Annotated in this window: 58 protein-coding genes and 1 other RNA gene (1 of these 59 cut by a window edge); 33 read left to right on the forward strand and 26 right to left on the reverse strand. The window is 40.1% G+C overall.

Features of this window, described 5'->3' with window-relative positions; all coding sequences use genetic code 11:
- Positions 1-101 precede the first annotated feature (101 nt).
- A complete protein-coding gene (locus FTT91_RS05675; RefSeq protein WP_004976749.1) occupies positions 102-554 on the forward strand; it encodes a hypothetical protein in 453 nt (150 codons plus the stop codon).
- 173 nt (positions 555-727) lie between these two features.
- Here FTT91_RS05675 and FTT91_RS05680 read toward each other — a convergent pair whose 3' ends face one another.
- Both FTT91_RS05680 and brnQ read right to left on the reverse strand, forming a co-directional pair.
- Positions 728-964 carry a hypothetical protein gene (locus FTT91_RS05680; protein ID WP_004976747.1) on the reverse strand — a complete coding sequence of 79 codons (237 nt, stop codon included), beginning with the start codon at positions 962-964 and terminating at the stop codon, positions 728-730.
- Between the two features lie 572 nt (positions 965-1,536).
- Positions 1,537-2,829, reverse strand: coding sequence for a branched-chain amino acid transport system II carrier protein (brnQ, locus tag FTT91_RS05685; protein ID WP_154320787.1), 1,293 nt, complete (start codon positions 2,827-2,829; stop codon positions 1,537-1,539).
- A gap of 350 nt (positions 2,830-3,179) precedes the next feature.
- On the opposite strand from brnQ, the gene map reads away from it, so the two are divergent.
- Positions 3,180-3,974: a type I methionyl aminopeptidase gene (gene map / locus FTT91_RS05690; RefSeq protein ID WP_179995686.1), complete on the forward strand. Its 795-nt coding sequence runs from the start codon at positions 3,180-3,182 to the stop codon at positions 3,972-3,974.
- Between the two features lie 223 nt (positions 3,975-4,197).
- On the opposite strand, the gene FTT91_RS05695 is transcribed toward map, so the two are convergent.
- Both FTT91_RS05695 and FTT91_RS05700 read right to left on the reverse strand, forming a co-directional pair.
- The gene (locus FTT91_RS05695; RefSeq protein ID WP_178868185.1) at positions 4,198-5,097 is read right to left on the reverse strand and encodes a LysR substrate-binding domain-containing protein; all 900 of its coding nucleotides are present in this window, start codon (positions 5,095-5,097) and stop codon (positions 4,198-4,200) included.
- 74 nt (positions 5,098-5,171) lie between these two features.
- The gene (locus FTT91_RS05700) at positions 5,172-5,600 is read right to left on the reverse strand and encodes a guanosine-3',5'-bis(diphosphate) 3'-pyrophosphohydrolase (RefSeq protein WP_180169121.1); all 429 of its coding nucleotides are present in this window, start codon (positions 5,598-5,600) and stop codon (positions 5,172-5,174) included.
- A gap of 120 nt (positions 5,601-5,720) precedes the next feature.
- Here FTT91_RS05700 and FTT91_RS05705 point away from each other — a divergent pair, with 120 nt between their 5' ends.
- Positions 5,721-6,050: a hypothetical protein gene (locus FTT91_RS05705; protein ID WP_180169122.1), complete on the forward strand. Its 330-nt coding sequence runs from the start codon at positions 5,721-5,723 to the stop codon at positions 6,048-6,050.
- 94 nt (positions 6,051-6,144) lie between these two features.
- Here FTT91_RS05705 and glnG read toward each other — a convergent pair whose 3' ends face one another.
- Positions 6,145-7,623 carry a nitrogen regulation protein NR(I) gene (gene glnG / locus FTT91_RS05710; RefSeq protein ID WP_180169123.1) on the reverse strand — a complete coding sequence of 493 codons (1,479 nt, stop codon included), beginning with the start codon at positions 7,621-7,623 and terminating at the stop codon, positions 6,145-6,147.
- Positions 7,610-8,719 (reverse strand): nitrogen regulation protein NR(II), encoded by a 1,110-nt coding sequence (gene glnL / locus FTT91_RS05715; RefSeq protein WP_004976718.1) that lies wholly within the window; start codon positions 8,717-8,719, stop codon positions 7,610-7,612. The genes glnG and glnL overlap by 14 nt, the downstream gene beginning before the upstream one ends.
- A gap of 350 nt (positions 8,720-9,069) precedes the next feature.
- On the opposite strand from glnL, the gene rimO reads away from it, so the two are divergent.
- From rimO to lpxA, 12 genes are all read left to right on the forward strand, one after another.
- Positions 9,070-10,413, forward strand: a complete 1,344-nt coding sequence (gene rimO / locus FTT91_RS05720) for a 30S ribosomal protein S12 methylthiotransferase RimO (RefSeq protein WP_180169124.1) — start codon at positions 9,070-9,072, stop codon at positions 10,411-10,413.
- 84 nt (positions 10,414-10,497) lie between these two features.
- Positions 10,498-11,226 (forward strand): UMP kinase, encoded by a 729-nt coding sequence (pyrH, locus tag FTT91_RS05725; protein WP_180169125.1) that lies wholly within the window; start codon positions 10,498-10,500, stop codon positions 11,224-11,226.
- A gap of 88 nt (positions 11,227-11,314) precedes the next feature.
- Complete coding sequence (frr, locus tag FTT91_RS05730; RefSeq protein ID WP_004976711.1) at positions 11,315-11,869, forward strand: ribosome recycling factor; 555 nt, start codon at positions 11,315-11,317, stop codon at positions 11,867-11,869.
- Between the two features lie 3 nt (positions 11,870-11,872).
- Entirely contained in the window at positions 11,873-12,625 is a 753-nt protein-coding gene (uppS, locus tag FTT91_RS05735) for a polyprenyl diphosphate synthase (protein WP_004976709.1), read from the forward strand.
- 3 nt (positions 12,626-12,628) lie between these two features.
- Complete coding sequence (locus FTT91_RS05740) at positions 12,629-13,453, forward strand: CDP-archaeol synthase (protein ID WP_136143951.1); 825 nt, start codon at positions 12,629-12,631, stop codon at positions 13,451-13,453.
- Positions 13,454-14,650, forward strand: a complete 1,197-nt coding sequence (gene ispC, locus FTT91_RS05745) for a 1-deoxy-D-xylulose-5-phosphate reductoisomerase (RefSeq protein WP_180169126.1) — start codon at positions 13,454-13,456, stop codon at positions 14,648-14,650.
- A 3-nt stretch (positions 14,651-14,653) separates the two neighbouring features.
- Entirely contained in the window at positions 14,654-16,009 is a 1,356-nt protein-coding gene (rseP, locus tag FTT91_RS05750; RefSeq protein ID WP_180169127.1) for an RIP metalloprotease RseP, read from the forward strand.
- Positions 16,010-16,195: 186 nt separating this feature from the next.
- Positions 16,196-18,586 carry an outer membrane protein assembly factor BamA gene (gene bamA, locus FTT91_RS05755; protein ID WP_373686106.1) on the forward strand — a complete coding sequence of 797 codons (2,391 nt, stop codon included), beginning with the start codon at positions 16,196-16,198 and terminating at the stop codon, positions 18,584-18,586.
- A 41-nt stretch (positions 18,587-18,627) separates the two neighbouring features.
- Positions 18,628-19,128: an OmpH family outer membrane protein gene (locus FTT91_RS05760; RefSeq protein ID WP_180169129.1), complete on the forward strand. Its 501-nt coding sequence runs from the start codon at positions 18,628-18,630 to the stop codon at positions 19,126-19,128.
- Between the two features lie 3 nt (positions 19,129-19,131).
- A complete protein-coding gene (gene lpxD / locus FTT91_RS05765) occupies positions 19,132-20,202 on the forward strand; it encodes a UDP-3-O-(3-hydroxymyristoyl)glucosamine N-acyltransferase (RefSeq protein WP_180169130.1) in 1,071 nt (356 codons plus the stop codon).
- Between the two features lie 2 nt (positions 20,203-20,204).
- A complete protein-coding gene (gene fabZ / locus FTT91_RS05770) occupies positions 20,205-20,693 on the forward strand; it encodes a 3-hydroxyacyl-ACP dehydratase FabZ (protein WP_004976697.1) in 489 nt (162 codons plus the stop codon).
- Positions 20,690-21,478 carry an acyl-ACP--UDP-N-acetylglucosamine O-acyltransferase gene (gene lpxA, locus FTT91_RS05775; protein ID WP_019836491.1) on the forward strand — a complete coding sequence of 263 codons (789 nt, stop codon included), beginning with the start codon at positions 20,690-20,692 and terminating at the stop codon, positions 21,476-21,478. The genes fabZ and lpxA overlap by 4 nt, the downstream gene beginning before the upstream one ends.
- A gap of 71 nt (positions 21,479-21,549) precedes the next feature.
- Here lpxA and FTT91_RS05780 read toward each other — a convergent pair whose 3' ends face one another.
- Positions 21,550-22,395, reverse strand: coding sequence for a YbgF trimerization domain-containing protein (locus FTT91_RS05780; protein WP_180044316.1), 846 nt, complete (start codon positions 22,393-22,395; stop codon positions 21,550-21,552).
- Positions 22,396-22,736: 341 nt separating this feature from the next.
- Between FTT91_RS05780 and ffs the strand changes: the two genes are divergently transcribed.
- Positions 22,737-22,833: signal recognition particle sRNA small type (gene ffs, locus FTT91_RS05785), an RNA gene on the forward strand.
- 66 nt (positions 22,834-22,899) lie between these two features.
- Here the strand turns inward: ffs and FTT91_RS05790 are convergent.
- The 4 genes from FTT91_RS05790 to FTT91_RS05805 form a co-directional block, all read right to left on the reverse strand.
- Positions 22,900-23,583, reverse strand: a complete 684-nt coding sequence (locus FTT91_RS05790; protein WP_180169131.1) for a regulatory protein RecX — start codon at positions 23,581-23,583, stop codon at positions 22,900-22,902.
- A gap of 81 nt (positions 23,584-23,664) precedes the next feature.
- Positions 23,665-24,711 (reverse strand): recombinase RecA, encoded by a 1,047-nt coding sequence (gene recA, locus FTT91_RS05795; RefSeq protein ID WP_004976691.1) that lies wholly within the window; start codon positions 24,709-24,711, stop codon positions 23,665-23,667.
- 144 nt (positions 24,712-24,855) lie between these two features.
- Positions 24,856-25,296, reverse strand: a complete 441-nt coding sequence (locus tag FTT91_RS05800) for an RNA-binding S4 domain-containing protein (RefSeq protein WP_019836488.1) — start codon at positions 25,294-25,296, stop codon at positions 24,856-24,858.
- Positions 25,289-25,963, reverse strand: a complete 675-nt coding sequence (locus FTT91_RS05805; RefSeq protein ID WP_180169132.1) for an HAD-IA family hydrolase — start codon at positions 25,961-25,963, stop codon at positions 25,289-25,291. Before FTT91_RS05805 ends, FTT91_RS05800 begins: the two co-directional genes overlap by 8 nt.
- A 285-nt stretch (positions 25,964-26,248) precedes the next feature.
- Here FTT91_RS05805 and FTT91_RS05810 point away from each other — a divergent pair, with 285 nt between their 5' ends.
- From FTT91_RS05810 to FTT91_RS05825, 4 genes are all read left to right on the forward strand, one after another.
- Positions 26,249-26,494 (forward strand): hypothetical protein, encoded by a 246-nt coding sequence (locus FTT91_RS05810; protein WP_004976684.1) that lies wholly within the window; start codon positions 26,249-26,251, stop codon positions 26,492-26,494.
- Positions 26,495-27,403: 909 nt separating this feature from the next.
- Positions 27,404-28,261, forward strand: coding sequence for a 3'(2'),5'-bisphosphate nucleotidase CysQ (locus FTT91_RS05815; RefSeq protein WP_180169133.1), 858 nt, complete (start codon positions 27,404-27,406; stop codon positions 28,259-28,261).
- A 57-nt stretch (positions 28,262-28,318) separates the two neighbouring features.
- Positions 28,319-29,053 (forward strand): histidine phosphatase family protein, encoded by a 735-nt coding sequence (locus tag FTT91_RS05820; protein WP_004976677.1) that lies wholly within the window; start codon positions 28,319-28,321, stop codon positions 29,051-29,053.
- Between the two features lie 407 nt (positions 29,054-29,460).
- Positions 29,461-32,106 carry a M66 family metalloprotease gene (locus FTT91_RS05825; protein WP_257229576.1) on the forward strand — a complete coding sequence of 882 codons (2,646 nt, stop codon included), beginning with the start codon at positions 29,461-29,463 and terminating at the stop codon, positions 32,104-32,106.
- Between the two features lie 196 nt (positions 32,107-32,302).
- Here the strand turns inward: FTT91_RS05825 and rpsT are convergent, their stop codons facing one another.
- A complete protein-coding gene (gene rpsT / locus FTT91_RS05830) occupies positions 32,303-32,572 on the reverse strand; it encodes a 30S ribosomal protein S20 (RefSeq protein WP_004976669.1) in 270 nt (89 codons plus the stop codon).
- 215 nt (positions 32,573-32,787) lie between these two features.
- Here rpsT and FTT91_RS05835 point away from each other — a divergent pair, with 215 nt between their 5' ends.
- From FTT91_RS05835 to FTT91_RS05865, 7 genes are all read left to right on the forward strand, one after another.
- A complete protein-coding gene (locus tag FTT91_RS05835; RefSeq protein ID WP_131261459.1) occupies positions 32,788-33,453 on the forward strand; it encodes an NAD(P)H-binding protein in 666 nt (221 codons plus the stop codon).
- Positions 33,454-33,465: 12 nt separating this feature from the next.
- On the forward strand, positions 33,466-33,978 hold the full coding sequence (gene rraA / locus FTT91_RS05840; RefSeq protein WP_004976667.1) for a ribonuclease E activity regulator RraA: 513 nt from the start codon (positions 33,466-33,468) through the stop codon (positions 33,976-33,978).
- Positions 33,979-34,031: 53 nt separating this feature from the next.
- Positions 34,032-34,811 (forward strand): glutathione S-transferase N-terminal domain-containing protein, encoded by a 780-nt coding sequence (locus FTT91_RS05845; protein WP_004976665.1) that lies wholly within the window; start codon positions 34,032-34,034, stop codon positions 34,809-34,811.
- A gap of 226 nt (positions 34,812-35,037) precedes the next feature.
- Entirely contained in the window at positions 35,038-35,397 is a 360-nt protein-coding gene (locus tag FTT91_RS05850; protein WP_131261458.1) for a hypothetical protein, read from the forward strand.
- Between the two features lie 150 nt (positions 35,398-35,547).
- On the forward strand, positions 35,548-39,009 hold the full coding sequence (gene mfd, locus FTT91_RS05855; RefSeq protein ID WP_154320768.1) for a transcription-repair coupling factor: 3,462 nt from the start codon (positions 35,548-35,550) through the stop codon (positions 39,007-39,009).
- A 208-nt stretch (positions 39,010-39,217) separates the two neighbouring features.
- Positions 39,218-39,652 (forward strand): HIT domain-containing protein, encoded by a 435-nt coding sequence (locus FTT91_RS05860; protein WP_004976660.1) that lies wholly within the window; start codon positions 39,218-39,220, stop codon positions 39,650-39,652.
- Between the two features lie 66 nt (positions 39,653-39,718).
- Positions 39,719-41,200, forward strand: coding sequence for an adenylate/guanylate cyclase domain-containing protein (locus FTT91_RS05865; protein ID WP_004976658.1), 1,482 nt, complete (start codon positions 39,719-39,721; stop codon positions 41,198-41,200).
- Between the two features lie 122 nt (positions 41,201-41,322).
- On the opposite strand, the gene fdx is transcribed toward FTT91_RS05865, so the two are convergent.
- The 8 genes from fdx to FTT91_RS05905 all read right to left on the reverse strand — a co-directional run bounded on the left by fdx (position 41,323) and on the right by FTT91_RS05905 (position 47,508).
- Entirely contained in the window at positions 41,323-41,661 is a 339-nt protein-coding gene (gene fdx / locus FTT91_RS05870; RefSeq protein WP_004976656.1) for an ISC system 2Fe-2S type ferredoxin, read from the reverse strand.
- A gap of 15 nt (positions 41,662-41,676) precedes the next feature.
- Positions 41,677-43,536 carry a Fe-S protein assembly chaperone HscA gene (gene hscA, locus FTT91_RS05875; RefSeq protein ID WP_179990815.1) on the reverse strand — a complete coding sequence of 620 codons (1,860 nt, stop codon included), beginning with the start codon at positions 43,534-43,536 and terminating at the stop codon, positions 41,677-41,679.
- 45 nt (positions 43,537-43,581) lie between these two features.
- The gene (gene hscB / locus FTT91_RS05880; protein WP_004976652.1) at positions 43,582-44,097 is read right to left on the reverse strand and encodes a Fe-S protein assembly co-chaperone HscB; all 516 of its coding nucleotides are present in this window, start codon (positions 44,095-44,097) and stop codon (positions 43,582-43,584) included.
- Between the two features lie 99 nt (positions 44,098-44,196).
- On the reverse strand, positions 44,197-44,517 hold the full coding sequence (gene iscA, locus FTT91_RS05885) for an iron-sulfur cluster assembly protein IscA (RefSeq protein ID WP_004976650.1): 321 nt from the start codon (positions 44,515-44,517) through the stop codon (positions 44,197-44,199).
- A 36-nt stretch (positions 44,518-44,553) separates the two neighbouring features.
- Positions 44,554-44,940, reverse strand: a complete 387-nt coding sequence (gene iscU / locus FTT91_RS05890) for a Fe-S cluster assembly scaffold IscU (protein ID WP_004976649.1) — start codon at positions 44,938-44,940, stop codon at positions 44,554-44,556.
- 104 nt (positions 44,941-45,044) lie between these two features.
- Positions 45,045-46,262, reverse strand: a complete 1,218-nt coding sequence (locus FTT91_RS05895) for an IscS subfamily cysteine desulfurase (protein WP_180169135.1) — start codon at positions 46,260-46,262, stop codon at positions 45,045-45,047.
- Position 46,263: 1 nt separating this feature from the next.
- Complete coding sequence (locus FTT91_RS05900) at positions 46,264-46,737, reverse strand: Rrf2 family transcriptional regulator (RefSeq protein ID WP_004976645.1); 474 nt, start codon at positions 46,735-46,737, stop codon at positions 46,264-46,266.
- Positions 46,738-46,860: 123 nt separating this feature from the next.
- The gene (locus tag FTT91_RS05905; protein WP_180169136.1) at positions 46,861-47,508 is read right to left on the reverse strand and encodes a hypothetical protein; all 648 of its coding nucleotides are present in this window, start codon (positions 47,506-47,508) and stop codon (positions 46,861-46,863) included.
- Positions 47,509-47,703: 195 nt separating this feature from the next.
- Here FTT91_RS05905 and FTT91_RS05910 point away from each other — a divergent pair, with 195 nt between their 5' ends.
- The 3 genes from FTT91_RS05910 to FTT91_RS05920 all read left to right on the forward strand — a co-directional run bounded on the left by FTT91_RS05910 (position 47,704) and on the right by FTT91_RS05920 (position 50,672).
- Positions 47,704-48,171: a phasin family protein gene (locus FTT91_RS05910; protein ID WP_180169137.1), complete on the forward strand. Its 468-nt coding sequence runs from the start codon at positions 47,704-47,706 to the stop codon at positions 48,169-48,171.
- Positions 48,172-48,396: 225 nt separating this feature from the next.
- Positions 48,397-48,669, forward strand: coding sequence for an HU family DNA-binding protein (locus FTT91_RS05915; protein WP_004976639.1), 273 nt, complete (start codon positions 48,397-48,399; stop codon positions 48,667-48,669).
- A gap of 131 nt (positions 48,670-48,800) precedes the next feature.
- Entirely contained in the window at positions 48,801-50,672 is a 1,872-nt protein-coding gene (locus FTT91_RS05920) for a SurA N-terminal domain-containing protein (protein ID WP_180169138.1), read from the forward strand.
- An 81-nt stretch (positions 50,673-50,753) separates the two neighbouring features.
- Here FTT91_RS05920 and FTT91_RS05925 read toward each other — a convergent pair whose 3' ends face one another.
- Positions 50,754-51,626, reverse strand: a complete 873-nt coding sequence (locus FTT91_RS05925) for a DUF2797 domain-containing protein (protein WP_131261455.1) — start codon at positions 51,624-51,626, stop codon at positions 50,754-50,756.
- A 34-nt stretch (positions 51,627-51,660) separates the two neighbouring features.
- Between FTT91_RS05925 and FTT91_RS05930 the strand changes: the two genes are divergently transcribed.
- The gene (locus tag FTT91_RS05930; RefSeq protein WP_180169139.1) at positions 51,661-52,152 is read left to right on the forward strand and encodes a DUF6231 family protein; all 492 of its coding nucleotides are present in this window, start codon (positions 51,661-51,663) and stop codon (positions 52,150-52,152) included.
- A gap of 138 nt (positions 52,153-52,290) precedes the next feature.
- Entirely contained in the window at positions 52,291-52,893 is a 603-nt protein-coding gene (locus FTT91_RS05935; RefSeq protein WP_180072645.1) for a YidB family protein, read from the forward strand.
- Between the two features lie 62 nt (positions 52,894-52,955).
- Here FTT91_RS05935 and FTT91_RS05940 read toward each other — a convergent pair whose 3' ends face one another.
- From FTT91_RS05940 to FTT91_RS05960, 5 genes are all read right to left on the reverse strand, one after another.
- Entirely contained in the window at positions 52,956-54,029 is a 1,074-nt protein-coding gene (locus FTT91_RS05940) for a porin (protein WP_136144525.1), read from the reverse strand.
- Positions 54,030-54,400: 371 nt separating this feature from the next.
- Positions 54,401-54,814 (reverse strand): HIT family protein, encoded by a 414-nt coding sequence (locus FTT91_RS05945; protein WP_178867793.1) that lies wholly within the window; start codon positions 54,812-54,814, stop codon positions 54,401-54,403.
- Positions 54,815-54,852: 38 nt separating this feature from the next.
- Entirely contained in the window at positions 54,853-55,122 is a 270-nt protein-coding gene (locus FTT91_RS05950) for a YARHG domain-containing protein (RefSeq protein ID WP_136144520.1), read from the reverse strand.
- Between the two features lie 85 nt (positions 55,123-55,207).
- The gene (locus tag FTT91_RS05955; RefSeq protein ID WP_096901444.1) at positions 55,208-56,080 is read right to left on the reverse strand and encodes an NAD(P)-dependent oxidoreductase; all 873 of its coding nucleotides are present in this window, start codon (positions 56,078-56,080) and stop codon (positions 55,208-55,210) included.
- Between the two features lie 13 nt (positions 56,081-56,093).
- Positions 56,094-57,188: an alpha/beta fold hydrolase gene (locus FTT91_RS05960; protein ID WP_131261453.1), complete on the reverse strand. Its 1,095-nt coding sequence runs from the start codon at positions 57,186-57,188 to the stop codon at positions 56,094-56,096.
- Positions 57,189-57,339: 151 nt separating this feature from the next.
- Between FTT91_RS05960 and FTT91_RS05965 the strand changes: the two genes are divergently transcribed.
- A protein-coding gene (locus tag FTT91_RS05965) for an O-succinylhomoserine sulfhydrylase (protein WP_180169140.1) crosses the window boundary here: on the forward strand, positions 57,340-57,671 show its beginning. The gene runs 856 nt beyond the window's last position; the window shows 332 of its 1,188 coding nt (coding positions 1-332); its start codon is at positions 57,340-57,342; the stop codon falls past the right edge of the window.

The raw sequence follows: 57,671 nt of genomic DNA on the forward strand, positions 1-57,671 counted from the left end.
AGTTCCAAAAAGAAACTTGTGTTTATTCTGACTCTAAAGTCAAGCTTAGTAGTCTGCGAGTGTAGTTAAATAGCCACACGAAAAATAAAAGAGTGTTAAACATGGAAAGTTTATCTTTGGCAGTGCGCCTTGCGATTATTTTCAGTGGAATATTTTTGTGGGTGGGGATGCTTACAGGCGTGTGGAAATATTGGCAAATTCGTGCTTCTGCCCAAGCGCGTGCTCATTATTATGTGGATATCGCACATCGCAGTAGTTTGTTATATGCACCTGCAAGTTTAATTTTAGCGGTCTTGGCTTATTTTTGTATTTGGGATGCCACTGTAATTTTAATTTGTGTGATTCTAAATTTAGTATTTTTTAGCTTTTCTATTCTGAGTTATATCTTGCATGGATTGCTTAAAGATACCACTAATCAATTTAAACAACCGCATCAAATTGCAGCATGGACATTGCCAAGTTGGTGCATGAGTTTGGCGATGCTGTTATTGATTGTGGCTGAATTGGGTGGGACTAGTGTGTTATTGCTTGGCGCAATCTATGGATTGTTGTAATTCTAATTGCTCAGTTTAATTTTTTCTTGGTAGCCCGTAGAAGATTTTGAGATTTTTGCTATAGATCAGGAATGATGATTAGAATCTACTTTTTGAGTTTGGCGGCAGAGGAGTGATCCATCTGCCGCAAAGTGAAAGCGAAAAAGCTAAAATGAGTGGGTGCTAGGGTAAGATTAATGAACTTCTACGTTTTTATGTTCACGAAACTTTTGGTCAATGGATGTCCAAATCGCAAAGGCTATACATACCAATAAGGCATATAAAAAATAGGTTGGTTTCAAGTTGCCTTGAATTGAGCCTTGGAGCAATAGGGTCAGCATCAGTGCAAAAGTGGTGCTTAAAAAAGTAACTAGATTTTGGTTAGCCTTCAGAGCGTTAATGAAGACTTGCGTATTGAAATGTGAAAACATCTCCATCCCTCCTTGTTATAAATCACTAAAATCAGAGCATTTTAGTCAGATTGGTTTTATTGTTCTACCTTGTTTAGCAAACTATTTCAAGCCCTTATAGTCATATTTTGATAAAAAACATCATTTTCATATGAAATACTACTATTTGTTATCATTTATTTACAAAATAATAAAAAGTAGTGTGTTTTTTAAGCCATTTAAATACGATTTCAATCGTACTTGCATATTTTATGCCAGCTAATTTTGAGGGCGACTATACGACTTTAGCGTTAATTTGAGCTCTGCTTAAAATGGGTGAATGATTTATTTTGTTTTAGTTTTTTATTGAAAATATTTTAATTTCATTTGTTTATTTATACCAAATAATTATTTGGGTTGCTATTATCATGACTGATAAATTGCCTTAAAAAGAGGCAGTTTTAGCACAAGAAACAATAAGTGCGGGTTTGGGTAAAACCTGACAATTATTGTCTAACTTAAATTCGTATTTGGATAAAACACGACTTTAATACAATACAGCTCGAAAATAGAGCATGACTTGAAAAAATAGCCGAGCTCGAAGTCCGTACTGGCTATTTTTTCATTCGATCATGAATTGTAGCGAATACAAAAATCAGTAATGCAGGAATCAACCAAGCGAGGTTTTGTTCACTCAGGGGAAAATTGGTCAGTGTGGTTGGCAAGAATCTAGCTAAGTCTGCGGCCTTCATTGCATCAATGATGCCAAAGAGCAATGCAACTGCGGCAGTAGGTGCAATCACGCGGGTTGGAATACGGAATAATCCCCAGAAAAAGCTGAGTAGAATGACCACAATTGCAGGTGGATAAATCGCGCTTAAAATAGGCACTGAAACTGCAATGAGTTTGGTGAGTCCAAGATTGGAAATAACAAAGGCAAAGCCCACTAAAATAAATACCCAACGGCGATAATGAATTTTAGTAATTTGCTCAAAATATCCAGCACATGCGCATGTCAGTCCAATTGCCGTAACCATGCAGGCAATAAAAATCATTGCAGCTAAAAATACCGAGCCAAATCCGCCAAAAGCATGTTGCACATAGGCATGTAAAATGACTGCACCATTACTGGCATTGGCGGCAACATCGTGACTGCCCATCCCCAGTTTAAATAGGCTTAGATAAACTAAAGTTAAACCGATCCCTGAAATTAAACTTGCCCATACCGCATAGCGGGTGATGAGTTTTTTATCAGTTACGCCACGTGAACGAATCGCATTAATAATCACAATCCCGAATACCAATGCACCTAAGGTATCCATAGTGAGATAACCGTTAATAAAGCCTTCAGATACAGGACTGTTCACATAATTGTGAATGGCAGGTGAAATTGTACCTGTCGGAATAATAAATGCAGTGATGCCTAAAATTAATAATGACAGAATTTTAAGCGGGGAAAGTACATAGCCCACTGTATCTAAAATTTTGTGTGGATACAGTGAAACTAACATCACCAAGGCAAAATAGATGGCGCTATAAATGAATAAGGTACTCGCGGAATCGCCAAAATAGGCAGAGAAACCAATTTCATAAGATACGGTAGCGGTACGTGGTGTGGCGAAAAGCGGGCCAACCGCTAAATAACAGACGACTGTTAAAATTAAGCTCGCGATTTTGCCTAAAGGCGAACTTAAAATTTGTATAGAACCTTCGACACGTGACAACGCCATAATGGTAATCACGGGTAAGCCAACTGCGGTAATGAGAAAACCGAGCGCAGCAAGCCAGACGTGTTCGCCCGCTTGCTGTGCCACGATAGGTGGGAAAATAATATTACCTGCACCAATAAACAGCGCAAAGGTCATAAAACCCAAGGCAATAATATCCCGTGTGCGTAAATTCGTCATGGGAGAGAAATAAGATGTAAACAAAAGAAAGCGATTTTAGTAGATCGAGCTATGATTTTCTAATTTATTTTATAGGTCATATGAATATTTTTTATGATATGTGTTTGTAGGCTATTTTAATCTTCACTATAAAAATTAAATAACTTACTGTTTATCTGATGTATTTTTGAAAAATGCTGATCCCACATAGTATAGATGGCTTATCTAGTATAAGTTTTGGTTGCTATTTTAAATGCGCAGTTCTTAAACAAAACTGTTGGTCGCATGACGATGGATACTTGTTTGGCAGCTTGAGCTGATTTTACAAGCCGAAAGGGCTATAATCTCAGGCTTCAGGTCAGGAGTTCATCATGCGCGCCCTTAAAGTCAGCATTAAATCAGAGCAAGATATTGAGAAATTACGCATTTCGGGGCGTTTGGCTGCTCAGGTGTTGCAGATGATTGGCGAGCATGTCAAACCCGGAGTCACGACAGAATACTTAGATGATTTGTGTCACGATTATATTGTAAATACCTTAAAAGTCATTCCTGCCAATGTGGGCTATCACGGTTATACCAAAACCACCTGTATTTCACCCAATGAAGTGGTCTGTCATGGTATTCCATCATCCAAAACCATTTTAAAAGATGGCGACATTATTAATATTGATGTGGCAGTGATTAAAGATGGTTTTTATGGTGATACCAGTCGTATGTACTATGTGGGTCAGGTGAAACCAGAAGCGAAAAAACTGGTCGATACCACTTATGAGGCGATGCGCGCAGGGATTCATGCGGTGAAACCGGGCGCGACTTTGGGCGATATTGGCTATGCCATTCAAAGTGTGGCGCATCGTGAAGGGTTTAGCATTGTGCGTGAATATTGCGGACATGGTATTGGGCAGGTGTATCACGAACAACCAAGTGTGCTGCATTATGGTCAGCCTGGACAAGGCTTGGTGGTTAAAAAAGGCATGGTATTTACCATTGAGCCAATGGTGAATGCGGGCAAAGCGCGTGTGAAAGAACTGAAAGATGGCTGGACGGTGGTGACGACAGATAAATCACTTTCTGCACAATGGGAACACATGGTTGCTGTGACTGATACAGGCTTTGAAGTGTTATCGCCGTGGCCAGAAGGTACGGGGAGTTATCCTGAAATTTAATGCACGAATGCTTTCAGGTTAAGACTGATAGATAAAACATCTTAGACTTTAGTTTTAAACTATTTGTTAAAAAATGAACAATCGCTATAATTGAAGTCAAAGATACTTGCTGTAGTTTCTTTGTTTTAGCTTTCTTATTTTAGATTGTAGTTTTCAAAGCTTATCTGTCTTAGATAAGCTTTTTTTTTGCTGTTTCGTATCTGAAATCAAAAGATCCTATGTGCTAACGAATGGTTAGCTTTTCGACCAAATAGTCGATAAATACACGTACAGCAGGTAATAAACCACGGCGTGATGGATAGACGGCATGGAAAATACCATGCGGTGCGTGCCAGTCGGGTAAAACACGAATCAATTCACCCGATGCAACATAATCTTCAACAATCGTGTCAGGCAACAACACAATGCCACAATTTTGTCGTGCCAATTGCGCTAGCATCATTAAATCTGAACCCATGACTGTAGGGTTGACCTTAATTTTTTTCGGTTGCTGTTGTTGATCATGCACAACCATGTATTGATCTAAATGCTCATCCGACATGCTTAAAATTTTATGATGACTTAAATCTTCAGGTTTTTTCAAATCGCCAAATTCATTCAAATAAGCCTGACTGGCAAATAGATGTTGTTCGATGTTGCTGAATTTGCGAATCACCAAACTTGGATCATCATCTAAATTTGAGCGGACACGCAGGGCAATGTCGATCCCTTCGTTGACGATATCGACACGACGGTTGCTGACAATTAGCTGTACTTTAATTTCAGGGTAGGCTTTCAAAAACTCAGGCAAGATTTTGGCAATTTCATTTTGTGCAATTGAAACAGGTAAGCTGACTTTAATTACACCACGCGGTTGAATACTTAGGTGATCGACCAAGTCGTGCGCGGCTTGGGCAGCATTCATCATTACTTGCGCATGCCGATACACATTCATACCAATTTCTGTGACCGCAAAATGACGTGAGCTGCGCTGAATTAAACGCACACCTAAGCGTTCTTCTAGGTTGTGTACGCGTCGGCTAAGTTTGGATTTTGGAATATCGGTGGCGCGTTCTGCTGCACTAAATCCACCATGTTCGACCACTTGGGCAAAACAATAAAAATCATCCAAATCTGTAAGCATGACTAAATTCCATTTATGCAACAATACTTAAATTAAAGTGGCATCGTTGCATGTTGTCAATCTTTAATTGTGCTTTATTGCTGTGCTTTTTGCAGAATCTCTAAAACTTGTCGGTATTCTTCTAAACGGGCTAAATCACGTGCTGTAGGATTGGGAATCCGCGTTAAATTCATGTTGTCTTGCACATCTGCAATTTTTACAGCACAGGCAAGCGGGTTTTGTGCAGTACGCATAGCCGCTTGAACACGAGTTTCATGCGGCAGTTTGGTGAGCGCCTGAATTGCTTGAATAATATGCGTTTGAAATCCTAAATTTTGCAGGTCTTGTGCTGTGGTGTGGGTATCTTCAAGAATGTCGTGCAGTACAGCGACAATTTGCTGATCGGGCTGTTGTAATTGCAACATTACACGTAAGGGATGCAAAATATAAGGCTGACTGCCTTTATCTAGCTGCCCTGTATGTTGTTGTACTGCAAGTGTAATTGCATTTTCTAGAGTTGCCATAAGTATAATTAAAAAAATTTCTATAATTATAAGCCGTGCTTAGCGCAAAATATAGAAATTGCTTGTTATGATGCAAACAGATTTTATGTTTATCTATTTTACTATTGGTGATGCTGCTCTATGCCATATCAACTCATTGAACTGATTACGCCTGCGACTGAAAATTTGCTTTGCCCACATTGCCAACATGCTGTTATTGATTGGGCAGAAGAACAATATATTCAGCCTTGCGAGCATACTTTGTTTGTCGCAATGGATTTGGGTTTTGAATATGCCTCAGATGTATTTGAACAAAGCATGCCACGCAGTGTCGATGAAATTCATGCACATGATGATCAGTTGGATATGTGGCAAGAACTGACTTCAAGTCGTTATCCGCAATATTTGATTTATAAAACGGATTTAGGCGTGCAAGGTTTATCTCGCTATGTTGGATTTACCGCGGCTTAATTGCACTTAACTTAGAGAGTCTAAGATATAAAAATAGGGAAATTCAAAAGCTGAATTTCCCTATATTTTGATGGATTAGATATTTTTTCTGCGTTTAGCTCTCCATATCTTCTTCTATTTCGTCATCGGCACTGTCCATTCCTAATTCTTTGAGTCTTCGCGTCAAAGTATTACGTCCCCAACCCAATAATTCAGCGGCATGACGTTTACGTCCACGGGTTTGTTGCAGTGCAGCATTAATTAAGGTGCGTTCAAACATTGGAATGGCGATATCCAGAAGTTTCATCTCGCCATTTTTTAACTTTTGTACTGCCCATTGCCCAAGTAATTCATCCCAATGCTGCATAGATACCCGATCTGCCACATGAAGCGCAGAATGTTCGGCTAATTTTTCAATTGGAATTTGCTTGAGTTCGGTTGGTAAATCTTCAGGATAGACCTCACGTCCTGTAATCATCACGGTAAGCCAGCGACAAGTGTTTTCCAATTGGCGCACGTTACCTTGCCACGGCAATTGCTGCATATATTCGACTGTTTCAGGACGCAATATTTTTGGACTCACGCCTAATTCTTTGCCTGCACGTGCCAAAAAGTGCTGTGCCAACATTGGAATATCTTCACTGCGATGCGCCAGTTTAGGAATATGAATCCGAATGACGTTCAGGCGATGATATAAGTCTTCACGGAAGCGTCCATCTTGTACCAGTTTTTCCAAATCCTGATGTGTTGCTGCGACAATCCGTACATCCACTTTGACAGGAATATGTCCACCAACCCGATAAAATTCACCATCTGCCAAGACGCGCAATAAGCGGGTTTGGGTTTCAAAAGGCATATCACCAATTTCATCTAAAAACAAGGTGCCGCCGTTGGCTTGTTCAAAGCGTCCCTGACGTTGTGTATTGGCACCTGTAAATGCACCTTTTTCATGTCCAAAAAGTTCGGTTTCAATCAAATCTTTCGGAATGGCTGCCATATTCAGCGCAATAAATGGTTTGCTGCTACGCGGTGAGTGGCGATGCAGTGCATGCGCCACCAACTCTTTGCCTGTACCTGATTCACCATTAATGAGCACAGTAATGTGTGATTGCGATAAACGACCAATCGCACGAAACACTTCCTGCATGGCAGGCGATTCACCAATAATTTCTGTCGATTGAATTGGCTGCACTGTCGATTTTGCAGATTCTTGCTGTTGTAGTTTGGTGATATGCAAAATTGCACGATTGACTAAAGCAAGTGCTTCATCAATATCAAAAGGCTTGGGTAGGTATTCAAATGCACCTGTTTGATAGCTAGATACTGCCGATTCTAAATCGGAGTGCGCAGTCATAATAATCACAGGCAAGTCGGGATAACTGACTTTGACTTTGCCAAGAAAAGTTAAACCATCAATTCCAGGCATGCGAATGTCGGTCAAAATTACATCGGGTGCATCTTGGTTTAACTCATCTAGTGCAGACTGTGCTTCTTCAAAACTGGTGACTTCAAAACCTTCTTCTCTAAAAGTTTTTTCCAGTACCCAGCGCATTGCACGGTCATCATCAATCACCCAAATTTTATTTCGCGACATGACTCGCCTCCCAAGGTAAATATAAGCTAAATATTGTTTTTCCTGGAATGGATTGGCATTCAATCATTCCGTTATGTTGATGCATAATATTTTGTGCGATGCTCAAACCAAGTCCTGTACCGTTTGCGCGTCCAGTCACCAATGGATAAAACACGGATTCTAAAATGTCTTCAGGTACGCCTGGGCCGTTATCTTCAATATCAACACGTACGGTAGAACGATTCAGCACACCATTAATGGTAACCAAGCGTTGAATACGAGTTCTTAAAATCAATTCAGGTCGATGCTCGGTAAAGAAATCGGGATGTTCGGTCATGGCTTGTACTGCATTGGCGCAAATATTCAGCATGACTTGAATCAATTGATCGCGGTCTGCCATGACTTCAGGTAAAGAAAGGTCATAATCACGGATAATATTTATTTTGTTTTTAGTTTGATTGACGATCAGGCTGCGCACCCGTTCTAAAGGTTCGTGAATATTGACCAGTTCATAGCTTGGTAGTTGGCGTGAGCCGAGCATGGTATCGGCCAAGTTTCTTAAACGATCTACCTCGCTAATAATAATGTCGGTAAATTCATCATATTTCGGGTCATTTAAACTTCGTGCTAACAGTTGTGTCGCACCACGAATTCCTGCAAGCGGGTTTTTAATTTCATGTGCCACACCACGAATCAGCTGACGTGCGACTTGATGCTGTTGAATAAAGTTTTCTTCTTTGGAAATTTTGAGCATCCGATCAATCGGATTCAATTCAATCAGCAAAAGAGGATGATAAGGCTTGCCTGCATTTAACTGTGATGCAGTGTAATCGACATGAATATCTTTAAAATTGACATTAATGGTCGCTTCACGGCGGGTGTAGGGTTGACCAGTTTTGATGGTATTCAGGAAAGCCTCTTGCGTATTGAACTCATCATCAGGCATGTGCAGCAAATTTAAAACGGGTTGCCCCGAAGCGCGAATTAAACTGATATCAAACAATGCTTCACAAGACGAGTTTAAATAAAAAATATTCAGGTCACGATCAACCAGTAAAATTGCGGTGCTGAGGTTATCCACCAAAAGACGATAGTCAATGCTCTGGGTCTGATCCATTCGTGAATGCTTCCTGTATGAAATATTGTGCAAGGGCATTGTCATGTGTCAGCCATGTTCCAAATTTGGATCGAATTGAGGCGAATTAAGCAAAATGCACGCCAACTTTTCGTTTTTAGTGCATTTATCACTGAAGAATCGGAAAAATGCGCAGGAACTGGACTGAATTTTCAAGATATAACGGATAGCAGAAACACTGTAAATAAAAAATGCATTAAAATGGTGCAATATTTAAATCATTCAGCCTGAATGGTTGTATTTTGGTGCATTATGCAAAGAGTCGGCTATTTCTCTATTTTTATGCAAAGAAAAGTCATACAATACGCGCATTCTAGTGGAGTGCAGATTCTATGAAATCCCCCAAAGTCGGTTTTGTTTCTTTAGGTTGTCCTAAGGCATTGGTAGATTCCGAACGAATTTTAACTCAGTTAAAAACTGAAGGTTATGATGTCGCATCTGATTATGAAGGTGCTGACTTAGTTGTTGTCAATACATGTGGTTTTATTGAATCTGCAGTACAAGAGTCCTTAGACGCGATTGGCGAAGCCATGAATGCCAATGGTCGTGTCATTGTGACAGGTTGCTTGGGTAAAGATGAAGATAAAATTCGTCAAATGCATCCCAACGTATTAAAAGTGACTGGCGCAGCTGCTTATCAGGACGTGATGGAAGCGGTGCATCAATATGTTCCTGAGCCACCAAAACATAATCCATTTATTGATTTGGTACCTGAACAAGGCATTCGTTTGACGCCTAAACATTATGCCTATCTTAAAATTTCAGAAGGCTGTAACCATCGCTGTACTTTCTGCATCATTCCAAGCATGCGTGGCGATTTAGTTTCGCGTCCTGTGGGTTCGGTATTAGAAGAAGCTGCGGCACTGAAACGTGCAGGCGTAAAAGAAGTATTGGTAATTTCTCAAGATACTTCTGCCTACGGCGTAGATACCAAATACAAATTGGACTTTTGGAACGGTCAGCCTGTTAAAACCCAATTCTATGATATGTGTGAAGCCTTAGGGCAATTGGGTATTTGGGTGCGTTTGCACTATGTCTATCCATATCCGCATGTGGATGCTGTAATTGATTTAATGGCACAAGGCAAAATTTTACCTTATTTGGATATTCCATTCCAACATGCCAGCCCGAAAGTATTAAAGTTGATGAAGCGACCTGCGCACAGCGAAAACACGTTGGAGCGTTTAAAACTTTGGCGTGAAAAATGCCCTGAGTTGGTGATTCGTTCAACCTTTGTGGTGGGTTTTCCAGGCGAAACAGAAGAAGATTTCCAAATTTTGCTCGACTGGCTAAAAGAAGCGCAATTAGACCGTGTTGGTTGCTTTACTTATTCACCTGTTGAAGGTGCGGCAGCAAACGACTTGCCAGATCATGTGCCAGAAGAAATCAAGCAAGAACGCTATGAGCGTTTTATGCAGGTTCAGCAAGAAATTTCAGCAGCTAAACTGCAAAAACGTATTGGTCAAACCATGACCGTGTTGGTAGATGATTTGGAAGAAGAGTTTCCAGTCGCAGTGGCACGTTCTTATGCAGATGCACCAGAAATTGATGGCAACGTCTTTGTAGAAGATATTGACAAGAGCGTGATTAAAGCAGGTGATTTACTTGAAGTTGAAATTACCGATGCCGATGAATACGACTTATTTGCCAAGCTGATTCAGGTCAAATCTGCATAATAATTTGCAGATTTGGCTTGCAAGCTGTAAGCCATAAAAATTGTAAAAAATTAAAGTTTAGAATTTAGAATTGGAGTAATGACAATGTTAGATTCAAAAAAGCCACGTTATGCACGTATCTTGTTGAAACTATCGGGTGAGGCACTTGCGGGTAATAAAGACATGGGGATTGATGCGCAAGTGCTCGATCAAATGTCTTTGGCAATTGCACACTTGGTCGGTTTAGGTGTGCAAGTGGGTATTGTTGTCGGTGGTGGTAACTTATACCGTGGCAGCCAATTACAAAAAGATGGCTTAGTTGGCCGTGTAACAGGCGACCAAATGGGTATGTTGGCAACGGTGATGAACGGTTTAGCCATGCGTGATGCCTTGGTACGCCGTAACATCAAAACCCGTTTAATGTCTGCATTGCCTATTGGTACAGTGGTTGAGTCTTACTCAAGCCGTGATGCGATTCGTCACCTGACTCAAGGTGAAGTGTGTGTGTTCGTTGCGGGTACAGGCAATCCATTCTTTACCACAGATACAGCAGCATGTTTACGTGGTATCGAAATCGAAGCTAACTTGATCTTAAAAGCGACCAAAGTAGATGGCGTATATAACAAAGATCCAAGCAAATACGAAGATGCGGTGAAATATGACACACTTAGCTTTGACCAGGTGTTGGATGAAAAATTAGGTGTTATGGATTTAACTGCAATCTGCTTATGCCGCGATCACAATGTGCCGTTGCAAGTTTTTGATATGAATAAAGCAGGTGCATTGCTTTCTGTAGTGATGGGCGAAAAAGAAGGAACTCACGTTACGAACTAATGTACGTGAGCCACAAAGCTCTTTATACTACGGTTTAATTTAACCCTATATTTTGACTCAAATTTTAGAATACAGTAAGGAAGATCTTATGATTAACGATCTTAAAAAAGACAGCGAAGAACGTATGAGCAAGACTTTAGAGTCTTTAGAACATGGTTTTGCCAAAGTACGTACAGGTCGTGCACATCCATCAATTTTAAATGGTGTGATGGTTTCTTACTACGGTTCCGATGTGCCACTTAACCAAGTAGCCAACATTGGTGTAGAAGATTCACGTACCTTATTGGTTCAGCCATTTGAGCGTTCAATGGTGTCTGCAATTGATAAAGCAATTCGTGAGTCAGATTTGGGTCTAAACCCAATCACAGCCGATGCAATTCGTGTACCGCTTGCAGCATTGACTGAAGAAACTCGTCGTGACATGCAAAAAGTTGCGCGTTCTGAAGCAGAAAATGCCAAAGTTGCTATTCGTAACATCCGCCGTGATGTATTGGGCGACATCAAAGCATTATTGAAAGAAAAAGAAATTTCTGAAGATGATGAGCGCCGTGCAGCAGATGACATCCAAAAAATCACAGACAAATACGTTGCAGAAGTAGACAAGCGTCTTGCTGCAAAAGAAGCTGAGTTGATGAAGGTCTAATCAATGACCACATCGGAAGACAGCGCGTCTTTGCCAAAACATGTTGCCATCATTATGGATGGCAACAATCGTTTTGCAAAAAAAAATCAAATGCAAAAAGGGGAAGGACATCGCTCTGGTAAAGATGTACTTGACCCGATTGTTGAACATTGTAGAAAAAAACACATTCAAGCTTTAACCGTTTTTGCTTTTTCGAGTGAAAACTGGAATCGTCCGCAGTTTGAAGTGGATTTACTCATGCAATTGCTGGAAACCACAATTCATGAGCAATTACCACGCATGGAAAAATTCAATATTGCCTTACGTTTTATTGGTGACCGTTCACGTTTGTCGCCGCATTTGCGTGAGTTAATGTTGCATGCCGAACAAAGGACTGCTAATTTCAACAGCATGACACTCACAATAGCCATTAGTTATGGTGGTATGTGGGATATGGCACAAGCTGCAAAACAAATTGCAGCAGATGTTGTGGCGCATAAAATTGATATTGAACAAATAGATACACAACTTTTTGGTCAATATGTCAGTCTGGCAGACCTACCACCTGTCGATCTGTTGATTCGTACAGGTGGCGATTTTAGATTGTCCAACTTTTTACTTTGGCAAGCTGCGTATGCTGAATTGTATTTTACCCAAACCTTGTGGCCTGAATTTAGCATAGAAGAATTTGACGATGCACTGGCAGTATTTGGTGGTCGCGAACGTCGTTTTGGTAAAACTTCTGAGCAAATTCAACAAGAGAAAATTGAGAATTAATACATGTTAGAGCGGATTATTACCGCATTGGTATTGGTTGCTGTGGTGTTGAGTTGTATGTTTGCAACTCAGTCGCACTATCCAATGTTTATGCTGATGATTGTTGCAGCAGGGGTTGCGGGCTATGAGTGGTTCAAACTCATGCCAAGAAAAACTAAATATGTCCTCAAACCTGTGGCTTGGGGCTTTGGTGTATTGACTGCCGCTTTGGCAGCAATGGCACTTTATTTTAGTGATATTGCCTTGTTACTTTGGGCAGCTTCTATTTTGACATGGTTACTCAGTATTTATTGGGTCAAGTCTTATCCAGAATACGATGCATGGTATAACCCAAGCTTAAGTTTTATTGGTTTTATTCTAATTTCTGCTGCGGTCACTGCAATTTTTTCCGTATGGAATAGTTCGCCGTGGTGGTTAATGTACTTGTTCTTGTTGGTTTGGGGTGCAGACTCAGGTGCTTATTTTGTTGGGCGTAAACTGGGCAAGAAAAAACTTGCACCGAATGTCAGTCCAAACAAATCAGTAGAAGGCTTATATGGCGGTGTTTTTACTGCCATGCTAATTGTGATTGTTGTTGAAGTGGTGTATTTAGACCTGACTTTGGCACAACATATTTTATTCCTGATTCTTTCGGTGATTACGGTATTTAGCTCGGTATTGGGCGATTTGTTTGAATCCATGATCAAACGCCGTGCAGGTATTAAAGACTCTGGGCGCGTTTTGCCAGGTCATGGTGGTGTGCTAGATCGGATTGATTCTTTGCTTGCAGCAGCTCCAATTTTTGCTGCGGGTATGTATGTTTTAAAACTTATTGGCGTAGATTTATAAATGTCACAAGCTGTTTGTATCTTGGGTGTGACAGGTTCAATTGGACAAAGCACCCTAAAAGTACTGCAACAACATCCAGAGCAGTATTCAGTTTTTGCCGTGACGGCGCACAGCCGAATTCAAGAACTGGTTCAAATATGCAAACAGTACCATCCTAAAATTGTGGTTGTACCTGCGTCAAAAGTTGATGAATTGCAGCAGTTACTTGCACAGCAACACATTTCAGGGATTGAAATTTTAAGCGATGAGGCGGGTTTAATCGCAGTTGCCGAACATCCTGAAGTGGATGTGGTGATGGCAGCCATTGTCGGTGCGGCAGGTTTATTGCCTACACTGGCTGCGGTTAAAGCGGGTAAGCGCGTGTTATTGGCCAATAAAGAAGCCTTGGTGATGTCGGGCGACATCATGATGCAGGCGGCACGTGAACATGGTGCTTTGTTATTGCCTGTAGATTCTGAACATAACGCGATTTTTCAATGTTTGCCTGAACATTATTTACAAACCGAAAGAAATGGACAACCTAAGTTAGGCGTATCACAAATTTTACTGACTGCTTCGGGCGGTCCATTTTTAAATCATAGCCTAGAAGAACTGCAACACGTTACCCCTGCTCAAGCGTGCAAACATCCAAATTGGTCTATGGGACAAAAAATTTCGGTAGATTCTGCAACCTTGATGAACAAAGGTTTGGAATTAATCGAAGCGTGTCATCTTTTTGCAATTTCAGAACACTTTGTTACAGTGGTGGTGCATCCACAGAGTATTATTCATTCCATGGTTCAATATGTGGATGGTTCAACTTTGGCGCAAATGGGTAATCCTGATATGTGTACGCCAATTGCGCATGCTTTGGCGTGGCCGCAGCGTATCCAAACGCATGTTCCGCCTTTAGATTTGTTTGTCAATCATCAGCTTGATTTTCAAGCACCCGATACCACACGTTTTCCTGCGTTAAGTCTGGCACGTCAAGCCATGCAAGAAGGTGGTCTGGCGCCTGCTATTTTAAATGCAGCAAATGAAATTGCAGTTGCAGCATTCTTGCAGCAAAAAATTCGTTTTACTGAAATTGCGACAGTGGTTGAGCATACCTTGAACCAAATACAAAATTCAGCCGCAGAAAGCATTGAACTGATTTTGCAGGCAGACCAAAATGCTCGTGCTATTGCACAGTATTTTGTGTTGAATAAAGGAAGCTAAAGCATGAGTGCCTTATTTATTGTGGTTGCAGCGATTCTTTTGCTAGGACCTTTAATTGCAATTCATGAGTTTGGGCACTACTTTGTTGCACGTAAATTAGGTGTCAAAGTTTTGGTGTATTCCATAGGCTTTGGGCCAACCATTTTAAAATGGACGTCTAAAAAATCGGGGATTCAATATCAGCTTTCGGCACTGCCTTTGGGTGGCTATGTCAAAATGCTTGATGAACGCGAAGAAAACGTTGCAGAAGCAGACCTACCTTATGCCTTTAATCGTCAGCATCCGTGGAAACGTATTGCGATTGTGGCAGCAGGTCCGTTAATCAACCTGATTTTTGCCATATTATTGTTCTGGCTATTATTTTTACCCGCTCAAGAACAGTTGAATACCCGTGTGGGTAAGGTACTGGCAGATACACCTGCGGCGGCAGCGCAAATGCAAGTAGGTGATAAGATTACCGCCATTGATGGTACGCCTGTGACGACATGGGAAAAGCTGAACTTTGCCTTGGTAGATCGTGTAGGTGAAACAGGCAAGATCCAGGTACAGGCGGAACGCGCAGGTGAAATCAAAACATTTAGCTTACCCATTCAAAATTTCTTAAATGATCAATCCCAATCACCTTTAGATATCTTGGGTTTTACACCGTATCGCCCACAAACTCCTGCAATTGTCAGTAAGTTAAGTGAAGATGGTGCGGCCATTCGTCAAGGTATGCAAGTCGGCGATCAAATTATTGCGATTGATGGCGTAAAAATGAATGACTGGTACGATGTGGTGCAAGTTGTTCAAGCATCGCCAGAAAAATTACTGAAAGTAGATGTGCTGCGTAACAATCAAGTGCAACAACTGGAAGTAATGCCGCAAGGTAAACGTGACAATATGGGCAATGTTTCGGGTGTATTGGGTGTGCAAAGTGATCCTGGAAAAATTGTCATTCCAGAAGATTATAAGCAAACGATTCAATATAGCCCGAGTGAAGCTTTATTGATGGCAGTAGATAAAACAGGTCAGCTGTCTAGCATGATTCTGAACTCTATTGTCAAAATGGTACGTGGTTTAATTGGTTTAGATAATTTATCTGGCCCAATTACCATTGCTAAAGTCGCAGGACAAAGTGCGGAAATGGGGTGGCAAACTTTTATTTCCTTTATGGCACTCATGAGCGTAAGCTTAGGAATTCTAAATTTATTGCCAATTCCAATGTTGGATGGCGGGCATTTAGTTTATTATTTTATCGAGCTGATTCGTGGAAAACCTGTTTCTGAACAAATACAATTAGTTGGTTTAAAAATTGGTATGGTACTGCTTGGAAGTATGATGCTCCTTGCATTATTTAATGACATTATGCGTTTATAACAACGTAGATACGAAATAAATTTAACACTGGAAAAGACTGGCATGCAGCACACACATTTATTTATGCCCTTGGCACTGGTTAGTGCAATGGCGGCAACACAACAAGTATATGCAGCAGATGAATTTATTGCGCGAGATATAAAAATAGATGGTCTTGTTCGTTTAACGCCAGCCAATGTCTATGGAATGATTCCAGTGAATAGTGGTGATCGTGTCAATGAAGCAGTGTTGGCCAATGCGATTCGTTCACTCTATGCCACAGGTTTGTTTGATGACATTCAGGCCAGTCGTGAAGCCGACACTTTAGTGTTTAAAGTGGTTGAGCGCCCAATCATTTCTAAGGTTGAATTTAAAGGCAATAAACTGATTCCAAAAGAAGCATTGGAAGATGGCTTAAAGAAAATGGGTGTGGCTGAAGGTGAAGTACTGAAAAAGTCAGCACTACAAACTTTAGAATCTGAGCTTGAGCAGCAGTATATGCAGCAAGGTCGTTATGATGCGGATGTACGTGTCATTACCACAGCACGTCCAAATAACCGTGTAGATTTAACTGTAGAGTTTGTTGAAGGCAAAGCTGCCAAAGTGGTAGATATCAACATCATTGGTAATACGGTATTTAAAGAAAGCGACATTAAGCAGGCGTTTGCAGTTAAAGAAAGTAGCTGGAGTTCGATTGTTACCCGTAATGACCGCTATGCACGCGAAAAAATGGCAGCAAGCTTGGAAGCATTACGTGCGTTATATCTTAATAAAGGTTATATCAACTTCAATATCACTAACTCTAGCTTGAATTTGAGCGAAGACAAAAAGCATATTTTTGTTGAAGTTTCGGTGGATGAAGGTGAGCAATTCAAGTTTGGCGAAAGCAAGTTCTTGGGCGATGCTTTATACAAACCAGAAGAACTTACGGCACTGAAAATTTATAAAGATGGTGAAACCTATTCACAAGAAAAAGTGAATGCGGTGAAACAATTGTTGCTGCGTAAATATGGTAATGCAGGCTATTACTATGCCGAAGTGAATATTGTTCCGCAAATTGATAAAGAAACTAAACTGGTAGATTTAAACTACTACATCAACCCAGGTCAGCAAGTTACAGTGCGTCGTATTAACTTCGCTGGTAACAGTAAAACCGCCGATGAAGTACTGCGTCGTGAAATGCGTCAAATGGAAGGCGCATTGGCAAGCAATGAAAAAATTGATTTGTCTAAAGTCCGTTTAGAGCGTACAGGTTTCTTTAAAACCGTTGATGTCAAGCCTGTGCGTATTCCAAATGTGCCAGACCAAATTGACTTAAATGTAAATGTAGAAGAACAGCACTCAGGTACAAGTACTTTAGCGGTAGGTTTCTCGCAAAGCGGTGGTGTGACGTTCCAAGCTGGTTTAAGCCAAACTAACTTCTTAGGTACGGGTAATTCGGTTTCGATTGATTTGTCGCGTTCTGAAACACAAGACTATTATAATCTGAGTGTGACCGACCCATACTTCACGATTGATGGTGTGCGTCGTGGTTACAACATGTACTACCGTAAAACCAAGCTAGATGATAACTATAACGTAAACAACTATGTGACAGACAGTTTTGGTGGCGGAATTAACTTTGGTTACCCAATTGATGAAAACCAAAGCATCAGTGCGGGTTTAAATATTGACCAAACTGAAGTGACTACAGGGCCTTATGTCTCGACTTATGTGCGTGATTACTTATTGGCGCATGGCGGTAAGGCAACTGGCAAAGCTGAAGATGTTTGTATTGGTACTATAGAAAACTTGTATGAGGATCCTGATGATTCAACAAAAATAACTGGTACTAAATGTAATGGTCAGACTGTTGATTATGATAATGAATTTAACGGTGATTTCCTAACGTATAACTTAAACTTGGGTTGGTCATATAACACCTTAAACCGTCCGATTTTCCCAACCAATGGTATGTCGCATCGTGTGAATGCTGAAATTGCCTTACCGGGCAGTGATGTAGAATTCCAAAAAGTCACTTATGATGCTCAAGCCTATTTCCCATTAGGTCATGATTTTGTCTTACGTGGGTATGGTAAGTTAGGTTTTGGTAATGATTTACCGTTCTATAAAAACTTCTATGCGGGTGGTTTTGGTTCAGTACGTGGTTATGACAACAGTACCTTGGGTCCAAAATACCCAGGTGTAACTTATAGTGAATCAAGATCTAAAGATAATGACTATGAGGAAGTGGGTGGTAACGCACTGATCCAATTTGGTACAGAGTTGGCTTTGCCTTTACCATTTAAAGGGGATTGGACGCGTCAAGTTCGCCCAGTGATTTTTGCTGAAGGTGCGCAAGTCTTTGATACGCAGTGTGATGTGCCATCTGGTAAGTTATATATGTCTGGTGAGGCAAGTGACCCAGGTGTAGATGCGAAACAATACTGTAAAGACAACTACGGCTTTGACTTCGGTGAAATGCGTTATAGCGTGGGTGTAGGCTTTACATGGATTACCATGATTGGTCCGTTGTCACTTAGCTATGCATATCCATTGAATGATAAACAAGGCGATGACACCAAAAATATCCAATTTGAAATTGGTCGTACTTTCTAAGTACGACTCAAATTGGATCGTTTAAACATAGGATGTAGCACATGAAAAAAACAATATTTAGTTTGGCATTGTTTGGTTTGTCTAGCATGGCTGCTGTGGCGCATGCTGCAGGTTATGGTGTGGTGAGCTTGGAGCGTGTTGTTGAAAGCAGCAGTTATCTCAAACAGCAAAATTTGGCCTTGCAACAATCAGTTAAACCGCAAACCACTAAACTTGAGCAATTGGCCAAAGAGTTAGAAACCATGCAGCAGCGTGCGCAACAATCTAACAATTTATCTGATGCTGAAAAGCAGAAAATGAATACCCAATTCCAAGCTAAGCTAAAAGAATTTAATGGTTTGCAACAAGTGGTACAAACCCGTGTTCAGTCAGAATTGCACAAAATTAACGATGGTTTTGAAACTCGTTTAAAGCAAGTTGCTGAACAATTGCGTAAAGAAAATGGTTTAGATGTGGTTTTGAATAAAAACTCAGCACTTGCTTATGACCCGAAGTATGATTTAACTGATAAAATGATCCAAAAGGTCAACGCACTTAAATAATCAATGAGTTCCCAATATTATCGCTTAGAAGAAATTGCTGGTTTAGTTCAAGGTCAATGCATTGGACAAGCCGATTTACGTTTGCAAGGTTTGGCAAGCCTTGAGTCTGCTCAGGCGCATCAACTTGCATTCGTGAATGGCGATAAATATTTAGCGCAAGCACGTAGCTCTCAGGCGGGAGCTTTAATTGTGACCGCTTCACTACAAGCCGAGTTAGACAATCATCACAACTTTATTGTGGTCGATAATCCGTATTTAGCTTTTGCAATTTTAACCCATGTATTTGAGCGCAAGCATACGCAACGTGGTATAGAAAGCACAGCCCAAATCCATCCATCAGCCATCATCGCCGATAGTGCCTATATTGGTCATTACGTCGTAATTGGTGAAAATTGTGTGGTGGGTGACAATACGATTGTGCAATCGCACTGTAAAATTGATGACTTTGTCGAAATTGGTCAACAGTGTTTTATTGATTCACATGTGACGCTAACAGGCGAAGCCAAGCTTGGGCATCGCGTGCGTATACATGCCAATACCGTAATTGGTAGTGAAGGCTTTGGCTTTGCACCTTATCAAGGCAAATGGCACCGTATTGCACAGCTGGGTTCGGTGATTATTGGTAATGACGTTCGTATTGGCTCGAATTGCAGCGTAGATCGCGGTGCACTAAATGATACAATTTTGGAAGATGGTGTCATTATTGATAACCTTGTGCAAATCGCACATAACGTCAAATTAGGTGCTCATACGGCTATTGCAGCAAAAACAGCCGTGGCTGGAAGTGTGACAATTGGCAAAAACTGTATCATTGGTGGTGGAAGTGCAATTTCAGGGCACTTAAATATTGCTGATAATGTGACTTTGACAGGAATGTCAATGGTCACAAATAATATTTCTGAATCAGGAAAATATTCGTCAGGTATAGGCTTGTTTGAAAATCAAAAGTGGAAACGTACTGTTGTGCGCCTCAGACAATTAGCAGATGTGCCATTGACCCAATTGGTGAAAAGACTTGATGATATGCAATCTCAAATTGAGTCCCTTGAATCAACTTTTAAATTGCGTAAATAATTATGATGACTGAGTCGAATTCTAGCACCTTCACTAAACCTGAATTGCCAATGCACATTCAAACCATTCGTGAATATTTACCCCATCGCTATCCGTTTTTATTGGTAGACCGCATTGTAGAAGTCACTGATAACGGTATCGTGGGTTATAAAAACGTATCTATCAATGAAGAATTCTTGCAAGGACACTTCCCGAATTATCCGATCATGCCAGGTGTTTTAATCGTTGAAGCGATGGCACAAGTGTCGGGTATTTTAGGTTTTATCATGAATAATGAGAAACCGAGCGCAGGTTCTTTGTTCCTTTTTGCAGGCGCAGAAAAAGTTCGATTTAAAAAACAAGTCGTTGCAGGCGATCAACTTGTATTAAAATCTGAATTAGTTATGCAAAAACGAGGCATTTACAAATATAATTGTATCGCCACCGTTGATGGCGTCGTCGCAGCAACCGCGGAAATTATGGTTTCGCATCAGAAAACAGAGCAAGCATGAGCAATAACCCACTCATTCACCCAACCGCTATTATTGACTCATCTGCAGTAATCGCTTCAGATGTCACGATTGGTCCATACTGTATTATTGGCCCAAATGTAACGATTGGTGAGGGTACAAAACTTCATTCGCATGTGGTGATTGGTGGTTACACCCGTATTGGTCAGCACAATGAAATTTTCCAGTTCGCCAGCGTAGGTGAGGTCTGTCAGGACTTAAAATATGCAGGTGAGGAAACTTGGCTAGAAATTGGTGATCACAACAAAATTCGTGAACACTGCAGTTTGCATCGTGGTACGGTGCAAGACAATAGCCTGACCAAAATTGGTAGTCACAACTTACTTATGGTCAATACGCATATCGCACATGACTGTATGGTGGGTGATCACAATATTTTTGCCAATAACGTGGGTGTGGCAGGTCATGTGCATGTTGGGGATTATGTGGTTGTCGGTGGAAACTCTGGTATTCACCAATTCTGTAAAATTGACTCTTATAGCATGATTGGTGGTGCATCGCTTATTCTTAAAGATGTGCCTGCGTATGTCATGGTTTCTGGTAATCCTGCACATGCATTTGCAATGAATGTGGAAGGAATGCGTCGTAAAGGCTGGTCGAAGGATGTGATTCAAGGTCTTCGTGAAGCCTTTAAACTCATTTACAAATCTGGATTAACCACTGAGCAAGCCATTCAGCAAATTCGCAGTGATATTTTGCCAAATGTGGCAGAAGCGCAGCGTTTAATTGATTCTTTAGAACAATCTGAACGTGGTATTGTGCGTTAAGGTTTGAGTTTACCGAATACGGCAAGCTTCAGAATATTAAAAGACATCCTCGGATGTCTTTTTTTATTGGCTTATTTTAAAAATCTTGCTTCTTCAGACTTTGGATATTGGCTCAGAATTTTACTTTTGTATTGCGCTGCTAAAGTAGGTTTGTGATCTACATCTTGCGCTATGCTATATAAGCGATATAAGGCACTTGATGCTTTTGCAGATTGGGGATACTTTGTTGCTACAATTTCAAAATTCTTTTTGGCTTCGGTGTAATTGGTTGGCTCAATTGCTAAATTAAATTCAGCTAACCAAAAATACGCATTGCTGATATACACACTGTTTGGGTGGTTTTTAATAAAGTTTTGCATAGGTGCAATCGCTTTTTTGGCACCACCTTGTTTATAGGCATCCAATGCAACAGTATAGGCTGCTTTTTCCAGCTCAATATTGGTATTTAAACCTTGAGCTGTTGGACTTACATGCGTTGTATTTTGCACAGATTGCGTGGCATTGTTGTTTAACTGGTTGTTGCTGGCGCTGGGTGCAGTATCTTTTTGGTTATCCTCCTCAGCGGCAGGAGCAGATTCAGGGTCTATTTTTTGTTGGAGCAGTTCTAGACGTTGATCTAAATCGGTATAGCGATTTTGCAATTCATGTTTGAGCTGCGCAATTTCATTGTCTTGTTCTTCAATTTTGCCACGTAACTGGCGGATGTCATTTTCAAGTTGCTGATTTTTTTGCATCAACTGCCAATTGATATTGGTGGGTACATTAGCAGTTGCCATATTACTCGTTGCAATCGCAGGGCTATTGGCATAGCCAGCACTGCTTTGGCTGAGGTTGTGGCTTTCAATTGGAATATTGGCAAATACAGACGTTGAGCACAGTAGGGCAAGAGCACAAAGTGCATGCTTTTTTAGCATAATTGAATATCCATCTTAATCTTGTATAAGTGAGTCCTTGTAAGCGTATTGGACTCAACCTGTTGATCTAGTCATTTTCCACATTTAAAACGTCCGCGCGTGGAATTGCAATAAGCTTTTACAAACTTATCATCAATCTCAGCGCAATATGGGTAAATCTAGGATTTAAATCTCGAAATAATTTTATGATGGGTTAGTTAGACTAAATTTTAAATGACGTTATTCTATAAATGTCTTCAATTGTTTTTAAAATAATCAATTGGATAGCATTATAAAAGGAAATACAGAACAACGCTTGCAAGTTTGTTAAAAATCTCTATACTCTGTTTTTGCAATGGTAGCCCTGCTGGTTACTTCGCAATTGTACTCTACGAACCCCGTCAGGACCGGAAGGTAGCAGCGGTAGTGGAACTATGATGTGCCGAAGGCTTGCTGGTAGGGTTGCCACCAGTTTTGAAATAATAATTCTATTTATCTTCTACTTATTTTGATCTTATATCCACTATTTTAAAAATCCTGCTCTTTCCTACGAATTGCTTTCATAATCGCATCCATATCAAAGCCCCGATACTGTAAAAAACGAATTTGTTTGGCTTTAAGTTTTGGCTCGTTTGCGACTTCTGTGCCGAATTTTTTCACTTTCAGTTGATAGGCTTGTTCTGCCCAATCAGTTTCTTTAAGTTCTTCTGAAATTAAACTGCTATCCACTTTTTTGTTTTTAAGAGCCATTTTAATACGATTTGGCCCTTTACCTTGCCGCTTTTGGCTAGCCAGTAACATTTCTGCAAGACGCTGATCACTCTGATAATTTTCGCGTGCCAGTTCATTGACTAATTCAATCACTTCATCACGGTTTTCTGCATATAAAGCCAATTTTTCAATTAAGTCATTTTTAGAATATTCTTTACGCGTTAAGACAGCGAAGGCATAGCTACGTAGACGAGAACCTGTCAGTCCTGGGCGTTTGCTTTGCTGTTCGTCAGGGTCTTTAATGTATTCTTGATCATCAATGGCATCTGTATAAGCAGGGTATTGTTTATTAATGTTAGGCGCAGAATTTGAGGCAAAATGCAGGGCAGACGTTGTTTCGGAATATATCTGCTCAGTTCGGCTACATGATTGCTCATCTTCGCCAAATTGTTGTTTTAGCGCAGCATAATCAATCAGTTTGGGGAATTTATTTTCAGACATGGTAATGCTTCCATATACAATAAAACGCTCCGTAGAGCGTTCTATTTAATTCAGTTTGTTGTGTTCATCTTAGCGCATGCTTTAAACATCAAGTAAGTCGAATTCTTCTTCGTCTTTATCTTCTACAGGTGCAGCTTGACCTGTCGTGAGTAGTTGTTCACGAATAATCGCTTCGATGCCTTTAGCAAGCTCTGGATGTTCTTCAAGATGGCGAATGGTGTTGTTTTTACCTTGACCAATTTTATCGCCTTGATAAGAATACCAAGCACCAGCTTTTTGCACGATATTTTGTTGAACAGCTAAATCGACCAGCTCGCCCAAATGGTTAACACCTTTACCGTAAAGAATTTGGAACAATGCTTCTTTAAATGGAGGTGCCATTTTGTTTTTCACAACTTTGACTTTGGTTTCAGAACCAATAATCTCGTCACCTTCTTTCACTTGACCTACACGGCGAATATCTAAACGAACAGAAGCATAGAACTTCAATGCGTTACCACCAGTTGTGGTTTCTGGGCTACCAAACATTACACCAATTTTCATACGAATTTGGTTAATGAAGATCACCATACAGTTCGAGCGTTTGGCATTACCTGTGATTTTACGCAAGGCTTGGCTCATTAAGCGTGCTTGTAAGCCCATGTGTGAGTCACCCATTTCGCCTTCAATTTCGGCACGAGGGGTTAAGGCAGCTACGGAGTCGACCACAATCATGTCGATTGCGCCAGAGCGTACCAACATATCGGCAATTTCAAGAGCTTGTTCACCGTTGTCTGGTTGCGATACTAAAAGATTGTCAATATCTACACCAAGTTTACGTGCATATTGAGGATCAAGCGCGTGTTCGGCATCAATAAAGGCACAAGTTCCACCAGCTTTTTGACACTCTGCAATGGCTTGCAAGGTCATAGTCGTTTTACCTGATGATTCAGGGCCGTAAATTTCAATGATACGACCTTTAGGTAAGCCACCAATACCCAATGCAATATCTAGGGTCAATGAGCCTGTAGATACGGCTTCTACCGCTTGCACAGTGTTGTCACCAAGACGCATGACTGTGTTCTTACCAAATTGTTTTTCAATCTGGCTTAACGCAGCGTTTAACGCCTTGCTTTTATTCTCATCCATCTTACAACCTCAATACGATGTCACGAAACAATATACTCAAGTGGATGCATTTACTTAAATCTTTTCCACATGCAATATAGTGACAGAATTTGTCCTGTAGTTCTATTTATATCACGGGCTGTACGACAGCCTGTGACGCTCTATTTAATCATCATTATATGACCAAAATTGGTCAAATTGCTGATCATTCTCTTGTTTAAATTTGCTGATGTCACGACGGTCTTTTTTACTTGGTCGATGATCAGGTCGTGCTAGATTATGCAACTTTCTTTGGGTCGCAATCAATTCCCTGCGTGCAATACTCACTTCAGTTTCTTCATAAAGTTGCTGAGCGATGGGCGCAGGGCCACGTACGCCAGATAATGCCTTGACCAATACGGTTTTCTTATCAAAACCTTGTTGAATGGTCAGCTCAGTTCCTACACGAATTTCTTTGGAAACTTTAACACGCTCGCCATTGTGGTGTACTTTGCCGCCTTCAATGGCAGCTTTTGCAATAGAGCGAGTCTTGAAAAAACGTGCAGCCCATAGCCATTTATCAATTCGGATCGTTTCGATGGCTTCGTGGGACGAAGTTTTAGGCATATTTTTGAGTGTCCTCAAATTGTTCTAAGACAGGAATTAAATCTGTTAATTGGTGCAACATAGGGTAATTACAAGTCTGACGCGTAGGTTTTGCTGAGGATGGCCGGGCAATACTATATAAGTGTCCAATCCCAAAGGCTTTAGCACCATTAAGTACCTTTTCGGTGTCATCTATAAAATAGCAATCTTCAGGATTAAATGCATGTTGTTGTTGCAATGTTTGCCAAAATTCAACGCGCTCTTTGGCATAACCAATACTTTCAGAACTAACAATCACTTCAAAATACTTTGCTAAACCTGTATGTGCTAATTTAAAGTCTAAACCTGCACAATCGGCATTGGTGGTGAGCCAAATGTGATAGCCATTATTTTTTAAATATTCCAGTAACTCGATAGCTTGTGGACGCAACGTGACTTGATCTTTATATTCAAGTTGCATCGCAAGCATATCTACACCCACTTTAGCCGTCCAAAAACGTGAGGAATACCACTCTAAGGTGTGGCTATGCGCTTGATAAAAATCGTATAAAATTTCTTTGCTGCGCTCTAAAGAACAGGCGTGTAATTCTGCATAGCGAATAGGCAGTTGTTCATTCCAAATAAAATCATCATAAGCGAGATCTAACAGCGTTCCGTCCATGTCAAACATGATGATATTTTTGTGCATTTAGACATCCTAAACCATAAAGCAATTGCCAAAAGGCAAATAAAACTGGCTCATTTAAACATGCTTGAGGCATAACTCAAAATGCTGTCTGATTATTCGCCAAATTGTGCTAGGCTAAATAAATAAGCACTGTACATGCGTTGCCTATAAATTAGGTGAGATGGGGCAGTTGTAAAAAGTAACTGTAGCGTTCACAAAAACAATTTTTTTGACATATTTCTGTATTTGTTTGTCTGTACAAGCATAGAAATTGAATGGTAAATTTTTTAAATTAGGGAGCTAGTAATGGCTGAACAACAGTATTTAGATTTAAAACACTTAGATAAACAACTCGATGAGTTTGAGAAAAAGAAGAAAAAAATTAAGAAAATGCGTATCGGCTATAAATTATTTGCGCATTTAATGGGCGATGAAAAATTCGCCCATCATGTTTCAGAGTCGGCATTAAACCCAGATAAACGTAGTTATCGTAAAGTCAAAATTAAAATTACCTCAGATGAAGGGGAGTTAACTTTTTTGGAAAAGGATTGATTAATTTTTGATTTAAAATCTAGGTTGATTTTTATTATGTGTACAAATTTGTGTACCTTTAAATCTAGCCCGATTGATGCAGATCGGGCTTTTTTATACCTTAATTCTATGAATGGTTCAACCTGAATTAGAATCCTTTTATAAGTCGAAATTTGATCATAAATGATCAGTAAAATTAGTATTGAAAGTCCCTTCTTTTACGCCATGTATTGCTCAGGATGAGGAATATATTCCGCAAGTGGATGAGGGTGCTGAATTAGAGGCTTAAAATCATGTATGAAAAAACTTATTTCAGAGGAAGTACAGTTATTTCGTTTGTTTAAATAAAATGCATCAAGTTGTCATAATCTGCACTTAAGCTATTCAGCAAACTCAGTGAAATGTAATAGGTCGTGTTTAGTCTATTTCAGTATAAGTTCTGTATATAAATGTGGCAAAGTGCGCTCAAATGTTACGCTTTAACTATCAAAAGAGGCATGAATATGACAGAACGATACCTGAGAATATTGACAATTTTTCATGATTAAATAAATTTAAAAGGAATTGTGATGTCTATTTTAGGAATTGCCATTACCACTATTTTGGGTTTATTGGGTATTGCTGCAATTATTATTGGTTTTTTGGTGGTGAAACTTATTTGGTGATCGTGGGTATTTTATTATTGGTTAGTGGTGCACTCACTTTATCGATGTTTAAAAAAAGATTATCCAATCCATTTAAAGATTAATTAACTAAGCACTCAATAAATAAAAAACTCAAGTAAAAATGAATTGCTTTGACACATAAAGTCTTGATTTAGCATATCTAGCCACTAAATTTTATCTACGCATCAGCCGTAAATTTTATTACAATGTTTTTATGAAAGTAATGAAAAATTAGACCTTTAGATACAGTCTAAAAAGGATAGTTATGTTTATAAAAACAACAGCGCCAACGCATACTTTAATTTTACAGTTGCTGCCAATCATGCAGCAGGCGTGTGAAATCTTAAATCAGGAATTTCAAGATTATTGTTCAGGTGCTGCTTTTGATGTAGAAAAGAAAACCGATGATTCTCCTGTTACGCAAGCCGATTATCGAGTCAATTATTATTTAATGCAGGCTTTGGCAAAAATCTCCAATTTACCTATCTTGTCAGAAGAAGGTGAGCAAGACCAACGTCAGCAATGGCAGGAGTTTTGGTTGCTGGATCCTTTGGATGGCACGAAAGAGTTTTTACATCAACGTCCTGAATTTACCATTAATTTAAGTTTGATTTGTGGTGCGCTAACAATTTTTGCTGTGCTTGCAGTACCGGGCGAGCACACTATTTATTTTTGTCCTGAACAGGGTATGCCATTGAAATATCATACTTTAACTCAGCAATGGTATCTCTATCAGTCTGAACCCACGGTAACATCTTCAGTTCTAAAAATTGGTTTAAGCCATAGTAGTCAAAAAAAATCACACTATGCAGACTATTTAAAAAGCTTGGCGCAGTTGATCGATTTTGAAGAACTAAAAGCAGGTAGTGCTTATAAATTCTGCATGATTTTGGAAGATCGTGTCGATATTTACCCACGTTTTCATCCAACCTCTGAGTGGGACACCAGTGCAGGACAATGTTTATTGGAACGAATTGGTGGTGGGTTGGTCGATTTTCAGGGGCGGGCATTTTTATATAATCAGCGCGATACATTGTTAAATGGTGGTTTTATCGCCTATAAAAATACGCAGATGAAACAGATTGCCTTACAAGCACTTGGACTTATGGCGAAGTCAGATTGAGCAAAGTGCTGAACATGGTATAGTGTCAAGCAACCAATTTAAAATTTTGGCTAGATCATGGCATTAGAACTACTCCCTGCAAGTATGCTTAAAGCAATTGATTTATTGCCTGATGCTCAGACGCCTGTGACTTTGTTTACCCGTCATTCTATTCGTGAAATTGTCGTTGGTCAGGGTTTGGCTGGCTATAATTTACAATTGACCGAACAAGGTCGCGATTTAGCCGAAGCATGGGGAGGCTACTTGGTTGGAAATACAGATCGGGTGATTCAACACTGTATTTCAAGTCCTATTCAGCGTTGTGTCGATACGGCTGCTTTAATGATTCGTGGGGCAGATGGCATTACCCTCGAACCCAATACCCATCACATTGAAATTATAGAACAAGGTTTATTGGTGGAACCAGGAAGCTTTGTACTTGATATCAAACAGGCAGGCCCATATTTTCAGAAACAGGGTGCTTTAGGCTTTATTAATAGTTTTGTGAATAATGCCTTGCCCGGCATGAAACATCCGATTCATGGTGTCGTGGATGTCCTTGAGCTGATTTATAACACCCATCCAACCAACCAATACGGACTGAGTTTGGCTGTGAGTCATGATACGATTTTAGCTGCAATTATCGCGGTGATTTCTGGACGTAATGAAGTCACGCAAGCCGATTGGCCAGACATGATGGAAGGTTTATTCGTTTGGTTTGAAGGTGATGAGTTTTTAGAATCCAAGCTAAAATGGATTTGGCGCGGTCAGATTCACACTTTAGATATCTCGCAATTTCGTCAGAAAGTTTAAGCAGAACATTGAACGCATATTCTAGTGCTATCCATTCAGTACGATAGAATACCGTCTGTCAGAAATTAAAAAAAATAATTCAAATTTTATTCTCTTTTTTTCCTTCAATTTATGCAGTTGTGAGTGCAAACTCGATCAAATATTGTCTAACAATCTGTGTGCTGTTTTAAGGATTCGCTGATTTTTATAAAGAAAAATTAATAAAACTGTGTTGAAAATATAAAGTGATATGAAACTTGAGAATTGCATAATTTTATTCATCTATTTAATATGAAAATACAAACCATTGAAAAATATGTGTTTATTTTTATATTTTTTTGTCATAAATTGACATTGGGGTGGAATAAATAATGAAAAGTGTGACTCGGTTTTCGCTTAGTCTATTAAGTGTATGTATATTATCATCCATGCTTGCCGCATGTGGTGGTGGTGGTGGCGAGGGAGATACCGCTGGGAATTCAAATCAAGAAAATCCAATACCACCGGAAAATCCTCAGCAACCACCTGTGGGTAATGTGGCTAATCCTTACCCTGAACCTAAACAAGATGTCATCAATCAATCGGCACTTGGGTTTTATGATTACAACGCTAATTCTGAATCACGTGAAGTGCGTAATGATTTAGATGGTGATTTTCAGGCAATGATTCAATTTGCTCAAGGGCATGTGGTTGACCCGAATGGTAACGAGGTGAAAAAAATGCCACGTCTAACCGCAGAAAAAGAAGCATTATTATTGGTTACGCCAAATCAAGGCATGGACAATATCGACACTTTACAGCTTGAAGTGTATCAAAATGAGCGCTTGTTACGTCGTGTTGCTTTACTTGATCCAACCCAGATTCCTGCTTCAGACCAGAGCAATCAAGATGGTCGTGCCGAGGTACTGTATAGTAAGCGTGCGTGGTCGGCTAAATTAAATTGGGATGAAGTACGTCCCGGTTTAAAGCTGCGTTTGGTTGATTCTAAAAACCGTAGTGGTGCACTTGACGCAGAAAAAATTGATTTTGCAGCACCGGGTGAATTGGTACTCAACAATATTCGTATTGGTTTATTGACTGCGCCGCCGAAGTCTGGCGGGCATTATATGTTATTAGAGCCTGAAAAAGCGGGTACCGATTATTTCCAAACCATTCCTGCGGCGCAAATGACTGTGGCTAAATACGACGACATTCAGCTAGATCGGGTGATGGTCGCTAACGGTACGATTTATGATACCCAAAGTACGGGTGAAGGTGGTGTCTATTCGGGGGACATGCGGGAAAATACTGCAAAATCGACCTTTAGTGTAGGAATTAACTTGGCCAACTGGGGGGTGACCAGTGCCTCGATGTTGAGTCATCAACAGCCACAACTTACACAAACTGTAATTGCCCATCATGCACGAGGTAAATATACAAATGGTGATCAAACGCATGGTTTAAGTGGCGGTAATGGTATGTTGACCCTGTATGATTCTGTGGGCAACGAGTTTAGCCATGAAATTGGACATCATTATGGTCTTGGGCATTATCCGGGTTCACAAGGTGAAAATATGTTCTGGGCTGCACACCATGCAGACAGCGGTTGGGGCTATATTGCGTATCGTAATAAAATGCGTGGCAACTTGGCGTGGCATACTCGAAACTTGGGTGATGGCAAAAATGGTGTGCCTAACTTCCTGAAACAATATGCTTATGGTTGGGATGCGATGTCAGGTGGTGCAACCAACAGTAGCATTTCGCGTTATACCCATTACACGGGTTACAGTACCCATATTCGGATTCAACCCCACTTTGGGGCGCGACATGTTTGGGATGAAAGCTCACCAAGTGGTTATAAAATTTGGAATAAAGACACACGCCAAATGGAAGTGGTTTATCCAAAAGTACCAAGCTCCAATCAGGTTTGGTACAACAGTGCCGATGGATATTATTTAAAACCGCGCTTATTTGGTGTGCCTGTAATTACTATTATTGGCGGATATGATCCTGAAACTCAGCAAGGTGTGTTGTATCCTGCTGCACGCAGTAACTGGGGTAATGTTTATAATTTACCTGTGGCAAATCGTGCAGCTGAAAATGCCGCATGTTGGTTAGATGTTCAATATGCCAATCGTAATCAGAACGTGGCATTGGCACCTAACCGTATGACCAGCAATGCCAATAAACTGCATGTCAATTTAGCACTTGCTGAGCAGCCAAAACAGGTGAATTTATACTGTAAAAAAGCCAATCATGCCGAGAAGTTATTATCGACACTGAATATTCCGCAATATAGCGATAGTATTCAACCTGCGGTAAAAATTGGTCGTACACATGGCTATGAAGCTTTAAGAAAAGTTGAAATGCCTGATTTTCAGAAGCAGTTGGAAGCGCAAGCCAGTCAAGCTGTGGTGGCTTTAAAACCTGCTGCACAACTATTGTATGATTCTTATGCAGATTATCGTCAAGAGCTAAGTGCAACTGCACAGCAACAATTACAGCGTTATGAACAACAGCAAAATACGATTTATCGTTTAAACCGCTGGATGAATGTTTATCGTGCCGATTTAGAAAAGACTAAGCCTGAAGCGGAAACAGCATTGCACAATTTTGTGGAGCGATTGGGTTTAGGCAATGAAAATATTGTGGCTGAAGCAACACTAATGAAAAACAGAAATAACTGTTTGAAAGTTGAAACTTTGGCGAGTGGTCAGAAAAATGCTTACATTAGTGGAGCAAGTGGCTGTACAGGCGATGCAACTGAGCAGTGGATTTATGATGGTTTGGGGCGTATTCACAGCAAAGCAGAAATGGATCAGTGCTTAACCAACAACGGCAATGTGGTCTCACTTGCAAGCTGCAGTACATCTAAAGACAGTCAGGTCTGGGAAATGCACACAGCTTCGGGAACGATTCGTCAGGGGAATCAGTGCTTTGATTTAGAGCATGGCTACCTAAAAGAAAACCGCGCGCGTTTAATTCGTTATGGTTGCACAGGTGGTGCGAATCAGCAATGGACGCAATTAAAGGCTAATAACAGTTTGCAACTGGCTTATTTAAGTCCACAAAATTTACGACTGATGCTGAAATAATTCTTCGTCTGAATTATTCATCTTCATTAATTTAAAACACCTTTTGACCAGTTCAGGAGGTGTTTTTTATTTTATGGTGGCAGGTGTATTTGAAGTGATGTAATTGGCGTGCAGAAACTAAAGATTGCTTAATTTGATAAATTATCGAAACAGCAGGCACAAAAAAAGCCCTTAACGGGCTTCTTTTGTTTAACACTTAGTTAGAAGCTAAAGCTTTAACTTGAGCGTTTAAACGGCTCTTATGACGAGCTGCTTTGTTCTTATGGATGATGCCTTTATCAGCCATACGGTCAATTACTGGAACAGCTTTTTTGTAAGCTTCAGTAGCAACCGCATAATCACCTGCAGCAATAGCAGCGATTGTGCGTTTTAAATAAGTACGAACCATAGAACGTAAGCTTGCGTTGTGTTTACGTGCTTTAACGTTTTGACGAGCACGTTTTCTAGCTTGAGCAGAGTTTGCCACTCGTGCACTCCTTGAAATAGATTGGTCTGGGCGGGCTGCAATTACTTCCGAAAACCAACATCAGAAGAATTATCACCAGCCCGTAAACAAGTGCCATATTTTGATGAAACTAGACAGTTAAGTCAAGTCTTGACATGCTTTGACAACATTTTAGCTGCAGAAAAATCAGAAAGAAACAGGTAGATTAGCTTTAAGCCTCAGAGATTGTTTAAAAAATGACAAATTCTATTCAAAATGCAATTGTAATTGGTGCGAATGGTTTAGTTGGGCAGCAATTGGTCAAACAGCTTAATCAGCTGCCTGAATGTAAAAATATCACCGTTGTTTTGCGTAGACCTTGCTCGGAATTAAATCGCTTAGAAAAAGTCCAGACGTTACTCCTTGAAGACTTTTTATTGCTCAATGATGAAGATGTGAGCGGTTATAGTCATGCATTCAGTTGTTTAGGCACAACCTTAAAAAAGGCAGGGTCAAAGCAGGGGTTTTATGCTGTGGACTATACCATCAATGCACATTTTGCCGAATTATTGCAGGCGAAGGGTACGCATTACATATTGGTCAGTGCTTTGGGAGCAGAAGCCAAATCAGCCGTATTTTATAATCGTGTCAAAGGTGAGCTAGAACAATATATTGAAAGTTTGGATTTAGACAAAGTATCAATTTTGCGTCCATCTTTATTATTGGGTGAGCGCAACGAACAACGGCGTTTAGAAGATTTAGGACAAAAGCTGTATCTTAAAATATCACGATTTATTCCCGATCATTTTACATATAAGCCAGTAAGTGCTACGCAAGTGGCTCATACTATGGTCGAGGCAGCGCAATCGCAAATTCATAAATTTCAAATTTATGATAATTTACAAATACAAAAAACCAAGTAAAAGGGGAACAACGTGTCTACAGTACCATTCGTAACTTGTGACTTATTAGATGACCATCCAGAACATGACCTTCAAGTGGTGATTCCATCTTTGGATGGTAAATTTTTCAAAAGTTACGGTGCACGTAAAACTTTTGGTGGTCAAATTGTGACTGTAAAATGCTTTGAAGATAACTCACGTGTAAAAGAGTTATTGGCAACCGATGGCACAGGCAAAGTTTTGGTGGTAGATGGTGGGGCATCTATGCGCTGTGCCTTAATGGGTGACTTGATTGCTGAATCCGCAGTGAAAAATCACTGGAATGGCGTGATCATTTACGGCTGTGTACGTGATGTCGATGCAATTGCAGCACTTGATTTAGGCGTACATGCTTTGGCTTCAATTCCACAAAAAAGTAACCGCAAAGGCGTGGGTGAAGTGGATGTGAGTTTGCATTTCGGACAAGTCACTTTTAATTCGGGCGATTATGTCTATGCTGATAACAACGGTATTATTGTGGCAAAAGAAAAGTTGGTCGATTTATAAGCGGTTTGATGGCGCAGTCATCAAATTGCTGAGCACATCACAAGGAAAACAAAATGGTGCATCATCAAATTAAAGTCATTCAGGCAGTGGCATCTATGCTTACCGAAGGTGGACGTGGAGTGAATGGGACAGCATTTCCCAAGCAACCCGAAAAAGCCTTAAAGTTATATGAGTTTGAAGGTTCACCATTTTGCCGTCGTGTACGCGAAGTCATGACCTTGTTAAATTTGGATTATGAGGTTTATCCATGCCCCAAAGGCGGCACAAAATATCGACCTTTGGTGAAACAACTGGGTGGTAAAACTCAGTTTCCATTTTTAATTGATGAAAATACAGGTGATCAGCTCTATGAATCACAGCAGATCATTCATCATTTATTCAAACATTATGGCAAAAGTGGAAAAACGCCAAAAAAATACGCGCATTTTCCTAAAATTCCTTATGTTGCACTTGCAGGCACGTTATTGAATGGTGCACGTGGTGTGTGGATTAACCAGAAAATTGTAGAGCGCGCTGCACCTGAACAACTGATTGAACTGTGGGGTTTTGAGGGAAGTCCTTATACACGTGTAGTACGTGGTGTATTGACTGAACTGGAGTTGCCATTCAAATTTCATAATGTAGCCAAAGAGCGTTGGCAAGATCAAGGCTTGGCAAAATTACGTTTAAAACCGGGTAAATATGTGCCACTGGCAGGTGGTAAGCGTGAGCAGGTATTAAAAGTCATGGGTGATAATATTCAAGTCCCATTTTTAATCGATCCAAATACCCAGACTCAGCTTTTTGAATCGGCCAAGATTGTGAAGTATTTACAGCAAACTTATGGCAAATAAGCTTTAAGTCATTTTTTGATTGTTATAAAAGCATCTTCAAGATGCTTTTTTGCATTTGGCAGGATGCAAAATATGCATCATTATAAATAGCCTAAGCAAAGTGGGGTTGAAACACTGACTTATAACATCAGGGGAGCATAAATCACCCTGATCAGTTGCATCTATTTTAGTGAAGCATTTAAACTCTGCAGCATTCACTTTGATTTCGCCAATTTATAGGTTCAAAATGTTCAGCAAACTTACAGGGTTGTTTAAAAATAAAGCCAATCTCGAAGAAATTGCCTATTTAGAAGCACAGAATATTCAATGGGATGCGGAACAAGGCTATATGGTCGATGGTATTTTGCTTAACGATGTTTTGGCAGAGCGTTTAAATTATTTATCCAACCGCCGTATGCAGCAGTTTGATGATTTGGCACAGCTGTATTCTACAGCTATGATTATCAATGAAAAAATTGATCTGGAAATTGCGCAACAGCGTTTTAACACAATGCTTGGTAATACCGAAGAAAACTTACTGGAATTTAAAGCGATTGTTAAAAAATTGAATGATTATTATCGACAGTTTTTACGTGATCAAAAGTAAAGAGGCGTGTGTATCAAACTTTAAAGCTCGCTGTTTTATAAAATTTTGCAATTAAATACGCTGTAATGGTGGATGAAAAAAATTACGTAAAACCGTCAATTCATCGTGCTAGTATAAGCCCCATGTTGTTTAGACCCTAAAGCTATATACATGTTCCAACACGAAATTTCCCAACTCAATTTAGCACAACTGAAAGCTGGCGAAAAACGCTGGATTGGTAATCTACAAGGTTCTGCCGCAGCATTATTATTTAAAGAAATTGGTCAGCAGAATCAGCATTTATTTGTGATTGTCGCGCGCAATCAACAACATTTGGCGCAGTTAGAAAGCGAATTAGAATTTTACGGGGTAAAACCGACTATTTTCCCCGATTGGGAAATTTTGCCTTATGACCGCTTGTCACCGCATCAAGATATTGTGTCGGAGCGTTTGGCGATTTTATCCAATATGCCGCAGCAAGGTGTATTGTTGGTTTCGGCAACCACTTTGGCACAACGTGTTGCACCAACCTCATGGGTGTTAGGCGAGCATTTCGATATTCGTGTTGGGCAAAAGTTTGCTTTGGAACAACAAAAACAGCGTTTGGTACAAGCAGGCTATCATCTGGTCGATACAGTCTATGATCATGGTGAGTTTGCTGTGCGTGGCAGTATTATGGATATTTATGCTTCGGGACAGGAAGCACCCATCCGTATTGATTTATTTGATGATGAAGTTGAAACCTTAAAGTTTTTTGATCCAGAAACGCAGCGTACCACCCAAAGTTTGCAGAATTTTACGGTTTTACCCGCCAAAGAATTTCCATTAAAAGAAGGTCGTGCGATTTTCCGTGACCGCTATGCAGAAAGTTTCCCAACGGCAAACCCGAAAAAGAACCCTGTGTATCAGGATGTGTTAGAAGGCATTGCATCGCCTGGTTTAGAGTTTTATTTTCCGTTATTCTTCACTCAAGCACAGCTTGAAGGTCAAAATACATTACTTTCATACTTACCAAAGCATTGCATTGTCATTACAGATAAGGCGGTGGATGACTGTTTAACTCAATTTTGGAAAGATGTGCTGTATCGTTATGAGGACAGACGTCATAACATCGACCAGCCGATTTTGCCGCCTGAGCAATTATTCCTACAACCAAATCAATTATTAGAACAACTGAATCAATTTGGACGTGTGATTGCATCGCCCGAAGCTTTTGAGCAAAAAGCAGGTGTAGTGAACTTAAGCACACTTGTACCACCACGTTTGGCGGTTGATCCTAAACAAGAACAACCCTTTCATGCCGTTAAGCAATATATTGATGCGGCCAATCATCCTGTTTTATTGGTGGCAGAAAGTGCAGGTCGTCGTGAAACCTTAAAAGATGCGTTGCGTGCCGCTTTGGGTGAAATTCCACAAGTGGAGAGTTTTGAGGCATTTCAGCAGTCTTTACAAGCCATTGCGATTACCAATGCACCTTTAGATCGCGGCTTGGTCATTCAAGATCAATTGAGTGTAATCTCAGAAAATCAGTTGTATGAACATCGTGTGGTGCAGCGCCGTCGTAAACGTCAGCAGGAAGTTTCTGAAGAGTTTTTAATTCGCAGTTTGACCGAGTTAAGCATTGGTGCACCTGTGGTACATATTGATTATGGCGTAGGGCGTTATGCAGGTTTAATTACTTTAAATATTGATGAGCAAGAGCATGAGTTTTTACAACTTGATTATGCCGATGCTGCAAAAGTGTATGTACCTGTTACCAATTTGCATTTAATCAGCCGTTATAGCGGTGGTGATCCAGACCTTGCGCCTTTGCATAAATTAGGCACAGATGCATGGAATAAAGCCAAACGCAAAGCGTTGGAACAAATTCACGATGTGGCAGCAGAATTACTGCATATTCAGGCACGTCGTCAATCTAAACCGGGTTTTGCTTTTGAGTTGGATCATAGTCTTTATATGCAATTTGCCAGTGGCTTTGCTTATGAAGAAACCCTAGACCAAGCCAATGCAATTGAAGCGACTTTACATGACATGCAACTGGCAAAACCAATGGATCGTTTGGTCTGTGGTGATGTTGGTTTTGGTAAAACCGAAGTCGCCATGCGGGCTGCATTTGTCGCGGTACAGAATAATAAACAAGTCGCGGTATTGGTTCCGACCACATTGTTGGCACAACAGCATTATGAATCTTTTAAAGACCGTTTTGCCGACTGGCCTGTGCGTATTGAAGTCTTATCGCGTTTTGGTTCAAGCAAATCTCATCAAAAAACCATTGAAGATTTAGCTGAAGGCAAAGTCGATATTGTGATTGGGACGCACAAAATTCTGCAAGAAAATATTCAGTTCAAGCAGTTGGGTTTAATGATTGTCGATGAAGAACATCGTTTTGGGGTGCGTGACAAAGAACGTATTAAAGCGCTGCGCGCCGATGTGGATATGCTGACTTTAACCGCAACGCCAATTCCACGTACCTTAAATATGGCATTTAGCGGTATGCGCGATTTATCCATTATTGCTACACCACCTGCACGCCGTTTAGCGGTCAAAACCTTTGTGCAAGAGCATACAGGCGATACGGTGAAAGAAGCCATTTTACGTGAATTGTTACGTGGTGGTCAGGTGTATTTCCTGCATAATGAAGTGGAAACCATTGAGCGTAGTGCTGAAACCATTCGTGAATTGGTACCAGAAGCGCGGGTTGCAGTTGCGCATGGGCAAATGCGCGAGCGTGAATTAGAGCAAGTCATGCAGCAGTTTTATCATAAAGAATATAACGTGTTGGTTTGCTCAACCATTATTGAAACAGGGATTGATGTTCCAAATGCCAATACCATTTTAATTGAACGTGCAGATAAACTCGGATTGGCGCAGTTGCACCAACTACGTGGTCGTGTTGGGCGTTCGCATCACCAAGCTTATGCGTATTTGCTGGTACCTTCCATTAAGGGCTTAAAAGGCGATGCTGAAAAACGCTTGGATGCGATTCAGCGTGCCTCAACTTTGGGTGCAGGTTTTATGCTGGCAACCGAAGACTTGGAAATTCGTGGTGCGGGCGAATTACTGGGTGAGCAACAAAGCGGTTCAATGCAAGCTATTGGTTATAGCCTGTATATGGAAATGCTGGAAAAAGCCACCAAAGCCATTCAAAAAGGTAAAACCCCTAACTTCGATGCACCATTGTCTTTAACTGCAGAAATCAACCTGCACATGCCTGCTTTAATTCCAGATGATTATTTGGGCGATGTGCATCAGCGCTTATTGTTCTACAAACGCATTAGTAATACCGATACTCAAGAAAAGCTTGATCATATCCGTATGGAGTTGATTGACCGTTTTGGTATTCCACCACAAGCGGTGAAACAATTATTTGCTGTACATCAACTGCGTTTAAAAGCAGAGCAGTTGGGCATCACTAAAATTGATATTGGTACAAATGGCGGTCATATCGAATTTTCACCAGATACACCTGTGCAAGCCATGAGCATCATTCAAATGATGCAAAAACATCCGACCTATTTCCGTATGGATGGTGGACAGCGTTTAAAAGTGATGGTGATGTTGGAGGAAGCTGAAAAGCGGATTCAATTTATTGCCGATCTATTAAACAGCCTGCTAAAAACTTTGCACAGCTGAGTTTAAAAATGCAAATTGATCCAAATATCATATCGGTAAATTTATGAATATTTGCTAAGAAACCTCTGATTCTATAATGAATATTATTCATGATGAATTTGGTTAAAATTGCACTTTATTTACATCGAAACATGATGGGAATCATACTCAGTTCACTAGGGATGTGATAGTATTACCCATCATTACAATTTGCGTCATTTATAAAGATATGTTTAGTTTGCATCCACAACTTGCTCAAGATACTTTTTTTGTAGGCGACTTTCCTCTGTCAACATGTCGTTTAATGAATGATATGCAATTCCCTTGGTTAATTCTAATTCCACGTGTGCCAGGGGTTACAGAACTATACGAATTAAGCCAGGCAGACCAAGAACAATTTTTACGTGAATCTAGCTGGTTATCTAGCCAATTATCACGTGTATTCCGTGCCGATAAAATGAATGTGGCGGCTTTAGGTAATATGGTTCCACAATTGCATTTTCATCACGTCGTGCGTTATCAAAATGATGTGGCTTGGCCTAAACCAGTTTGGGGTACGCCAGCTGTACCATACAGCAATGAAGTTTTGGCTCACATGCGTCAAACCTTGATGCTTGCTCTGCGTGGTCAAGGCGATATGCCATTTGACTGGCGAATGGATTAATTGAAATGAATTGCCACGCAGGATGCGTGGCTTTTTAATCCTAGATTGGAGTAGGCCGCGGTGTTCATGTACAATTGGATGGAAAGAGATCCCAAACAATTCGAATTTCTGCATCGTTTAGTCGGGTATGCAAGTTTATCCCTGATTATGGTGGTCTATCACTACACCTACGCCGATACCAATTATCAAATTTACCTTCCGTTTTTTCTTACTTTTTTATTACTGATAATTCCTAAATTTTCGCGTTGGCTGCAATATAAATATAGTCATCAAGCCAAGCGTAATATCCTGTTTATTATTGATATTGTGGTAGTCGCAGTATGTTTGTCTGCGGTACATCTGAATTTGGTACTTACTTTTGCCGCTTTATTTGCGCTGCTATATACCGCCATTTATATTAAAGTTTCTTTCTTTTTGGTGGCATTGGCATCCTTATTGGCGGTCACAGTTTTTTATTTTTGTAATATTTTTATTTTTGGTTTTAACGAATATTTTGAACAAAGCAGTACCGAACTTACGATTTTAGCCTTTTTATGTATGATCTTTTACTTTGGCATGGGCAGTGCCTATCAGGCACGTCGTATCCGCTATACCACGGCAAAGAAAGACCATTACTACACACAAATGAACCGCTATATGGAATTTGCGAATCAGCTTAGTCGCTATGCACCTTTGCAGTTGTGGCAATCGATTATGAAAGGTGAGTCGGAAGCGAAAATTGAATATAAACGTAAAAAAATGACGATTTTCTTTTCTGATATTCAAGGCTTTACTGAACTTTCTGAAACACTAATTCCAGATGATTTAGCATTCCTGCTCAATGATTATTTAAGCCACATGACCGAAATTGCCAAGCAATATGAAGCGACGGTGGATAAGTTTATGGGTGATGCGATTTTAATTTTCTTTGGTGATCCAAATACGCAAGGTGTTGAACAAGATGCTAAAACTTGTGTAGAGATGGCTATTGCGATGCGTCAGCAAATGAAATTGTTACGCGAACGTTGGGTCAAAATGGGCTATCCGCCTTTACATATTCGTATGGGTATCAGTACAGGATATTGCCACGTTGGGAACTACGGTGCAGCACATCGGATGGCATATACCATTGTTGGGCGTGATGCTAACTTAGCTGCGCGTTTGCAAAGTGCGGCCGAAGTTGATGAAATTTTACTTTCAGATGACACTTATAAACTGATTAAAAATGATTATTTGTGTGCTCCGAAAGCACCGATCTTTTTAAAGGGGATTCAAGGTCCTGTAAAAACTTGGCAAGTGATGGAAAAATATGCGGCCAGCAAGTCGGATTATCAGCGTTGGTTTGACTACGAATATAAAGGTTTTCATTTGTTGCTTAATTTGGATGAAGTGCAGAATTTTGAATATCCTGAGCTAATTACCGTATTAGAAAAAATGATTAAAAGAATTCAAACGCAGCAAAAGCTGACCAACTCACAGGGCATTGTAAAACTTAATCTTGAAGATGAAGTGATTGAACATCCACCTGTTGAAGAAATTGCCAAAACTCATATTCCTGAAAAACACTAAAATTTTTCTTATAATGTAGATCTCGTTTAACTTTTAAATCCTCAAAAATTTTAAATCTAAAGTTGTGCAATAAAAAAAACTGCGCCGTAGCGCAGTTTTTTAGAATTAGCATCATTTTATGATTAATGATTTTCTGAAGCATGGTTAATGGTGTATTTTGGAATTTCGACTTCCAAGTCTTCATTGACCACTTTAACCTGACAAGATAAGCGTGAATCAGGCTCTAAACCCCAAGCACGGTCTAATAAGTCAGCTTCAACATCATCCATTTCTTCTAGGCTGTCAAAGCCTTTACGAACAACAACGTGGCAAGTGGTACATGCACAAGACATATCGCAAGCATGTTCAATTTTAATGCCATTTTCAAGTAAGCTTTCGCATAAGTTGGCATTTTGTTCGACTTCAAACTCAGCACCTTCTGGGCAGAATTGCGCATGTGGAAGTACTTTAATACGTGGCATAATCTTTACCTTAAATTAGTTTGAGTTTGACCAGTCGTCGAGTTTAGTGCCTTTAAGTGCTGTATCAATATGTTGATTCATACGAATTGCAGCAAAAGCATCACTGTGTATTTTAAGCTGTTCAACAGCATGTTCAATGGCTTTAATGTCTTGTCCAGTCAATTCGGCTTCCAACTGCGCTTTGGCAGTATTTAAAGCTTCTAATTGTTCTGGGCTTAATAGTTGTGCATCTACTTTTAAGGCTTGTTGTAAAGCTTCAAGTTCACGTTGTGCTTCAACTTTGGTTTCATGCAAATGACGCAATTGCTTGTCTTCTTCTGCATATTTGAAACCATCTAGCAGCAAACGCTCGGTATCTGCTTCAGATAAACCATAAGATGGCTTGATGTCGATATTTGCAGTCACACCAGAAGTGGTTTCTTTAGCAGAAACACTGAGCAAGCCATCAGCATCGACTTGGAACGTAACTTCAATGCGTGCCTGACCCGCAGTCATTGGTGGAATACCGTGTAGCACAAAACGACCTAAGCTACGACAATGTTCTACCAAATCACGCTCACCTTGTACCACATGAATCAACATGGCAGTTTGGCCATCTTGATAAGTGGTAAATTCTTGGCGACGTGCTACAGGAATTGCAGTATTGCGTGAAATTAAGCGTTCCACCAAACCGCCCATGGTTTCTAAACCCAAAGACAGTGGGGTAACGTCTAATAGCAACGAACCATCTTTGCTGTTACCAATTAGTTGATTGGCGGTAATTGATGCACCAATTGCAACCACTTCATCTGGGTTAATTGTGCATAATGGTTCTTGATTAAATACTTCACGAACAGCTTTTTGCACGGCATAAGAACGTGTTGAACCACCAACTAAAACTACATTTTGAATGTCATCTAGGTCAAGTTTGGCATCGCGTAATACACGTTTGCATACACTAATGGTTTTATCTAAAGCAACCTGAATAATACTTTCAAAGTTTGCGCGGTCTAATTGCAGCGTGTGCTCTAACAGTTTTAATTCAACACTTTCTGCATTGCTGAGCGCTTCTTTGGCTTTACGTGCAGACACAATAAAGTGTGCATATTCTGCATCATCTAAACTTTCAATATTCAGCTGTTTTTTTGCCCATTTTACAATCAGACGATCTAAGTCATCACCACCTAAAGCAGTGTGGCCGCCTGTGGCTAAAACTTCAAAAACACCTTGAGAGAAACGTAAAATAGAAACGTCAAACGTACCACCGCCCAAGTCGTAAATCACATAGTTACGGTCTTGAGCCAAGTTGGTGTCTTGATCTAAACCGTAGGCAACCGCTGCTGCAGTCGGTTCATTCAATAAACGCAATACTTTTAAACCTGCAAGCTCGGCAGCGTCACGTGTGGCTTGGCGTTGAGCTTCATCAAAATAAGCAGGAACAGTAATCACTGCACCATTTACAGGGTTTTGTAAGCTGGCTTCTGCGCGGTCTTTGAGTTGTTTAAGTAATTCTGCCGAAATTTCAACAGGTGTTTTACGGCCTTGAGCTGTTTCAAAAGCAGGCATTTGATTGTCTTCACCCACTAACGTGTATGGATGTTGAAATTTAATGTCCGCTTTAGAACGACCCATAAAACGCTTGACTGAAACAATCGTGTTTTTAGGGTCTGTAGTAATAAATGGCGCAGCAGCATTGCCATAATGTGTATTTTGCTCTGCATAATGGACGATAGAAGGCAGTAGCACGCGACCTTGCTCATCATGCAAGACTTTGGCTTTACCAGAAAGAACTGTGGCAACCAATGAATGAGTGGTGCCTAAGTCAATGCCAATCGCAATGCGATGTTCATGCGGTGCACTTGATTGACCTGGTTCTGCAATTTGCAAGAGCGCCATTATGTAAAATCCTTTGCCCGTTAAATATTAAAATACAAACTAAAATTAAAAATCATCGTCTAAATCAAAACTGTCATCATCAAGGAAACGATCTTCAGCTTTGTCTAGGTCAGCCATAACTTTCATGAAAAAGCGTAATTTACGCACAGTGTCACGCGCTTCTGCCCAATCTTCTTCGGCATAGTCAATTTTAAATTCACGGACTAAGCCATCAACCCATTGTTGTACTTCAACCTTTAATGACTGTAAGTCATCGGCACAGTTGGCATCATCCAATTGCTCACGAATTTCCAAGGCATCTTGTAAAAATTCAAAGTCATGGATGGATTGATCGAGATGATAATCTTGCTTTTTCAATGAGAGTAAATATGCAGCACGACTGTCTACCGCAGAGAGTTGTTTAAACGCCTGATTAATTTTACTAGATTTAATCAAGGCTTGATCTTTGTCTTCGGCTTTGTCGGGGTGATATTGCTGCTGTAGCTTTAAAAATTCAGCTTTTAAAGTAGCGAAATCAATATCGAGTGCAACAGGAAGATTAAACAACTCAAAATGATTCATGGGAGATGGAATCCGCGATTAGTGTGCAAAATTGGCTGCATAAATGCAATTAAAACAGTGTATTGTACACTGTTTTAAGCTAAAAAGAGGGAGGTGGCGTTATACCGTGAACGATTCACCGCAGCCACATTCACCTTTTTTATTGGGGTTGTTAAACTCGAAACCTTCGTTTAAACCATTTTTGACATAGTCCATTTCCATGCCATCTAGGTAAACTAGGCTTTTAGGATCAACGAAAACTTTAACACCAAACTGTTCAAACATTTGGTCGTGCGTATCGACTTCATCTACAAATTCGAGTACATAAGCCAAACCAGAACAGCCTGAAGTTTTCACACCAACGCGAATACCTTGACCCTTACCGCGATTCTTTAAGTAATTGCTGATATGAGTTGCAGCATTTTCAGTTAAATTGATCATGAAAACTCCGTTTGTTTTTCCACAAAACTTAGCAAATTAAGCTTTGGTCTTTTTGCTGCGATAGTCTTCTACAGCAGCTTTAATTGCATCTTCTGCCAATACAGAGCAGTGTACTTTCACTGGTGGAAGGGCAAGTTCGGTAGCAATATCAATGTTCTTGATCGCTTGTGCTTCATCTAAAGTTTTACCTTTAAGCCACTCAGTAACCAAAGAACTTGAAGCAATGGCAGAACCACAACCATAAGTTTTGAAACGTGCTTCTTCAATCACGCCTTCGTCATTCACTTGAATTTGCAGACGCATTACATCGCCACATGCAGGTGCGCCCACCATACCTGTACCAACGTTTTCAGCATTTTTGTCTAAAACGCCAACATTACGAGGGTTTTCGTAATGATCAATTACTTTATCGCTATAAGCCATGTCGCTTCTCCAAACCTCGGGGTCAGCCTTAATATAAATATGGGGGTGAAATTACCTTTATCAATCTAATGGCTTCCTGTCAAAGCCATTAGATTTGGGATGAATTAGTGTTCAGTCCATTCTACTTTAGAAAGGTCAATCCCTTCTTTATACATATCCCAAAGCGGTGAAAGTTCACGTAACTTTTCAACAGCAGCTTTAGTCACAGTTAGGACATGATCAATATCTTCTTCAGTGGTGTATTTACCAAAACTGAAACGAATTGAGCTGTGTGCAAGTTCGTCTGAAAGACCTAGTGCACGTAATACATAAGATGGCTCTAAAGTCGCTGAAGTACACGCAGAACCTGAAGATACCGCAGCATCTTTAAGAGACATCATTAAAGATTCACCTTCAACAAAGTTGAAGCTGACGTTTAAATAGTTGGCTACGTTTAGTGTTGGGTGACCATTCAGGAAAACTTGTTCCATGGTGTTCAAGCCATTCCAAAGTTTGTCGCGCAATACACGTAAACGGGCTTGTTCAGAAGCCAAGTTTTTGCCTGCAAGTTCAAATGCTTCGCCCATACCTACAATTTGGTGGGTTGCAAGTGTGCCTGAACGCATGCCACGCTCATGACCGCCACCATGCATTTGTGCTTTTAAGCGTACGCGTGGACTGCGGCGTACAAATAGCGCACCAATACCTTTAGGGCCATAGATTTTGTGTGCAGAGAAGCTCATTAAGTCTACTTTTAAGGTAGATAAATCAATTTCTACCTTACCTGCAGCTTGCGCAGCATCAACGTGGAAGAAGATTTTTTTGGCACGGGTGATTTCGCCAATTGCAGCGACATCGGTAATCGTACCAATTTCGTTATTGACCATCATCAACGACACTAAAATTGTGTCTGGACGAATTGCCGCTTCAACCATTTCAGGTGTAATTAAACCTGTTCGTGGTTGTGGCTCTAAGTACGTGATTTCAAAACCTTCAGATTCAAGCTCACGGCAGGTATCTAAAATGGCTTTGTGTTCAATTTTAGAGGTAATAATGTGTTTGCCTTTAGACGAATAGAATTGTGCTACGCCTTTTAGTGCAAGGTTATCTGATTCTGTTGCACCAGAAGTCCACACGATTTCACGTGGGTCTGCTTTGATCAAGTTCGCAACTTGTTCACGTGCATATTCAACTTTTTCTTCTGCTTGCCAGCCATAAGCGTGCGAACGAGAAGCGGCATTACCGAAAGTCCCATCAAAAGTCAGGCACTCCATCATGCGTTCTGCAACTTGAGGATCTACAGGAGTGGTTGCTGCGTAGTCAAGATAAATTGGACGTTTCATGTCAAATACCTGTAACCGATAACAGAGCTGAATCAAACGGTGCTGTGTTCTGGCGAATGGCAACAGTTTGTACGTTGTCACGCGCAACTAAATCAGCAAGTGAGATTTTAGCGAGATAGTCGGCAATATGATGGGAGAGTTCCTGCCATAAGTCGTGAGTCAAGCACATTGCACCATTTTGACAGTTGCCTTTATGGTCGCAACGCGTTGCATCAACAGTTTCGTTTACGGCTTCAATGATTTCTAGCACAGTGATTTCATTTGCACTACGTGCTAAATGGTAACCACCGTTAGCACCGCGAACACTAGACACTAAGCCGTGGCGCTTAAGTTTTGCGAATAACTGCTCAAGATAAGCAACAGAAATAGTTTGACGGGCTGCAATTTCAGCAAGCGTGATCGTTTGTTCAGTTGGCTGCAAAGCTAAATCAAGTAGAGCAGTCACTGCGTAGCGACCGCGAGTTGTTAAGCGCATGATTCGATACACATGATTAGACTAGATATGGGTATTCTATGAATCCCGACTAAATTAGTCAAGTATTTTATTGTGATATTGTGCGCGAGGATTTACGCTGTTTTTCTTAATATTTTAATGCGTTTAAACGATCCATAAATTATACACTAATAACGTAATTAATAGTACTGTTATTACACCAAAGACGATGTTAATGCGCTTTTGACGACGTTCAATCCGACGAATACGGTTTTTATGCTGTTTAAGCTCAACTTGTAGGGTGTTGATCTTAGAGCGTTGTTCATCAATTTTGTCTAAAAGTGGGGCAATGCGCTTTTTAGAACCAATCACTTCTTGTTCTTGCGGTGCTTCTTTCAGCCATTGTTTCCAGTCAGCTAAAACTTTGGGTGCACTAAAATGCAAAATTAGATCACGAAACTCATCTTTAAGGGTAATGTCACCATCTATACGCATGTGTTTAATACTGCGACGATTACCTAAAATAAAGATTTTAAATAAATCTATGAGGGTGGTGCGCACATCTAAATCGACAGCTTGTTCAGGTGCGTTGCTGTCAAATAAGATGCCGTTTGGATTGAATTCCACGTAAATGTCGAAATAAGGAATATAGCTATTAATTTTAATGGTGATTTTCTGGTCGACAAACTTTTTAGCCTGCAAAGCGACCACACGATCATGTTTTAGAATAAAGCTAAAAATTGTTTCCAGCACAATCATGAGCATGGTCAGCAACAAATGTGGATTACTTTGTCTTTGTTGCGAATCACTCATAAAATCAAGTCCCTAAATCTAAAGTTGAATTCCTTGTTTTGCGCTTCGTTGAGAATACATTCTAAGAAGCGCAGCGAATAATCTTGCTTTGTAGAACAGTTTAGCAAAACGATCAAGTATTTAATTTGCTATTATGAAAGCATTTTGTAGGTTTATTACATTTATGTGCGCATAAAATAAGCAGGAGAGAGGTTCATGGAAAAAACGACGGATAGCGTAGAAGAGCATTTGGTTGAACCAGAAACCACATTGAAAAATAAAGATAAATTACGCTCAGGACGTAAATCATCACTCGATTTTCGTAAATATACCAAGCAAATTTGGCTAGCAGGTTTAGGTGCATTTTCACGCGCAGAAGAAGAAGGCAATAAATTGTTTGACTCTCTGGTCAAGGTGGGTGAGGAATTAGAATCTAAAACTACAGAAATTGCCGATCAAACAGTTGAAAAAGTGTCTGAAAAAGCCAAAGAGTCGGTCATTGATACTAAAGATAAAGTTGAGCGTTTAATTGACCATAGCGTCAATCATTCTTTAAATAGAATTGGCTTGGTGACAGCAAAAGACCTACAACATTTGGAGCAATTGGTACTGCAATTACATGCCAAAGTCGATGCGTTGATTGAAGAAAATAAACCATTAAAAGAAGATGTTGCGAAAAAGTAATTCTGTGGAAAGGGGGGCTTAAAGGATGTTGCTTTATTATACATCGGGTATTTTAGGGCAAAACTGAATAGAGGCTAACAGTTCCATCGTTTTTACCATTTATTTTGCATAAAAGCGTGCAGGGAGTATTGCTTTTACCCTCAAAGCATTGCTATAAAGGCGTTACGGTAATTTAAATTAAATCTCTGGACCTTAAATAAACGATATTAAGAGGACGTAATTTTCATGAATAAATCAGAATTAATCGATGCAATTGCAGAGAAAGGGGGATTGTCTAAGACTGATGCAGGTAAGGCCTTAGACGCAACAATTGCTTCTATTACTGAAGCGCTTAAAGCGGGTGATACTGTAACCCTCGTTGGTTTTGGTACATTTAATGTGAAAGAGCGTGCTGCTCGCACAGGTCGTAACCCACAAACAGGTGCTACACTTGAAATTAAAGCAAGCAAAGTACCAAGCTTTAAAGCGGGTAAAGGTTTAAAAGATTCAGTAGCATAATCTTTTAAAATGCCAAGAAAGCGCGCCAATTGGCGCGTTTTTTATTAATAATGTCAATAAACGGCTTCAACGCATTCATTCGTTGAGGGTTTTCAGTTAAAATCTCGCACAAATAAAATATTGGAATACTTATGGAATCTTTTCGTAAAGTTATTAAGGGTTGGTTGGGCAAAGTTTTGCTCGTCTTGTTCTTGACCCCTTTAGCACTTGTAGGTATTGAAGGATATTTTAGTGGAGGTCAGTCTGAAGACACTGCACAAACAGTCAATGGTCAGCAAATTTCAAAACGAGAATTAGATAATCTGACCAATTCCTTGAAAGAACAATACTTGGCCTATACCAATGGTGATGAAACACTATTGAATCAAAATTATATTCAAAACAAAGCCAAAGATACGTTGGTTGCACGTACCTTGTTATTACAACAAGCTGAGAAATTAGGGATTTCTTTGAGCGATGCACAAATTGAACAAATGATTGCACAGCAACCGAATTTCCAACAAGATGGCAAGTTTTCTGAAAGCTTGTATGCGAACTATCTGCAATCTGTAGGCATGACCAATCAGGCGCTTGTGGCAAATTTACGCCAAGACCATGCGTTAAAAATGCTGAGTGCTAGCTTTACCGATTATGCTTTAGTTAGCCCGTCTGATATTCAGCAAATTGCCAATTTACAAACCCAGCAACGTACTTTGCATTTATCTAGCATTAAGTTAGATGACTACAAGAAAAACATCACCACAAATGCACAAGAGATTGCTGCGTATTATGAACAGCACGCCAATGCCTTTAAACAGGTTGCTAGCGTTGATGTCGATTACATTGTGGTGACTCCAGCCAATATTGCACCTGCAAATACGGCTGTCACTGACGCAGAGTTACAACAGGCTTATCAAAAGTTTGTCGAAACTCAAAAAGGTGCTGCTGTACCGACAGTGAAACATATTTTAATCACCACCGATGCGCGTGATGATGCCGCAGCTAAAAAACTTGCAGAGCAAGCCGCAGCTGAAATTAAGCAAGGTACAAGCTTTACTGCAGCTGCACAAAAGTATTCGGATGATCCTGAGTCTAAAGCCAAAGGTGGTGAGGTTGCAGGTTATGAAGCAGGCGTATTTGGCGATGCCTTTGACAAAGCCGTGGGTAGCTTAAAATCTGGTGAAGTATCACAGCCGATTAAAACTCAATATGGCTATCATGTGATTCAAACAGAAGGTGCTACAGTTCAAGTCCCTGCGTTTGAAACTCAAAAAGCACGTTTAATGGCAGAGTTGCAAAAAGCCAAAACTGAAAATGCGTATACCGATACCATCAACAGCTTAAATGAATTGGTGGTGAGTAGTGATGCTTTAGATGTTGTGGCAGAAGAAGTGAAAACGGCCAAAGTCGAATCTGTTAATGGTTTAACTTTGGCGGCGCAGCATCCTGTTTTAAGCCAGCCATCTGTCAAAGTTAAATTGTTTAATGATGATGTGAAAAATGGCGATCGCAACGCATCGAGTAACATTACTTTAGCCAATGGCGATGTGGTATGGGTGAAAGTGCGTAATTACCATGCCGCAGGTGTGCAAACTTTAGAAGAAGCAACACCCCGCGTAAAAGCTAAACTGATTGAGAAAAAAGCCTTTGATGCAGCGAAAAAAGATATTCAAGCTGCGTTGGATGCCTTTAAAACTCAACCTGCAGCGACCGTTTTGGCGAAAAACCAAATCCGTTTTGAAAATGCAGGCACATTCACCCGTGCAGATGGTTTGTTAAAGCGTGAAATTGAACGTGCTGCATTTGGTGTGCTTGCGCCTAAAGATGGTATGTGGTCAGTAACAACAGCATCTATACCAAATGAATTGGTGGTGGTAGCTGTATCAAATGTAAACGATACTACATCGAATGCTTTAACGCCTGAGCAACTGAAAGAGTTAGCGCAGTTGTATCAACAATTACGTGCTCAACAAGAGCTAGATGACTATACGCAATATTTGAAATCGAAAGCGAAAATCAAATAAGTGATGAACATCTACAAAAAAACCAGCAAATTTGCTGGTTTTTTTGTGCATCTAAAATGATTAAGTAAGCAGTTTCAAGATTTATTCAGCGCGAATTTTTAGCTCATAACCTGTGTATTTACGAATGTTGATGACACCTGTATCCAAGATTAAATATTGCCCTTTAATTCCTTGCAGTTTGCCGCGAATGATTGGGGTTTTATCTAAGTTATGCGATTTAATTTTCTCAGGATACTGTTCTACAGGGTACACAAATTCACGCGGAAGTTCCTGATCTAAAAGCTCTACCGTTTCGTTGAATTCAAGGTTTTGACTAAACTCATCACGAATGGTCTGAATTTTAGGCGCAAACTCTTCAATCAGTTGTTCACGCACTTCAATTAGGTTTAGCGGCTCTGCTTCGCCTTTGAGTAGTTTGCGCCAGTCGGTTTTATCTGCGACTTGTGTACCAAACATAACTTCCAATTGCCCAGATAAACGGCGTGAGCCGACTTTCATAATTGGCAAGGCTTGAGTTGCGCCCTGATCTAGCCAACGTGTTGGCATTTGACCTAAACGGGTGATTCCCACTTTTAAAGCACTTGAATTGGCTAAATATACGATGTGCGGTTGAAAGCAGACTTCTTGAGCAAAACTATCTTCACGACAGGTACCTAAATGATAGTGACAGGTCTCAGGCTTCATGATGCACATATCGCAAGATGCTTTGGTTTTAAAACACTTGAAACAATGTCCTTGCGAATAGGATTTTGGTGTTTTCACACCACAAGAAACACAATAAATATTGCCCGTCCATTCCAGTTCAAGTTCTTGCCCAAGCTGAAAAGGCAGGTCAATTTCTGCACGGTCTAGAATAAATTTATATTCAACATTTGCCTTGTGTACCTGTTCATCAGTTACACTATGGTCCTTAAGACCTGCGTGCATTTTATGGCAAATGCCTTGTAGTTCCATAAGAATACTCTCTCGAAAATGAAGGAATGCAGTGATGGCTGAAATGCGTTTAATTCAAGCATTAATTGATGATTTATCTCAACAACAGCCAATTTCTACTGCATTGTGTATAGGGCAAAATATTGAAGCAAGCCCGAAGCATAACAATCAAGCGGATGATCAGTCAGCTATCCAATGGCAGTATTTTAGCGCATTGGCATTTTTAAATCTGCCTTTTACCCAACGTTTTGATTTGGCAGTTGTATTTTTGGATGCTACTGATTTTGATTTGCAGACGCCACAACACACATCACAAATTTTGGTGAAGCTCCGTGACTTATTGGCAAAGCATATTGTGGTGATTGCTGCGCATGAAGATGAGCAATTGCTTAGAGCGCTTGGTTTTACGCAATTGATTGAACATCGCTTTGAGCAGCATCATTTGTGCTTATGGCAATTTAATATTTTGACTTATAAGCACGTGCCTGATTGGTTTAATTCTAAGTTTTGGGCAAACCCTGAAAATTGGGATAAATTCCGTTGGTAAGTGGTGCATTAAACTCATAAAAACCTAATAATGATAACTGCTTAACAAATTTAGAATATTGTAAAATTTAACAATTTCAAGTGCGCAATTCAGTCAAAACTTCGTATGCTGTCATAAGGGCATTATGAGGAAAATAAAATGACCAATTTAAGCAATATTGTTGAAATTTTAGCAAAGCAGGCATTGGGCGCGAATCAGCAATCTAATCAATCTCAAGGTGGATTGGGTGGTATTTTAGGTTCGGTTTTGGGGCAACTTGGTGGTAATAACCAACAATCTGCGCAAGGCGGTTTGGGTGGAATTCTTGGTTCGGTACTTGGTCAGTTGGGTGGGCAACAACAGCGTTCTGCTACAGGTGCTTCAGGTACACAAAGTTTATTGATTGCAGTTTTGCCTTTGGTGTTGGCATGGATTCAAAAACAGGGTGGCTTGCAAGGTGCTTTGGATAAACTAAAAGGACAAGGCTTAACCAGTCAGGTGGATGACTGGGTGTCTACAGGCCCAGGTGAGAATGCACATGTAGGTGCTGAACAAGTACAAAGTTTATTTGATGATGCCGATGTAGAGCAGGTCGCGCAGCAAACTCAGGCACCAAAGCAAGATATTTATAGTGCAATTTCTACAGTATTGCCGCAAATTATTGATTCATTGACACCACAAGGTGAGCAAACCAGTAAACAAGAAGCCAACGACGATATTCAACAAGTCATGAATTTAGTGTCTGGGTTTTTAAAGCGTTAAATTTAAGAAAAAATAAAAGGGCATAAGCCCTTTTATTTGTAGAATTCACTTTAATCTTAAGATTAGAAGTTATATTCCATACCTAAACCAAATACCGTTTTGTTATCTTCTTCAAGATCTACACCAGTAATATCAAGTTTTTGTTGTGCAAGAACACCGTAGAAACGAGTTTGTTTATTGAGGTTGTAGTCAATACCGATACCATATTGGTCAATGGTGATATCACCATCAAATGCGTCAGCTGTAGTTTCAGCAGTTTGGTATTGAGCTTTAACAACCCATGGTGTGTTGCCAACTTTATATGTTGAGCTAAGTAACCAAGCTTTTTCTTCTAAACCTTCAAGACCTACAATTTTGTCAGTTGGTTCTGCTTGTTGGTAAAGAGCACCAAGTACTAAACCGTTTACACCTACTTTGCTAAAATCGTAAGAACCAGTCACACGTACAGCATCTGAATATAGTTTTTTATCTACTCCAGCGTATTTACCTTCAACGCCAAAGTTACCTGCTAGTGCAAGAGCGATACCAACATCTTTATTATCATAAGTCAAAGAAGTAGAGATAGAATCACCAAAACCATCGCGTTTTCCTTTTTGACCAGATGTGGCATAGTCTTTAGTTGCATCTTCACCTTGTTGCGCTAGGATATTAAATTGTAAGCCACCTAGCATTTTTTTGTCTGTTTCAAACCCTATAGAGTTTTTAAGACGATCTTCACCATACATCATGTTTGTGATATCAAGGGTGTGATCATTAAAGATATCTTGGTATTTTCCAGCAGCATTTTTGAAATAAGAATCAAAAATACCAGCTTTTAAAGTACCTACATTTTCAAACTTTAAACCACCAAAAAGATTACGTTTTTTGAAAGTTTGAGCATCATTTTCATCACCATCAGCACTGATTTCCCATTCAGCCACATAAACTGCTGATACATTTTCAGTTAATTTTTCTTCGCCTTTAACCCCAATACGAGAAGCGTTAGAATTTAATTCAGTGACATCTTGATCTTTTTCAAAATCATCATTTTGAATTTGGTCAACCGATAGATTGATCTTACCATACAAAGTTGGTGCTGCTTGTGCTGCGCTTACACCCATTGCTGCAACAGTAGCTGCTAGAAGCAATTTTTTCATCAAGATTTCTCCAAAACACTTTTAAAAATGGCATTCGCCTTGCTTTCTTATTTAGTTAGCTTGTGTACAAAAAGTTACACAAGCTCACCAACTTGCTAAGCAGTATCTGTAAACTTTGTGACATTGAAGTGAAGAAAAAATTACAATTTGATGACGGGTAATAAAATGTAATAAATAGACTTCTTGCGTTAGTGACATTTTAATCACCCGAAAGCTATATTTTATTAGCTTTTAGCCAATTCAAAAATTAGATAAAACTATACTTTCGCAAGAGATCTAATAATTGTGATTTATTTTTAAGTATTTGAATTGTATTTAAATAAAAAATGGAGCAGTTGCTCCATTCATTTTGTATGACATTTTTGAAATATTTAAAGCGCTGCTTTAATTTTTTCCGCTTGAGCTTTAATTTTTTCTTGGTCGCCCATTTGTGCAGCATGTTTCCCAAGTTGATGGACCGATGTTGGAATTAAGTGAAAATGCACGTGGGGGACAGTTTGACCTGCGCTTGTACCTGACAATTGCATTAACACGATACCATCTACACCCAAAGCTTGCTGCATTGCTTTTGCAATTTTTTGCACAATTTGAATGGTATATGCTGCTGCATCTGCAGGTAAGTCCAGTAAAGTCACTGCAGGCGTTTTAGGAATCACGAGAGTGTGACCATCGGCTTGCGGCATGATGTCCATAAACGCAAGAACTTGGTCATCTTCATACACTTTAATTGCAGGAAGCTCGCCACGTAGAATTCTTGCAAAAATATTTTGATCATCGTAAGCCATTATGATTCCTTAAATTCAGCTTTGATATTTCAGAACGGTTATTTACAGTTCAGTTCTTTTTGACGTTCTTTGATTGCGTCAAGACGTTGTTGTTCTTTTTCAGAAAACTTAGGTTTGGTTGTATAGCAGTTGTCATTACCAAAACGTGCTTTAGCTTCTGGGTCTTTGAAGCAGAACCCTTTAGATGCATAAATAACATCGTGGTCATTTTTCAGTTTCTGACATTCTTGTTCAGATGCAAAAGCAGTTGAACTTGCCCCAATTAAAGTTGCAAGGCTTGCAAATACGGCAATGCTAAACTTGTTCATAAGAGTTTCCTCTATTTAATGATGGTGTGACTAGCCACTTAATACACATTATTGGGTTTATGGCTGTATATTCAATGGCGAGTTCTTACTCTAGGGTAATATTACTCCATAATTCATACATTTTCACAGCAGTGGAAAAATCACTGTCTTTTTCTGCGGTTAAATTCGCTGCTTGAATCAGGCTTTGGGTTAAAGCCAATACAGGTGCAGGCAAAGCTGCTTCATGGACTAAATCTAATGCGATACCTGTGTCTTTAGCCAGTAAAGGGAGTGCAAAAGTATTTGGAAAAGCGCGATTCAGTACTCGCTGCGGCAAAATCATTTCCGTTACTGCGCTTTTACCACTTGAAGCATTTATGCATTGCAAGGCCTGATTTAAGTTTACGCCATGTGCTTTTAAGGTGGTAAAACCTTCAGCTGCAGCACACAAACTCACTGCCATTAACATATTATTCACCGCTTTTACGGCAAAGCCAGCACCAGGTTCACCCACATGCTGAATCACTTTACCAAAAGCCTGAATTGCAGGTAGGGCTTTTTCAAAAGCAGCAGCTTTACCGCCAATCATGACTGTTAATGTGGCATTTTCTGCACCAATGGTTTGTCCGCTTACAGGTGCATCTAAAAAGTCGATCTGTTGTGCTTCAAGTTGTTGTACCAATTTTTTAGCACTTTCGGGTACGCCACTGGTGCAATCGACCCAGACTGAACCTGCTTTAAGTTGAACTTGTGCAATCAGGTTTTCAACTTCGGTACTGGTGGGCAAGCAAGAAAAAATAATATCTGCTTGCACCGCTTGAGCCAATTCAACCGCTTGTGTGCCATATTCAGCAGCATGTTGCTCGGCTTTGGCAAAGTTACGATTCCAGACATAGACCGTATCAAAATGTTTAGGTAAATGGGCTGCCATGCGGTAGCCCATTGCGCCTAAGCCAATAAATGCAACAGATTGAATCATGTTTTTGCTCTCTTTATGCAATTTTGCTGGATCGTTGTTCTAACCATGTGGTCAATTTAGGCCAAAATTCATTGGCACTTTTTTGACTGGACATTAAACCTAAATGCCCGCCAGGAATAAGAGTAAACGTGACATCGGTACTACTTGTCAATTCACATAAAGGTTGAGCAGCTTCAGCAGTGACAATTTGATCGCTATCACCCGCACCGACCAAAAGTGAACAATGAATATTTTTAAGGTCTATCTGATGTTGTTTGAGTTGAATATGACCTTGTTTGAGTGGGTTTTGCAGCCATACATTCAATACCATGTCCTGATTAATCCCACCCGGATAATCAATCATATTATTTAAAAAATTGGCTAAAGTTGCGTTTTCATGCAAGGTTTGTAAGTCGTGCAGATTCGACAGCATCTGTTTATTGCTTTCCAGCCATGCTCTAGGGTCTAAAATCTTAAAACCAATCGCATTGATTAAACCCGGTGTATGAATTAAATGCTTTGGAATTTTTCCTGAATAAAAGGCATGTTGCAATTTGGGATATTTAGAAATCAGTTGATTGGTCAGTTGAAAGAGTTTACCAACCCGCCCCGAAGCATAGCTATCTACAGGGCTACCCAAAACCATCAAGTTTTTAATATGAGTTGTTTGTTGGTCGGCGGTATAAAGCATGGCAAAAATACCCGCCATACTCCAACCATGTAGTGAAATTTGTTCGACTTTGGCGTGTTGTAAAATGAGTTGAATACAATTAGGGATTGCATCCTGAATAAAAGCCATAAAATTTAAATGACAATGTTGATAGGTCAATTGTCCCCAATCAACCAAATACACATCAAAACCGCTATGCTGAAAATGTTTCACTAAAGAGCGATAAGGATATAAGTCATAAATCGACATGGTAATTGCTAAAGGCGCAACAAAAACCAGCGGCTCTTTATATTGCTTATCTGGCGAAGCGTAATAGCGAATCTGCGCATACTTATAACGTGCCACGATGTCGTATGGCGTGGTCTGAGATAAGATCAAATCACGGCTTTTAAATAAGCGAGTGCTGAGGTTTTTAAGCTTTTTTCGGTGCGGATTAAATTTTCTTTGTAGCTGATTCATGAGGTGTTCCATCACACGTGGCGCCGATTTGAATGAAGTCTAAGCGATATTTATACATTTTACCTTGACCTTAAATGCGCTTGGCGCTCAAAATGTTGGCAATTATTTAACAAACAGGTCTTAGGACTAAGTTTAGGGCTGAGCAGTAAAGATGAGTCAACACGACGACATTGAATATCAATTAGATACTTTGGCAATTCGTACCGGACACAACCGTACAATTGAAGGCGAACACAGTGAGCCAATTTTCCTGACTTCATCATTTGTTTGTGAAAATGCTGCCGATGCAGCTGCAAAATTCTCAGGTGAAATTGAAGGCAATACCTATTCACGTTATACCAATCCAACTGTACAGGCTTTTGAAAAACGCTTGGCAGTATTAGATGGTGCAGAACGTGCGGTTGCGACAAGTTCGGGTATGGCGGCCGTTCATGCGATCACTTTGGCTTATCTTAAAGCGGGTGATCATGTAGTCTGTTCACG

This window comes from Acinetobacter sp. YH12021 (assembly GCF_013420145.1).
In the GTDB taxonomy this organism is placed as follows: domain Bacteria; phylum Pseudomonadota; class Gammaproteobacteria; order Pseudomonadales; family Moraxellaceae; genus Acinetobacter; species Acinetobacter towneri.

What these genes read in the sequence shown, in the direction of transcription:
- uppS (WP_004976709.1), top strand. Translation starts at nt 11,873, where the DNA reads ATGACCACATCGGAAGACAGCGCGTCTTTGCCAAAACATGTTGCCATC.
- FTT91_RS05825 (WP_257229576.1), top strand. Translation starts at nt 29,461, where the DNA reads ATGCTTGCCGCATGTGGTGGTGGTGGTGGCGAGGGAGATACCGCTGGG.
- FTT91_RS05910 (WP_180169137.1), top strand. Translation starts at nt 47,704, where the DNA reads ATGGAAAAAACGACGGATAGCGTAGAAGAGCATTTGGTTGAACCAGAA.
- FTT91_RS05810 (WP_004976684.1), top strand. Translation starts at nt 26,249, where the DNA reads ATGGCTGAACAACAGTATTTAGATTTAAAACACTTAGATAAACAACTC.
- FTT91_RS05955 (WP_096901444.1), bottom strand. Translation starts at nt 56,080, where the DNA reads ATGATTCAATCTGTTGCATTTATTGGCTTAGGCGCAATGGGCTACCGC.
- lpxD (WP_180169130.1), top strand. Translation starts at nt 19,132, where the DNA reads ATGAGTTCCCAATATTATCGCTTAGAAGAAATTGCTGGTTTAGTTCAA.
- glnG (WP_180169123.1), bottom strand. Translation starts at nt 7,623, where the DNA reads ATGTCGCGAAATAAAATTTGGGTGATTGATGATGACCGTGCAATGCGC.
- FTT91_RS05900 (WP_004976645.1), bottom strand. Translation starts at nt 46,737, where the DNA reads ATGCGCTTAACAACTCGCGGTCGCTACGCAGTGACTGCTCTACTTGAT.
- lpxA (WP_019836491.1), top strand. Translation starts at nt 20,690, where the DNA reads ATGAGCAATAACCCACTCATTCACCCAACCGCTATTATTGACTCATCT.
- FTT91_RS05675 (WP_004976749.1), top strand. Translation starts at nt 102, where the DNA reads ATGGAAAGTTTATCTTTGGCAGTGCGCCTTGCGATTATTTTCAGTGGA.
- FTT91_RS05945 (WP_178867793.1), bottom strand. Translation starts at nt 54,814, where the DNA reads ATGGCTTACGATGATCAAAATATTTTTGCAAGAATTCTACGTGGCGAG.
- iscU (WP_004976649.1), bottom strand. Translation starts at nt 44,940, where the DNA reads ATGGCTTATAGCGATAAAGTAATTGATCATTACGAAAACCCTCGTAAT.
- rimO (WP_180169124.1), top strand. Translation starts at nt 9,070, where the DNA reads ATGAAATCCCCCAAAGTCGGTTTTGTTTCTTTAGGTTGTCCTAAGGCA.
- FTT91_RS05835 (WP_131261459.1), top strand. Translation starts at nt 32,788, where the DNA reads ATGACAAATTCTATTCAAAATGCAATTGTAATTGGTGCGAATGGTTTA.
- hscA (WP_179990815.1), bottom strand. Translation starts at nt 43,536, where the DNA reads ATGGCGCTCTTGCAAATTGCAGAACCAGGTCAATCAAGTGCACCGCAT.
- FTT91_RS05895 (WP_180169135.1), bottom strand. Translation starts at nt 46,262, where the DNA reads ATGAAACGTCCAATTTATCTTGACTACGCAGCAACCACTCCTGTAGAT.
- ispC (WP_180169126.1), top strand. Translation starts at nt 13,454, where the DNA reads ATGTCACAAGCTGTTTGTATCTTGGGTGTGACAGGTTCAATTGGACAA.
- FTT91_RS05860 (WP_004976660.1), top strand. Translation starts at nt 39,218, where the DNA reads ATGTTTAGTTTGCATCCACAACTTGCTCAAGATACTTTTTTTGTAGGC.
- FTT91_RS05820 (WP_004976677.1), top strand. Translation starts at nt 28,319, where the DNA reads ATGGCATTAGAACTACTCCCTGCAAGTATGCTTAAAGCAATTGATTTA.
- frr (WP_004976711.1), top strand. Translation starts at nt 11,315, where the DNA reads ATGATTAACGATCTTAAAAAAGACAGCGAAGAACGTATGAGCAAGACT.
- brnQ (WP_154320787.1), bottom strand. Translation starts at nt 2,829, where the DNA reads ATGACGAATTTACGCACACGGGATATTATTGCCTTGGGTTTTATGACC.
- rseP (WP_180169127.1), top strand. Translation starts at nt 14,654, where the DNA reads ATGAGTGCCTTATTTATTGTGGTTGCAGCGATTCTTTTGCTAGGACCT.
- glnL (WP_004976718.1), bottom strand. Translation starts at nt 8,719, where the DNA reads ATGGATCAGACCCAGAGCATTGACTATCGTCTTTTGGTGGATAACCTC.
- FTT91_RS05950 (WP_136144520.1), bottom strand. Translation starts at nt 55,122, where the DNA reads ATGAACAAGTTTAGCATTGCCGTATTTGCAAGCCTTGCAACTTTAATT.
- iscA (WP_004976650.1), bottom strand. Translation starts at nt 44,517, where the DNA reads ATGATCAATTTAACTGAAAATGCTGCAACTCATATCAGCAATTACTTA.
- hscB (WP_004976652.1), bottom strand. Translation starts at nt 44,097, where the DNA reads ATGAATCATTTTGAGTTGTTTAATCTTCCTGTTGCACTCGATATTGAT.
- FTT91_RS05935 (WP_180072645.1), top strand. Translation starts at nt 52,291, where the DNA reads ATGACCAATTTAAGCAATATTGTTGAAATTTTAGCAAAGCAGGCATTG.
- pyrH (WP_180169125.1), top strand. Translation starts at nt 10,498, where the DNA reads ATGTTAGATTCAAAAAAGCCACGTTATGCACGTATCTTGTTGAAACTA.
- FTT91_RS05680 (WP_004976747.1), bottom strand. Translation starts at nt 964, where the DNA reads ATGTTTTCACATTTCAATACGCAAGTCTTCATTAACGCTCTGAAGGCT.
- map (WP_179995686.1), top strand. Translation starts at nt 3,180, where the DNA reads ATGCGCGCCCTTAAAGTCAGCATTAAATCAGAGCAAGATATTGAGAAA.
- FTT91_RS05915 (WP_004976639.1), top strand. Translation starts at nt 48,397, where the DNA reads ATGAATAAATCAGAATTAATCGATGCAATTGCAGAGAAAGGGGGATTG.
- fdx (WP_004976656.1), bottom strand. Translation starts at nt 41,661, where the DNA reads ATGCCACGTATTAAAGTACTTCCACATGCGCAATTCTGCCCAGAAGGT.
- fabZ (WP_004976697.1), top strand. Translation starts at nt 20,205, where the DNA reads ATGATGACTGAGTCGAATTCTAGCACCTTCACTAAACCTGAATTGCCA.
- FTT91_RS05960 (WP_131261453.1), bottom strand. Translation starts at nt 57,188, where the DNA reads ATGAATCAGCTACAAAGAAAATTTAATCCGCACCGAAAAAAGCTTAAA.
- FTT91_RS05905 (WP_180169136.1), bottom strand. Translation starts at nt 47,508, where the DNA reads ATGAGTGATTCGCAACAAAGACAAAGTAATCCACATTTGTTGCTGACC.
- FTT91_RS05805 (WP_180169132.1), bottom strand. Translation starts at nt 25,963, where the DNA reads ATGCACAAAAATATCATCATGTTTGACATGGACGGAACGCTGTTAGAT.
- mfd (WP_154320768.1), top strand. Translation starts at nt 35,548, where the DNA reads ATGTTCCAACACGAAATTTCCCAACTCAATTTAGCACAACTGAAAGCT.
- FTT91_RS05925 (WP_131261455.1), bottom strand. Translation starts at nt 51,626, where the DNA reads ATGGAACTACAAGGCATTTGCCATAAAATGCACGCAGGTCTTAAGGAC.
- recA (WP_004976691.1), bottom strand. Translation starts at nt 24,711, where the DNA reads ATGGATGAGAATAAAAGCAAGGCGTTAAACGCTGCGTTAAGCCAGATT.
- FTT91_RS05700 (WP_180169121.1), bottom strand. Translation starts at nt 5,600, where the DNA reads ATGGCAACTCTAGAAAATGCAATTACACTTGCAGTACAACAACATACA.
- FTT91_RS05850 (WP_131261458.1), top strand. Translation starts at nt 35,038, where the DNA reads ATGTTCAGCAAACTTACAGGGTTGTTTAAAAATAAAGCCAATCTCGAA.
- FTT91_RS05930 (WP_180169139.1), top strand. Translation starts at nt 51,661, where the DNA reads ATGGCTGAAATGCGTTTAATTCAAGCATTAATTGATGATTTATCTCAA.
- FTT91_RS05695 (WP_178868185.1), bottom strand. Translation starts at nt 5,097, where the DNA reads ATGCTTACAGATTTGGATGATTTTTATTGTTTTGCCCAAGTGGTCGAA.
- FTT91_RS05760 (WP_180169129.1), top strand. Translation starts at nt 18,628, where the DNA reads ATGAAAAAAACAATATTTAGTTTGGCATTGTTTGGTTTGTCTAGCATG.
- bamA (WP_373686106.1), top strand. Translation starts at nt 16,196, where the DNA reads ATGATTCCAGTGAATAGTGGTGATCGTGTCAATGAAGCAGTGTTGGCC.
- FTT91_RS05845 (WP_004976665.1), top strand. Translation starts at nt 34,032, where the DNA reads ATGGTGCATCATCAAATTAAAGTCATTCAGGCAGTGGCATCTATGCTT.
- FTT91_RS05920 (WP_180169138.1), top strand. Translation starts at nt 48,801, where the DNA reads ATGGAATCTTTTCGTAAAGTTATTAAGGGTTGGTTGGGCAAAGTTTTG.
- FTT91_RS05800 (WP_019836488.1), bottom strand. Translation starts at nt 25,296, where the DNA reads ATGCCTAAAACTTCGTCCCACGAAGCCATCGAAACGATCCGAATTGAT.
- FTT91_RS05940 (WP_136144525.1), bottom strand. Translation starts at nt 54,029, where the DNA reads ATGAAAAAATTGCTTCTAGCAGCTACTGTTGCAGCAATGGGTGTAAGC.
- FTT91_RS05815 (WP_180169133.1), top strand. Translation starts at nt 27,404, where the DNA reads ATGTTTATAAAAACAACAGCGCCAACGCATACTTTAATTTTACAGTTG.
- FTT91_RS05790 (WP_180169131.1), bottom strand. Translation starts at nt 23,583, where the DNA reads ATGTCTGAAAATAAATTCCCCAAACTGATTGATTATGCTGCGCTAAAA.
- FTT91_RS05740 (WP_136143951.1), top strand. Translation starts at nt 12,629, where the DNA reads ATGTTAGAGCGGATTATTACCGCATTGGTATTGGTTGCTGTGGTGTTG.
- FTT91_RS05865 (WP_004976658.1), top strand. Translation starts at nt 39,719, where the DNA reads ATGTACAATTGGATGGAAAGAGATCCCAAACAATTCGAATTTCTGCAT.
- FTT91_RS05705 (WP_180169122.1), top strand. Translation starts at nt 5,721, where the DNA reads ATGCCATATCAACTCATTGAACTGATTACGCCTGCGACTGAAAATTTG.